Origin of the sequence: Halomonas sp. QHL1 (assembly GCF_001882345.1) — a bacterium.
GTDB lineage: Bacteria > Pseudomonadota > Gammaproteobacteria > Pseudomonadales > Halomonadaceae > Vreelandella.
Genome location: NZ_MINL01000001.1, coordinates 4,036,307 through 4,093,977 on the forward strand (window position 1 = coordinate 4,036,307; position 57,671 = coordinate 4,093,977).

At 49.6% G+C, this 57,671-nt stretch carries 52 protein-coding genes and 7 tRNA genes (2 of these 59 running past the window's edge); 36 read left to right on the forward strand and 23 right to left on the reverse strand.

The features are described from left to right. The 4 genes in view from QHL1GM_RS18465 to QHL1GM_RS18480 are tightly spaced (at most 40 nt apart) and all read right to left on the reverse strand, a layout consistent with a single transcriptional unit that may run on beyond the window. On the reverse strand, window positions 1-429 hold the beginning of the coding sequence (locus tag QHL1GM_RS18465) for a gamma-glutamyltransferase family protein (RefSeq protein WP_071695781.1). The gene continues 1,158 nt to the left of window position 1, outside the view; 429 of the gene's 1,587 nt are visible here — the first part of the coding sequence; it begins with the start codon at window positions 427-429; its stop codon lies off the left edge, out of view. A 40-nt stretch (window positions 430-469) separates the two neighbouring features. Then, window positions 470-1,795, reverse strand: a complete 1,326-nt coding sequence (locus QHL1GM_RS18470; RefSeq protein ID WP_071695782.1) for a TRAP transporter large permease subunit — start codon at window positions 1,793-1,795, stop codon at window positions 470-472. Between the two features lie 3 nt (window positions 1,796-1,798). Further along, on the reverse strand, window positions 1,799-2,308 hold the full coding sequence (locus QHL1GM_RS18475; protein WP_071695783.1) for a TRAP transporter small permease subunit: 510 nt from the start codon (window positions 2,306-2,308) through the stop codon (window positions 1,799-1,801). Window position 2,309: 1 nt separating this feature from the next. Further along, window positions 2,310-3,413: a TRAP transporter substrate-binding protein gene (locus QHL1GM_RS18480; RefSeq protein WP_071695784.1), complete on the reverse strand. Its 1,104-nt coding sequence runs from the start codon at window positions 3,411-3,413 to the stop codon at window positions 2,310-2,312. Between the two features lie 334 nt (window positions 3,414-3,747). Between QHL1GM_RS18480 and QHL1GM_RS18485 the strand changes: the two genes are divergently transcribed. From QHL1GM_RS18485 to QHL1GM_RS18560, 16 genes are all read left to right on the forward strand, one after another. Then, window positions 3,748-3,823 (forward strand) — tRNA-Glu (locus tag QHL1GM_RS18485). Between the two features lie 54 nt (window positions 3,824-3,877). After that, window positions 3,878-3,952 (forward strand) — tRNA-Gly (locus QHL1GM_RS18490). A gap of 18 nt (window positions 3,953-3,970) precedes the next feature. Further along, window positions 3,971-4,046 (forward strand) — tRNA-Glu (locus QHL1GM_RS18495). A gap of 42 nt (window positions 4,047-4,088) precedes the next feature. Further along, window positions 4,089-4,163 (forward strand) — tRNA-Gly (locus QHL1GM_RS18500). An 88-nt stretch (window positions 4,164-4,251) separates the two neighbouring features. After that, a tRNA-Glu gene (locus QHL1GM_RS18505) sits at window positions 4,252-4,327 on the forward strand. A 30-nt stretch (window positions 4,328-4,357) separates the two neighbouring features. After that, window positions 4,358-4,432: transfer RNA gene (locus QHL1GM_RS18510), tRNA-Gly, on the forward strand. A gap of 267 nt (window positions 4,433-4,699) precedes the next feature. Further along, on the forward strand, window positions 4,700-5,668 hold the full coding sequence (locus QHL1GM_RS18515; RefSeq protein WP_071695785.1) for an ABC transporter ATP-binding protein: 969 nt from the start codon (window positions 4,700-4,702) through the stop codon (window positions 5,666-5,668). Then, on the forward strand, window positions 5,665-6,438 hold the full coding sequence (locus QHL1GM_RS18520) for an ABC transporter permease (protein ID WP_071695786.1): 774 nt from the start codon (window positions 5,665-5,667) through the stop codon (window positions 6,436-6,438). Before QHL1GM_RS18515 ends, QHL1GM_RS18520 begins: the two co-directional genes overlap by 4 nt. A 33-nt stretch (window positions 6,439-6,471) precedes the next feature. Further along, window positions 6,472-7,305: an NADPH-dependent 7-cyano-7-deazaguanine reductase QueF gene (gene queF, locus QHL1GM_RS18525; RefSeq protein WP_071695787.1), complete on the forward strand. Its 834-nt coding sequence runs from the start codon at window positions 6,472-6,474 to the stop codon at window positions 7,303-7,305. Window positions 7,306-7,381: 76 nt separating this feature from the next. Beyond that, the gene (locus QHL1GM_RS18530) at window positions 7,382-7,942 is read left to right on the forward strand and encodes a nitroreductase family protein (RefSeq protein ID WP_071695788.1); all 561 of its coding nucleotides are present in this window, start codon (window positions 7,382-7,384) and stop codon (window positions 7,940-7,942) included. A gap of 2 nt (window positions 7,943-7,944) precedes the next feature. Continuing rightward, window positions 7,945-8,454, forward strand: a complete 510-nt coding sequence (locus tag QHL1GM_RS18535; RefSeq protein ID WP_071695789.1) for a YiiD C-terminal domain-containing protein — start codon at window positions 7,945-7,947, stop codon at window positions 8,452-8,454. Window positions 8,455-8,560: 106 nt separating this feature from the next. Next, a tRNA-Ser gene (locus QHL1GM_RS18540) sits at window positions 8,561-8,648 on the forward strand. Between the two features lie 407 nt (window positions 8,649-9,055). Continuing rightward, entirely contained in the window at window positions 9,056-9,961 is a 906-nt protein-coding gene (locus tag QHL1GM_RS18545) for a serine protease (RefSeq protein ID WP_139245628.1), read from the forward strand. A gap of 142 nt (window positions 9,962-10,103) precedes the next feature. Further along, window positions 10,104-11,174 carry a DUF4297 domain-containing protein gene (locus tag QHL1GM_RS18550; protein ID WP_071695791.1) on the forward strand — a complete coding sequence of 357 codons (1,071 nt, stop codon included), beginning with the start codon at window positions 10,104-10,106 and terminating at the stop codon, window positions 11,172-11,174. Continuing rightward, entirely contained in the window at window positions 11,171-12,805 is a 1,635-nt protein-coding gene (locus tag QHL1GM_RS18555; protein WP_071695792.1) for an ATP-binding protein, read from the forward strand. The genes QHL1GM_RS18550 and QHL1GM_RS18555 overlap by 4 nt, the downstream gene beginning before the upstream one ends. A gap of 91 nt (window positions 12,806-12,896) precedes the next feature. After that, entirely contained in the window at window positions 12,897-13,811 is a 915-nt protein-coding gene (locus QHL1GM_RS18560) for a TIR domain-containing protein (RefSeq protein WP_071696053.1), read from the forward strand. Window positions 13,812-15,397: 1,586 nt separating this feature from the next. On the opposite strand, the gene QHL1GM_RS18570 is transcribed toward QHL1GM_RS18560, so the two are convergent. From QHL1GM_RS18570 to QHL1GM_RS19775, 7 genes are all read right to left on the reverse strand, one after another. Further along, on the reverse strand, window positions 15,398-15,724 hold the full coding sequence (locus QHL1GM_RS18570) for a hypothetical protein (protein ID WP_071695794.1): 327 nt from the start codon (window positions 15,722-15,724) through the stop codon (window positions 15,398-15,400). Between the two features lie 178 nt (window positions 15,725-15,902). Next, a complete protein-coding gene (gene radC / locus QHL1GM_RS18575; RefSeq protein WP_071695795.1) occupies window positions 15,903-16,400 on the reverse strand; it encodes a DNA repair protein RadC in 498 nt (165 codons plus the stop codon). Window positions 16,401-16,491: 91 nt separating this feature from the next. After that, window positions 16,492-17,103 (reverse strand): lambda exonuclease family protein, encoded by a 612-nt coding sequence (locus QHL1GM_RS18580; RefSeq protein ID WP_071695796.1) that lies wholly within the window; start codon window positions 17,101-17,103, stop codon window positions 16,492-16,494. 37 nt (window positions 17,104-17,140) lie between these two features. Beyond that, window positions 17,141-17,929, reverse strand: coding sequence for an ERF family protein (locus QHL1GM_RS18585; protein WP_083571060.1), 789 nt, complete (start codon window positions 17,927-17,929; stop codon window positions 17,141-17,143). Between the two features lie 73 nt (window positions 17,930-18,002). Continuing rightward, window positions 18,003-18,179 carry a hypothetical protein gene (locus QHL1GM_RS19445; RefSeq protein WP_175540402.1) on the reverse strand — a complete coding sequence of 59 codons (177 nt, stop codon included), beginning with the start codon at window positions 18,177-18,179 and terminating at the stop codon, window positions 18,003-18,005. 140 nt (window positions 18,180-18,319) lie between these two features. Next, window positions 18,320-19,288, reverse strand: coding sequence for a DUF932 domain-containing protein (locus QHL1GM_RS18590; RefSeq protein WP_071695797.1), 969 nt, complete (start codon window positions 19,286-19,288; stop codon window positions 18,320-18,322). A 133-nt stretch (window positions 19,289-19,421) separates the two neighbouring features. Beyond that, the gene (locus tag QHL1GM_RS19775; protein ID WP_175540403.1) at window positions 19,422-19,754 is read right to left on the reverse strand and encodes a hypothetical protein; all 333 of its coding nucleotides are present in this window, start codon (window positions 19,752-19,754) and stop codon (window positions 19,422-19,424) included. Window positions 19,755-20,340: 586 nt separating this feature from the next. Here QHL1GM_RS19775 and QHL1GM_RS18600 point away from each other — a divergent pair. Continuing rightward, window positions 20,341-21,495 (forward strand): inovirus-type Gp2 protein, encoded by a 1,155-nt coding sequence (locus QHL1GM_RS18600; RefSeq protein ID WP_071695799.1) that lies wholly within the window; start codon window positions 20,341-20,343, stop codon window positions 21,493-21,495. Between the two features lie 188 nt (window positions 21,496-21,683). Further along, window positions 21,684-21,965: a DNA-binding transcriptional regulator gene (locus tag QHL1GM_RS18605; protein WP_175540404.1), complete on the forward strand. Its 282-nt coding sequence runs from the start codon at window positions 21,684-21,686 to the stop codon at window positions 21,963-21,965. A gap of 228 nt (window positions 21,966-22,193) precedes the next feature. Here the strand turns inward: QHL1GM_RS18605 and QHL1GM_RS18610 are convergent, their stop codons facing one another. The 3 genes from QHL1GM_RS18610 to QHL1GM_RS18620 form a co-directional block, all read right to left on the reverse strand. Beyond that, the gene (locus tag QHL1GM_RS18610; protein ID WP_071695801.1) at window positions 22,194-22,787 is read right to left on the reverse strand and encodes a hypothetical protein; all 594 of its coding nucleotides are present in this window, start codon (window positions 22,785-22,787) and stop codon (window positions 22,194-22,196) included. A 271-nt stretch (window positions 22,788-23,058) separates the two neighbouring features. Beyond that, window positions 23,059-23,691: a hypothetical protein gene (locus tag QHL1GM_RS18615; RefSeq protein ID WP_071695802.1), complete on the reverse strand. Its 633-nt coding sequence runs from the start codon at window positions 23,689-23,691 to the stop codon at window positions 23,059-23,061. A 50-nt stretch (window positions 23,692-23,741) separates the two neighbouring features. Continuing rightward, window positions 23,742-24,254 (reverse strand): opioid growth factor receptor-related protein, encoded by a 513-nt coding sequence (locus QHL1GM_RS18620; protein ID WP_071695803.1) that lies wholly within the window; start codon window positions 24,252-24,254, stop codon window positions 23,742-23,744. Between the two features lie 389 nt (window positions 24,255-24,643). Here QHL1GM_RS18620 and QHL1GM_RS18625 point away from each other — a divergent pair, with 389 nt between their 5' ends. The 12 genes from QHL1GM_RS18625 (at window position 24,644) to QHL1GM_RS18680 (ending at window position 41,439) form a co-directional block, all read left to right on the forward strand. Beyond that, complete coding sequence (locus QHL1GM_RS18625) at window positions 24,644-24,943, forward strand: AlpA family transcriptional regulator (RefSeq protein ID WP_217648554.1); 300 nt, start codon at window positions 24,644-24,646, stop codon at window positions 24,941-24,943. Window positions 24,944-25,141: 198 nt separating this feature from the next. Next, window positions 25,142-26,596, forward strand: coding sequence for a YfjI family protein (locus QHL1GM_RS18630; protein WP_071695805.1), 1,455 nt, complete (start codon window positions 25,142-25,144; stop codon window positions 26,594-26,596). 231 nt (window positions 26,597-26,827) lie between these two features. Continuing rightward, entirely contained in the window at window positions 26,828-30,124 is a 3,297-nt protein-coding gene (locus QHL1GM_RS18635) for a helicase-related protein (RefSeq protein WP_071695806.1), read from the forward strand. A 42-nt stretch (window positions 30,125-30,166) separates the two neighbouring features. After that, the gene (locus QHL1GM_RS18640) at window positions 30,167-30,838 is read left to right on the forward strand and encodes a DUF4391 domain-containing protein (protein ID WP_071695807.1); all 672 of its coding nucleotides are present in this window, start codon (window positions 30,167-30,169) and stop codon (window positions 30,836-30,838) included. Window positions 30,839-30,876: 38 nt separating this feature from the next. Further along, window positions 30,877-32,823, forward strand: a complete 1,947-nt coding sequence (locus QHL1GM_RS18645; RefSeq protein ID WP_071695808.1) for a site-specific DNA-methyltransferase — start codon at window positions 30,877-30,879, stop codon at window positions 32,821-32,823. Between the two features lie 3 nt (window positions 32,824-32,826). Further along, window positions 32,827-34,509 carry an RNA-binding domain-containing protein gene (locus QHL1GM_RS18650; protein WP_254795332.1) on the forward strand — a complete coding sequence of 561 codons (1,683 nt, stop codon included), beginning with the start codon at window positions 32,827-32,829 and terminating at the stop codon, window positions 34,507-34,509. 106 nt (window positions 34,510-34,615) lie between these two features. Next, window positions 34,616-37,690 (forward strand): type III restriction-modification system endonuclease, encoded by a 3,075-nt coding sequence (locus tag QHL1GM_RS18655; RefSeq protein WP_071695809.1) that lies wholly within the window; start codon window positions 34,616-34,618, stop codon window positions 37,688-37,690. A gap of 119 nt (window positions 37,691-37,809) precedes the next feature. Then, window positions 37,810-38,781 carry a restriction endonuclease gene (locus QHL1GM_RS18660; RefSeq protein ID WP_071695810.1) on the forward strand — a complete coding sequence of 324 codons (972 nt, stop codon included), beginning with the start codon at window positions 37,810-37,812 and terminating at the stop codon, window positions 38,779-38,781. Window positions 38,782-38,793: 12 nt separating this feature from the next. Continuing rightward, complete coding sequence (locus QHL1GM_RS18665; protein WP_071695811.1) at window positions 38,794-39,363, forward strand: hypothetical protein; 570 nt, start codon at window positions 38,794-38,796, stop codon at window positions 39,361-39,363. A 12-nt stretch (window positions 39,364-39,375) separates the two neighbouring features. After that, window positions 39,376-39,999: a hypothetical protein gene (locus tag QHL1GM_RS18670; RefSeq protein WP_071695812.1), complete on the forward strand. Its 624-nt coding sequence runs from the start codon at window positions 39,376-39,378 to the stop codon at window positions 39,997-39,999. Between the two features lie 108 nt (window positions 40,000-40,107). Beyond that, entirely contained in the window at window positions 40,108-40,797 is a 690-nt protein-coding gene (locus QHL1GM_RS18675; RefSeq protein WP_071695813.1) for a hypothetical protein, read from the forward strand. Window positions 40,798-40,848: 51 nt separating this feature from the next. Beyond that, the gene (locus QHL1GM_RS18680; protein WP_071695814.1) at window positions 40,849-41,439 is read left to right on the forward strand and encodes a hypothetical protein; all 591 of its coding nucleotides are present in this window, start codon (window positions 40,849-40,851) and stop codon (window positions 41,437-41,439) included. 339 nt (window positions 41,440-41,778) lie between these two features. Here the strand turns inward: QHL1GM_RS18680 and QHL1GM_RS18685 are convergent, their stop codons facing one another. From QHL1GM_RS18685 to QHL1GM_RS18705, 4 genes are all read right to left on the reverse strand, one after another. Next, window positions 41,779-42,813, reverse strand: coding sequence for a hypothetical protein (locus QHL1GM_RS18685; protein WP_071695815.1), 1,035 nt, complete (start codon window positions 42,811-42,813; stop codon window positions 41,779-41,781). A 384-nt stretch (window positions 42,814-43,197) separates the two neighbouring features. Then, a complete protein-coding gene (locus QHL1GM_RS18695; RefSeq protein WP_071695816.1) occupies window positions 43,198-44,208 on the reverse strand; it encodes a YafY family protein in 1,011 nt (336 codons plus the stop codon). A gap of 40 nt (window positions 44,209-44,248) precedes the next feature. Continuing rightward, the gene (locus QHL1GM_RS18700) at window positions 44,249-44,884 is read right to left on the reverse strand and encodes a hypothetical protein (RefSeq protein WP_071695817.1); all 636 of its coding nucleotides are present in this window, start codon (window positions 44,882-44,884) and stop codon (window positions 44,249-44,251) included. Window positions 44,885-44,958: 74 nt separating this feature from the next. Beyond that, complete coding sequence (locus tag QHL1GM_RS18705) at window positions 44,959-45,186, reverse strand: hypothetical protein (protein ID WP_071695818.1); 228 nt, start codon at window positions 45,184-45,186, stop codon at window positions 44,959-44,961. Window positions 45,187-45,372: 186 nt separating this feature from the next. Between QHL1GM_RS18705 and QHL1GM_RS19450 the strand changes: the two genes are divergently transcribed. Further along, complete coding sequence (locus QHL1GM_RS19450; RefSeq protein ID WP_071695819.1) at window positions 45,373-45,816, forward strand: hypothetical protein; 444 nt, start codon at window positions 45,373-45,375, stop codon at window positions 45,814-45,816. A 90-nt stretch (window positions 45,817-45,906) separates the two neighbouring features. Here the strand turns inward: QHL1GM_RS19450 and QHL1GM_RS18715 are convergent, their stop codons facing one another. From QHL1GM_RS18715 to QHL1GM_RS18725, 3 genes are all read right to left on the reverse strand, one after another. Further along, window positions 45,907-47,100, reverse strand: a complete 1,194-nt coding sequence (locus tag QHL1GM_RS18715) for a site-specific integrase (protein ID WP_071695820.1) — start codon at window positions 47,098-47,100, stop codon at window positions 45,907-45,909. 602 nt (window positions 47,101-47,702) lie between these two features. Further along, window positions 47,703-47,858: a metallothionein gene (locus QHL1GM_RS18720; protein WP_071695821.1), complete on the reverse strand. Its 156-nt coding sequence runs from the start codon at window positions 47,856-47,858 to the stop codon at window positions 47,703-47,705. A gap of 87 nt (window positions 47,859-47,945) precedes the next feature. Further along, entirely contained in the window at window positions 47,946-48,719 is a 774-nt protein-coding gene (locus QHL1GM_RS18725) for a CLCA_X family protein (protein WP_071695822.1), read from the reverse strand. Window positions 48,720-48,812: 93 nt separating this feature from the next. Here QHL1GM_RS18725 and QHL1GM_RS18730 point away from each other — a divergent pair, with 93 nt between their 5' ends. Together QHL1GM_RS18730 and QHL1GM_RS18735 are read left to right on the forward strand one after the other, a co-directional pair. Then, window positions 48,813-49,499 (forward strand): type 1 glutamine amidotransferase domain-containing protein, encoded by a 687-nt coding sequence (locus tag QHL1GM_RS18730; protein ID WP_083571062.1) that lies wholly within the window; start codon window positions 48,813-48,815, stop codon window positions 49,497-49,499. Between the two features lie 149 nt (window positions 49,500-49,648). Next, on the forward strand, window positions 49,649-50,386 hold the full coding sequence (locus QHL1GM_RS18735) for a MauE/DoxX family redox-associated membrane protein (protein WP_071695824.1): 738 nt from the start codon (window positions 49,649-49,651) through the stop codon (window positions 50,384-50,386). A 1,028-nt stretch (window positions 50,387-51,414) separates the two neighbouring features. Here QHL1GM_RS18735 and QHL1GM_RS18745 read toward each other — a convergent pair. Next, window positions 51,415-52,764, reverse strand: a complete 1,350-nt coding sequence (locus tag QHL1GM_RS18745) for a M20/M25/M40 family metallo-hydrolase (protein WP_071695826.1) — start codon at window positions 52,762-52,764, stop codon at window positions 51,415-51,417. A gap of 80 nt (window positions 52,765-52,844) precedes the next feature. Beyond that, entirely contained in the window at window positions 52,845-53,729 is an 885-nt protein-coding gene (locus tag QHL1GM_RS18750; RefSeq protein WP_071695827.1) for a LysR family transcriptional regulator, read from the reverse strand. Between the two features lie 158 nt (window positions 53,730-53,887). Here QHL1GM_RS18750 and QHL1GM_RS18755 point away from each other — a divergent pair, with 158 nt between their 5' ends. The 3 genes in view from QHL1GM_RS18755 to QHL1GM_RS18765 are tightly spaced (at most 21 nt apart) and all read left to right on the forward strand, a layout consistent with a single transcriptional unit that may run on beyond the window. Next, on the forward strand, window positions 53,888-54,853 hold the full coding sequence (locus QHL1GM_RS18755) for a TAXI family TRAP transporter solute-binding subunit (protein ID WP_071695828.1): 966 nt from the start codon (window positions 53,888-53,890) through the stop codon (window positions 54,851-54,853). A 21-nt stretch (window positions 54,854-54,874) separates the two neighbouring features. Then, window positions 54,875-56,785, forward strand: coding sequence for a TRAP transporter fused permease subunit (locus QHL1GM_RS18760; RefSeq protein ID WP_254795333.1), 1,911 nt, complete (start codon window positions 54,875-54,877; stop codon window positions 56,783-56,785). After that, window positions 56,782-57,671: the 5' portion of an acyclic terpene utilization AtuA family protein gene (locus tag QHL1GM_RS18765; RefSeq protein WP_071695830.1), read on the forward strand. 517 nt of this gene lie beyond the right edge of the window; the window shows 890 of its 1,407 coding nt (coding positions 1-890); it begins with the start codon at window positions 56,782-56,784; the stop codon falls past the right edge of the window. The genes QHL1GM_RS18760 and QHL1GM_RS18765 overlap by 4 nt, the downstream gene beginning before the upstream one ends.

Consider the following 57,671-nt stretch of genomic DNA (forward strand, 5'->3'; position numbering starts at 1 on the left):
TGAAATACCCGTTTCGGCATGATGAATGGCGTCGGCTAGCAGCGTGGTGAGAGGCAGCTGCTTACCCCATGCCGACGCCACGTTCAGCGCTTCATGCCAGCCGCCAATGGTACCCGCCATGGTCAGAGCAGCTTTAGGGCCGCGCTCGGGAATCTGCGTTTCACCCGCATAGAAATCAGCATCGGCGAGGCCCGCCGCCGGGCCACAGGCGTCAATGGCAATGGGTGCTTTACCCGGTTCATGAATTAACCAGAAGCCATCGCCACCCAGGGCGTTCATATGCGGATAAACCACCGCAATGGCCGCGGCGGCAGCGACCATGGCTTCCACCGCGTTACCGCCCTGTTTAAGCACATCGCGCCCGGCGCTGGCGGCTAAGTGATGAGGGGCGACGCAGCTGCCGCCGTAACTACGTTGAGTATGAAGCATCTTTGATTCCTTGTTATTAAGTAAGTGCTAAAGCAGGTCGTTACCAGCCAATGGCTTCGGGCAACCAGGTAGCAATGCTGGGGAAGATAAATACCAGCGCAACGGCAACAAACTGTAGGCCGATAAACGGTAGGGCGCCTTTGTAAATATCCAGCGTCGAGACTTCTTTCGGTGCCACGCCCTTGAGGAAAAACAGCGACCATCCAAAGGGCGGGGTAAGAAACGAGGTTTGCAGCACCAGCCCCACCAGAATGCCCAGCCACACCATATCGACGCCCATCTGGACAAAGAAAGGTAAAAACAGCGGCAGGGCAATATAGCTGATCTCAATCCACTCCAGGAAGAAGCCCAGCACAAACATCAGCAGCAGCATAAACAGCATGGCGCCTAATTCGCCACCGGGCACCCAGTCGAACATACGGGCAACCAGATGCTCGCCGCCCAAGCCACGAAATGCCAGGCCAAACACTTGCGCGCTGATCAGAATAAAGAACACCATTGCCGAGATGACCAGCGTGGACTTGGCGACCTCTTTGAGTAGCGCAAAGGCTAACCGCCCCGAGCAGGCCACAAACACCAGTGCACCTAGCGCCCCCATGGCCGCTGCTTCAGTGGGGGCGGCAATGCCACCAATAATCGACCCTAATACCGCAAACACCAACCCCACTGGTGGGCCAACCACGGTAATCACTTTGCGTATCAGCTGACCCCGGCCCATTTCTGCTCGCTCCTCGGCGGGTATTGGCGGCATCAGGTCGGGGTAGAGCTTGGCGATCACCAGAATGGCGACAATATACACCGCTGCCAGCGTTAGCCCCGGCACCATGGCGGCGGCGAACATCGTACCGACCGATTCACCCAAAATTTCCGCGAGCAGAATTAGCACCAAGCTGGGCGGAATAATCTGACCTAAAGTGCCAGACGCGCAGATCATGCCGGTGGCCAGGGTTTTGGGGTAGCCGCGGCGTAGCAGCGTTGGCAGTGTGAGCAGGCCAAGGGTAACGATAGTGGCACCCACAATGCCTGTGGCGGCGCCTAACAGCACGCCGACGAGAATGATCGCCACGCCCATGCCGCCCGAGAGGCCGCCAAACAGGTGGCCGATCACATCGATCAGCTCCTCGGCCAGCTTCGACTTCTCCAGCATCACCCCCATAAACACAAACAGCGGTATAGCCATAAAGGTGTAATTGGTCACCACTCCATAGATGCGGGATGGCAACAGGTTAAACAGCATCGGGCCAAAGCCAATGTAGCCAAAGAAAAAAGCGGTCGCCGCAATGCTGATACCTACCGGAATACCAATCAGTAAAAACACGAAAAAAGCCACGATCATGCCGATCGCTAGCCATTCATTTGGGGACATGCGTTATTCACCTCGTGTGGGTAGGGCGAAAGCCTGACGCAGCGCGTGGGCCAGCCCTTGCAGCGCGAGAAGGAGAAAACCGAATGGGATCAGAGACTTGAGAAGCCAACGCAGAGGCAGGCCGCCGGGGTTAGGCGACGCCTCGCCGCGGGCGTAAGACTGGGCGATCCAGGGCAGCGTTAGCCAGGCGATATATAACCCCATCACCAGCAGCAATAGCCCGCCGATCACTTCGATCACGCGTTGCAACCCCGGCGGAAAACGCTCATAGAAAACGTCGACGCGCACCTGCTCGCCCAGCAGCAGCAGATACGACATGCCAAACAGCGCGATAGGTGAGATCAAGTGCCACTGCAGCTCCTGCAGCCATACCGCCCCTATGCTGAACACATAGCGCATCAATACGTCGCCAGCGACGAGCCCGACTAATACCACGCAGGTCCAGGCGGCGATCCAGCCAAATAGCCGAACCACCGCCTCAACTCCGTGGACAAAAAATGCCACGGCGCGCATATCAGACTCCGATAATGTCGTTTAACCAGGCACGCTCACTGGCTCCCGCCCAACGGTCATGGTTGGCTTTAAACGCCATGTAACTATCGTGCACTTTGCGAACCAGCGGGTCGGCGTTGGCCTCTGTCGCCAGGGTGTCTTGAGTGGCTTCGCGCAGCGCATCGACAACGGGAGTGGGAAGCATGCTGGCAGTCACGCCTTCGTTCTCGACCAGGTCGGTCATGGCTTCGCCGTTAACGGCTTCGGACCAAGTCATACTTTCTAAACAGGCCGCCATGCAGGCGGTTTTGACAATCATCTGCAGGTCTTCGGGTAGGCTATCCCAGTGGGTTTTCGAGATCAGCAGTTCGCCAGTGGTGGAGGGTTCGTGCCAGCCGGTGGTGTGGTAGAACTTGGCAGCGTTATGCAGGCCCATACGGCGGTCTTGATAAGGGCCTACGAATTCGGCTGCGTCAATCACGCCACGCTCCAGCGCGGGGAATATTTCGCCACCGGGCAGTACGCGCGCATCGACGCCAAGCGAGGAGTAAACCTGACCCGCCAAACCAGGCACTCGCATGCGCAGTCCGTTGAGCTGGCTAATATCCTCGATCGGTTCGCGGAACCAGCCGGTCATTTGCACGCCGGTATTATTCAGAGGGAAGGCCACCATGCCGTAGGGCTCATATACCTCATGCCAAAGTTCCAAGCCGCCGCCGTGGTAAAGCCACGCCATATGACCCATAAAGCTCATGCCGAACGGAACGGTAGTAAAGTACTGGGCGGCAAAGGTGGTGCCGGACCAGAAGTAGCTATTGGCGGCGTTCATCTCAATCGTGCCGCTTTGAACGGCTTCGAAGCCTTCAAAGGCCGGAATTAGTTCGCCGGATGAAAAGTGCTGAATATTGAGCCGTCCGCCGGACATGGCGTTGATTTTGGCGATTACGTCAGTGGGGCTGCCAGGGCCTTCCACGTAAAAAGGCGAGCCGGGCGGATAGGCATTGGTCATACGCCAGTTAAAGCTCTCGGCCGACTGCGCACGGGCAATCGACGGAGCACCCAATACAAGGCCAGCTGTGGAGGAGACAGCGGCTGTGGTGAGAAACTTACGGCGGGATAAGGACATAGCACACCTCATTAATGGAGAATTGGTCAGCAAGGGAACACAATGTGATAGCAAGGGGTGTGCCATAAAAATCGATTTTATTGTAAATAAAAGATTTTGAACGATTTTGTCGGTGATGGGTGAGGAGGTTAACACTAAGCAAAATAAGCGCTTGCACCGTTATGAAGCCTAATTAGCACGTTGAGCACTCCCAGCGTGCATGACGGCGTCGTAAAGCCCGCGCTTTGCTTGTAGGTAATTGAAAGCTAGTCAATTAGCTCGGTGGTGGGTAGAGAGCTTGACAGCTCAATAAGGTCTGAGTAACATACGCGCCACCTCGACGAGGCAATGCAACGTCCCATTCGTCTAGTGGTCTAGGACACCGCCCTTTCACGGCGGTAACAGGGGTTCGAACCCCCTATGGGACGCCACTTTTTTTGAAGACTTGTTTTTTCAAGATAAGCGGTCGTCAGGGTTATCGGAATGCGGGAATAGCTCAGTGGTAGAGCATCGCCTTGCCAAGGCGAGGGTCGGGAGTTCGAATCTCCTTTCCCGCTCCACGTAATTGAAGTACTAATGTCCCATTCGTCTAGTGGTCTAGGACACCGCCCTTTCACGGCGGTAACAGGGGTTCGAACCCCCTATGGGACGCCACTTCCGGTAGGTTAGGTAAAAAGCTAAGTAAGTGTTCTATAAGCGGGAATAGCTCAGTGGTAGAGCATCGCCTTGCCAAGGCGAGGGTCGGGAGTTCGAATCTCCTTTCCCGCTCCAGTTTTTGTAGTACCGGATCGGTAAGCGATGGGTCGAGAGCTGGAACGCCAGCCCGGTCGATCTCCTTTCCCGCTCCAGTTTCGATTTAGTCCCATTCGTCTAGTGGCCTAGGACACCGCCCTTTCACGGCGGTAACAGGGGTTCGAACCCCCTATGGGACGCCATCTAGCGTTATACGTCGTTTTGTTTGCGTTGCGGGAATAGCTCAGTGGTAGAGCATCGCCTTGCCAAGGCGAGGGTCGGGAGTTCGAATCTCCTTTCCCGCTCCATGTTGGATGTGTTGTTATGAGTATCGCCTTACCAAGGCGAGGGTCGTGATCTGGTGCGCCAGCCCGACGGAAGGCCGCCCCATCGAATCTCCTTTCCCGCTCCAAGCGCTTCTATGTTTCCTCTTTATTATTTCTATGATGCATCAGCTATTTGCTGGGCGTCATTTTTTGCGTGTCTGGCGCTCGCCTCGATTGCCCGACTTGAAAAAAGTCGTTTGCGCCCTAATGTTTCACCTTCTCTTCTTATTTTGCTGACAGGACATTTTCATGGCCGAACCGGCATTGTCGATCCGTGGCCTTACCAAAGTGTATGGCAACGGCTTTCAGGCGCTCAAAGGTATTGATCTAGACGTCCAGCAGGGCGATTTTTTTGCTTTGTTGGGCCCCAACGGCGCCGGTAAATCCACCACCTTGGGTGTGGTGTGCTCGCTGGTGCAAAAGACAGCGGGCAAGGTCTCCATATTTGGCATTGATGTGGATAAAGACTTCGCCAAGGCCAAATACCAGTTGGGCGTGGTGCCGCAAGAGTTCAACTTCAATCAGTTTGAGAAAGTGCTCGATATCGTGCTGGCTCAGGCGGGCTATTACGGTATGACCAGTCGCGAGGCCTTGCCCCGCGCTAAACAGCTGCTGACTGATCTGGGCCTATGGGAAAAACGCAACGGCAGTGCGCGCATGCTCTCCGGCGGCATGAAGCGCCGCTTGATGATCGCTCGGGCGCTGATGCATCGTCCCAAACTGCTGATTCTGGATGAGCCAACCGCCGGGGTGGATATCGAACTGCGGCGCAGCATGTGGGAATACATGCGGCGGATTAACCAAGACGAAGGCACCACCATCATCCTCACCACTCACTACCTGGAAGAGGCCGAGAGCCTGTGCCGCAATGTGGCAATTATCAATAATGGCGACATCGTGCGTAATACCAGCGTGCGGGAGCTTCTGGCAGAGCTTGATACCGAAACCTTCCTGATTGATTTGGCTGAGCCAGTTGCAGAAGTACCCCAGATTGAAGGGTTTGAGCTGCATCAGTTGGAACCTACCCAACTTTCGCTGGTGGTTCATCGCGGCCAGCGTTTGAACGATGTGTTCAATGCGTTGAGCGAGCAGGGCATTCAGGTGGTTTCCATGCGTAACCGAGCCAACCGCTTAGAGGAGATGTTTGTGTCGATGGTGGAGGGTAGTGGCCAAGGGGCGATAGACCAGCGTGTTGAGAAAAAGGAGGCGCGCGTATGAATGCTATGCAAACATTGATCGCTCTATGGACGCTGGTGCTAAAAGAGATCAAACGCTTCACCCGCATTTGGCCACAAACACTGCTGCCACCTTCGATCACCATGGCGATGTACTTCATCATCTTCGGTAATCTCATTGGTTCGCGGATTGGTGACATGGACGGCTTCAGCTACATGGACTTTATCGTCCCTGGGCTGATCATGATGTCGGTGATTACCAACAGCTACTCCAACGTGGCGTCGAGCTTCTTCTCGAACAAGTTCCAGCGTTCGATCGAAGAGATGATGGTGTCGCCCATGCCCAATTGGGTGATTCTATCCGGCTTTGTTTTTGGTGGTATGGCACGTGGGCTGGGAGTAGGGCTGATTGTGACCGTCGTTTCGCTGTTCTTTACCCGCCTAACCATGGAGCATCCGCTGCTCACGGTATTGGTCGTAGTACTGACATCTGCGCTGTTCTCCATTGGCGGGTTTATTAACGCTTTGCTGGCCAACAAGTTCGACGATATTTCTATCGTGCCGACGTTTATCCTTACGCCGCTGACCTATCTGGGTGGGGTGTTTTACTCTATTTCGATGCTGCCCGACTTCTGGCAGGGCGTTTCCATGCTCAATCCGATCTTGTATATGGTTAACGTCTTCCGCTACGGCTTTCTGGGCGTCTCGGATATCCCCGTGGTTTGGGCGCTTGCCGCAATTTTTGCTTTCATCATCGTGCTATTTCTAGCGGCACTGATGATGCTGGAGCGCGGTAAAGGCATTCGTAGCTAACCCATAACGGCATTAAGCAGAGAGCAGCAAGCAATGGCACATCGCCCCGACACCTTAGAACACGCGCCATTAGGGCGCGAATCCGCCTACCCCGAGCAGTATGACGCGGGGCTTCTCTATCCGATCCCCCGTGCGGCCAACCGAGCGCCGCTGGGGATTCAAGAGGGCGCCTTGCCGTTCGTGGGAGAAGATGAATGGCACGCCTTTGAAGTCTCCTGGCTGAATAGCCGCGGTAAGCCTATTGTGGCCGTAGCACGCTTTCGCTTGCCGGCAGCCTCACCCAATCTGATTGAGTCCAAATCCTGGAAACTCTATCTCAATAGCTTCAACCAAACCCGTTTCTATACTCGTCAGGAAGTGATGGAAACGCTTGCCAATGATCTCGCGGTTGCGGCAGGGGCGGAGGTGAGCGTTGAGTTGTTTGATGTGGATGCACCCGAGCTTTCAGCGCAGCACTTGCCTGGCGAATGCTTGGACGATTTAGATATTGCAGTAAGCGATTACACACCTAGCAGCGCCCATCTTACGGTGGGGGAAGAGGTTGTAGAAGAGACGCTTTACTCCCACCTGCTGAAATCTAACTGCCCCGTTACCGGCCAGCCGGACTGGGGCAGCGTGTTGATTCGTTATAAAGGGCCCAAAATCGACCGCGAAGGGCTGCTGCGCTACCTGATTGGGTTTCGTCAGCACCAGGATTTCCACGAGCACTGCGTTGAACATATCTTTACCGACATAATGGCCCAGGCAAAGCCCACGCAACTGCTGGTGCTGGCGCGTTACGTGCGCCGCGGCGGGTTGGATATCAGCCCCTGGCGCGCCACGCCCGGGCTAACGCCACCGACCCCGCTGCGCCTAGCAAGGCAGTAAACGGCAATGTTATAAATGACGATGCTATAGATGACGGTGCTACAGTAGCCTCTCACGATTGGATTTGGAGTCATTAATGGACGCACTCACGCTGCTTCACGAACGTAGCTCAATGGGCAAGCTGATGGAACCAGCGCCTAGCGGCGAACAACTCAGCGCCATTTATCAGGCCGCGCTACGCGCGCCCGACCATAAGGAGCTGCGTCCCTGGCGCTTTATCGAGTTCAGCGGGGAAGGGCGTGAGCGGCTAGGCGAGCTATTTGCCGAGGCGGAGTTTCAGGAGGATCCCAGCGCCGACGACGAAACGCTCAACTCAGCGCGCAAAAAACCGCTGCGAGCGCCGATGATTATTGCCGTGATTGCCAAGGTCACACCCGATCTCGAAAAAGTACCCAAAATGGAGCAGGTGATTTCCGCTGGGTGCGCTGCCCACGGCATTCTACTGGCTGCTCACGCGCTAGGCCTAGGTGCTATGTGGCGCAGCGGGAAGTATGCTTTCGACCCAGTGGTTCGCAAAGGTCTGAGCCTGGATGAGGATGATGAAGTCGTCGCGTTTATCTACCTGGGCACCTTAGGGGGGCGCCACAAACCCGTGCCACAGCATAACGTTGCAGACTTTGTTGAGCGTTGGGACTAGTTATGAATCTGCCCCGCCAGCCAGGCATACCCCACCCCCGTTTGCCGCTGCCAAAAGGCCAGCCGGAAGACCTGGCCGCTTTTCAGCAGTGGCTAAGTGACGCCATACCCATGGTGAGCGCGCTAGGCATTAGCGAAGTCTCACGCCAGGACGATTTCCTAACCTGGCAGTTAGCGTTATCGCCTAACCTTAACGATAAGGGCACGGGGTTTGGCGGTGCGCTCACGGCACAGACTACGCTGCAAGGCTGGTGCTGGCTAACGCTATGGCTGCGCGAGCGGGGCATTGTGCGGGATGTGGTCGTTGCTGAGGCTAGCCAGCGTTTTATTGCGCCGGTAACGAGTGACTACCGCTTGGTATGCACGCCAGCTCTACCAGAAGGCCCCGCCCAGCTTGCCAACAAGCTCGCAGAACGCGGTAAAGGGCGTATAACGCTAACCCAGCAGCTCTATTGTGGTCAGACACTCTGCCTGGAAGCCAACGGCAGTTACGCGGTGTTGCCGTCACGCTAACCGAATGGGTAATCGGCCTGAAAAGGCTTGCTATTTCGAGGCTTAGCCAATAGTATATGCGCCGTTCTGTCACGAAAGGTTCAGCCTTTCAACAGCGACAAAACGCGGAGGGGTGTCCGAGTGGTCGAAGGAGCACGCCTGGAAAGTGTGTAAGCCGCAAGGCTTCGAGGGTTCGAATCCCTCCCCCTCCGCCAAGAATTTAGATTAAGCCGCTGATTTCAGCGGCTTTTTTGTTTATTTATTTTGTCCAGCCCATACTTCAGCCCATACTTTGGTATCGGCTCCCTTCGTAACGCACGGGATGCCTTTGGACAGTTCAACTATCCATCTAAGGTTCTGCAACCTCATTATTATATCCAAACCAAAGCCGATATTTTTCATGTAAGCTTTAAACCTACTAATGCTGGGGTGACAGGGGCTGCCGACTTCGCTATTGTCATCTTAAGAATTATGAGTAACTGCTATATATCTGTTTTCGACCCAAAGCGGATATATGGCCAGAGTGATAGTTACCAGAAAAACACGCATGTGCATTAGTAAACTGTTAGGCTTTTCAAGGAAATCAGCCACATAGAAAAAGCGAGACATTGTGCATAGGGTCATGATTACCGAGAAGAACTCGGATTTATCTAAAGTTAAGCTGAATTGGGGGCGTCCAGCGTTTACCGCTTATGATGGATTGGGAACGCTAGATAGTTTGCACCAAGCAAGTGGCGCCATCGTATCCGTAGCAGGGTATTTTGACGACAATTTTACTTCGATTGGTAGTGGAGTAATGATCGGCCCCGGCATGGTGTTGACGGCATCACATGTCTTCGATGAGTTCCCTCGAAATGGATCAGGTCCTGTCATATTGACGTTCTTACCCGGCAATAAAGCACGAGCTTGGCTTCCAACAGAAACAGTAACTTGTTCAGGTGCCAGTAAATATCAACCCTGGAACCCAGAATGCAAAATTGTTTCTGACCTGACAATATTATCATGTGATCTTCATTCAGAAGCTTACCTAGAGTATCCGCAATCTCTGGTTCCGCTAGAATTATGTCTTCCTTTACCTGGCACAAGACTATGGGCCGTTGGGTATCGACATGGTGACTTCGAAGAAGACACCGCTCTGTTAACTCCATTTGTTACTTCGGGTTTAGTTACAAACGTATTCCCACATGGGAGGGGCGAAAGAATGCCTTCGTCCTGTATTGAAATTGAGATGGAATCGCTTGGAGGAATGAGTGGTGGCCCGGTATTTAATGAAGACGGAAGATTAATCGGCATTGTTTCATCATCATTTGATGGGGGCCCGACATACGCTACACTCATCTGGGATGCTATGAGGCTACCAGTAGAAGGGTTGCCACGGGAGCTTTGGGGTGAAGGATATTCAGGAATACTAGAGGGAATTGATCTCGGCTTAGTTCGGGTGAAGGGAAAGTTTAAGGCAGAACAAGGTAGGAATATTAAAATAACTTTATCTGACGAGGAAGTGGCTTATTTGGAGCAAGGTGAATGAAAGCCCCAAGCCTAACAATGCTAGTCACGGTGGCGGTTACTACATTTTGGCTGCGCCTCCATTCCGTAACCCCGCGCGCTGAGCGGTGTTGTAATCCTGCATCTAGATAGGGATTAAAAATTGAGATTTAATAAGGATTAACATGGAGTTAGCCAAGGCTCTAATTCAGGTTCCTCAAACAGAACGTGGTGGGGAGATAGCACAGAGAGGCTTAGATTTTCAAGCTTGCTGGGCTCTTTCGCACATGCTTGAATACGAGCTTGAAGGTAAAGAGTACGTTTTTGTATTTGAATATCATGATGATGTTTTAATACTCGACTCTGAGTTCAATCCTCAAAAAGTCATATTTGCTCAGGTTAAAACCAATGAAAAGCCTTGGACTCTAAGTAAGTTAATATCATCTACAAAGGAAAAACCAATTTCTTTTATTGGTAAATTGTTTGAGCACAGAAGCAAATTCGTTGGTTCCAATGTAGAGCTTATGTTTGTTTCAAATGCATACTTTAACTTTGATGAAAGGAATAGATTTTCCGCCAATGAGCTTAAGGAAGCTCATAAAGAAAATATTGTATGTAGAGTTTCTGAACAGGTTATCTCTTCTAGCAAGCTCGAGTTATCAAAGCTGATTTTTCTAACATCGGATTTAAGTCTTGAGGGACACGCATCACACCTGAAAGGCAAAATATGTGATTTTTTTGAAAATTATTTTCATGAAGAAATGGAAATAAATCCAGCATTGTTTGCAAGAACTTTAGAAAGCGCATGCAGGGATAGGGCTAAAGTCAGATCTTCGGATATTAAGGATTTTGATGAACTTATAAAAAGAAAGGGTTTTACATCTACTTTTTTGAAAGATACGTTACGACAGATTAAAATAACAAAGTTGCTTCAACCAACTTGGCAGTATGCTAATCCAATATTTTGTGAAGTTGGTAAAGGTGCATTTCAATTGCTCTCTCTCCAAGCAACATTCTCGCGGGTAAGCATCGCATTAAAGCAAACAAATTCAGCAGAAAGAATTTACCTAGAGAAAGCCAGTGCTTTATTTGATAAGCAAAGAGTTGAAGAATCGATTACGCTTTACATTATGTATGTGATTGAGTCACTAAAAAAATCAGTTCCTGAATACTCACTTGCTCTGACAGATGAACAAAAAGAGTGTCTTGTTGTATATTCTATTATTAAAATTACTATTGGAGACGAGGGATTATGAGCCTCATCCATTTTATAGATATTGCCATTATCTCGCGTAGAGACCGAAAAGGATTTACTTTTGAATTTTCTCCAAAAGTAAACATGATTTTTGGGGGGAATGATACTGGTAAATCCAGTCTTATTAAAACACTATACTTCACTCTTGGTGGTGATTGCAGAATAGATAATGAATGGAAAAATGATGACATAATTACAAAAGTCACTATTAGTGTCAGTGGAAAATTATTTTCATTTATAAGGTATAAAAAAAGAATCTCTATTTTCTCATCTGATAATGAACTGCTTGTGAGTTCTGTATATATGAGTGGTATTGCAGAGAAAATAAGAGATATTTTTAACTTTAACTTACAGTTATCACATAAGAAAACTGGAAAGCAGCTACAAGCTAATCCAGCCTGCTTGTTCTTACCCTTTTATATTGATCAAGATGACGGTTGGAATACAGTATTATCTTCGTTTTCAGGTTTGCAGATGTATGATGAATGGCAGAAGAATACAATACAGTTCCACTCAGGGATAAAACCCAAAGAGTACTATGAGCTAATGGGCGAGATAAGAACAGTAAAAATTAATCTTGAAGAACTTAGCATAACTCTAAGTGCAGTACTAGCAGCTAAGAAAAGATTTGAAGAGTCGTTCGGACGAGTTTTGTTTGATATTGATGTTGAATATTATCAAAACCTGCTTGACAGGTTCTTAAGAAAATGTCGGGAGCTAAATGTCGAAGAATCAGAGTTCAGAATTCAGTTAATAGACCTTTTATCAAAAAGGGATTCAATAGCTGATGAAATTAATATTTGTAAAGATAATCTAGCTAGCATCAATGACAGTATAACAACTGATGCAGTTGAAAAATATCATGTTTTTGAGCACTGGGAAAAACTGGTCGAAATCATTCCAGAAATGTATGAAGAAAAGCAGAAGCTAGATAATCAAATAAACTCTATTAAAGAGGAGCTGAGTCAATCCCAAAGACTCAGTTATGAGTTAAAAGAAATGATGCAAGAAGTTAAAGGTGAACTAAGTCTAAATGACGTGATAAAGTCACAAGCAAGTAAAGAAGTTGAGTTCACTTTTGATGAGCAAATACGGGAATTGTATGAAAAAATTGGCGAATTTACTGCAAGACAAGAAAAATTAACAAAACAACAAAACAAATACATAGATAAAAATAGAACCAAAAAAATAAATAACGACTTTAAGGGTTTTCTTTCATTTGCACAAAACAAGTTAGGAATAAAATCACCTGTAATTGCACCTCTTGTTCAGTATTCAAAAATAACTAAAAGCAAAACTGGTAGCAGAAGCCCTCGTGCTATATTCGCTTATCACTATGGATTGCTAAAGACTATTGAAAAATACTCTACAGTAGCAATGCTTCCTATAGTTATTGACTCTCCTAAGCAACAGGATCTTGATAAAGAAGGAACTGAAAAGTTAATTGCACTATGCACCGATGATTTAGCTCTAAACAATCAGGTAGTCATCGGCGCGGTTTCTTTAGAAGAAAATATGCATGGTTATCACCAGATCGAACTAAAAGAAAAATACAGTTTGCTTAGTGAGAAAAATTATCAAATAGCCTATGATAAAATAATGCCACTATATGAAAAGGGCATGCTGAGTTAGCGGCTTATAACAAGTAAATTCAGGGACGTCTAGGGCGCACCTGATTTAGGCCGTTAGATTCTTTAGGTGAGTCAGTCGGAAGGAGATGTTTTTGTTTAATTTATTGATTTCTCATAATCCAGAGAGCTGGATGAGCTCTCCTTTCGAGCTGGAAAGAAGCCGGGTAGCTATCGAGTATACCGCGGATGAGATTAGTGAACGATACAAGTTCTTAGATGACAAAGCTATCGAAGAGCTAAAGAGCTTTCCTTCATTATTTGTGGTTGAAAATGAGGAGGTGGAATCGCGAGTTGGGTACATAACCAATGTACGTTTAAGACAATCGACAGTTGTTTTTAATTTTGAGCTAGACACAAATTTGCCCAGTTTGCCTATCGGTGCAATTGAAGCTTTGCGTATTGACTTTGATCTTGGCCGATGGGAATTATCGCGAACGCATTGGGCCATTAAAGATGAGCCACTATTCGACATACTTGTCCGTAAAGGATATTTCACACCCCAGCAAGTGGAAGCCTCCCAAGCTTTGAAGGACAGAGCCGCAGCGCAGCCGCCGATAATTCCTACGGCTCCAGGTGAATTTAACGCTTCTCAGGTTTTTATAGTCCATGGGCACGATGAAATCACTAAACTCGAGATGAAGGATTTCGTTGCCGAGCTTGGATTGGAGCCAATCATACTGCACATGCTGGCCAGCTCAAGCCGGACAATAATTGAGAAAATCGAGTACTACTCAAATGTTGGTTTTGGAATCGTTTTGTACACCCCATGTGATATTGGAGCGAAGGCTGGTCAGCCCAATGGACGGTATCGGGCGCGGCAAAATGTCGTTTTTGAACATGGTTTTCTAATCGGAAAACTTGGTCGTCCTCGCGTTGCCGCTCTAGTCAAAGGCGATGTTGAAACTCCAAATGATATTAGCGGTATGGTTTACATATCTATGGACGAGCAAGGTGCTTGGAAACAAGAGCTCATAAAAGATCTCCGAGCAGCTGGGTACCAGGTTTGAGGGAAAATCTAACCAAGCTATGCACCGGATGCCAAAACCTCCACTTTAATGCGGCTTTGCCACCGGTGATGGCGATCGCTATATCAGTATCGCCTAAATTTCCACTCTTGGCCGAGTGTCACTGCTAGCGACCCAAGGTAACGGCTGCAGAAAACCAAGAAACTGGATCCTGTGGAATGAAGCACCAATAAAAACGTTGCAGCGAACCGGAAAGTTTGCCCCGGGGCATTTTGCTGACACAAAAGAACCCATTCCTCAACCCCCGATAAACTTAAGCGTTAGGGCTTCTAAATATGCCAATTTCATCTGATGTTTTTCGTCATTCCATGGCTGCTACTGCGGCAATAGCTCGGTCGTGGTTCGAGGATCGCTCTGAGATCAAGACGCGGAAGCAATTTGAAGCACGCGGCCAACTTGGCGACAGTGGAAACGGTGCTGTGTATGCATACTTCACTGATAAGGGTTCGGCTGTCTACGTCGGACAAACCGGGCGATCTCTTAAAGCTCGTTTACACGATCAAACTTCTTCACATAAGAATAAGGCATGGTGGGATACATGGTCGTATATGCGGTTCGTGCCTTTAGAATGTGACGTTGACCGTCTTGTTCTTGAGTCCTTGCTTATCGCTATATACGAGCCCTGCGCAAATGAAAAGCCGAAGGCCAAGAGCATCAATGACTTATTCCCGCTCTGATAATACACTGTTGCCGGAAAAGTCTTCTGCAAAGTGCATCGCTACATCAATAAAATCTCAATGACCGCTCTTGGTCGAAACAGGAATGCTCGTGCATAGTGCTCTCGACCCAAAGTGGTCTTCGCTGAGACCGGACTAAAAGGATTCTTGGTTTCGGTTGGAAGTAAGATTGATGTTGTTACAGCGGGCTTTCCTCCGTCATATATTGAAAGCCAAATCGGAATCTGAAAAGCGTATAACAAGTGCAATCAAGGGATGCTCCTGACGACGCGCCCCTGCCACCAGCGTTGGAGCGACTTGAATGTTGGCATTATTCTATGGATCCAAGTGTTGTCAGCTTATAATCCTAAAATTAAAGTGTTTCGCCCTGGCGGCATAACACCGCACGAAAACATTTATTCGCTCAGGGTGAGCGGCCACAAGCCAGTAAATAATAAATACACGCCTCAATGAACTGGGGCGATTTTTTATTGCTGTTGTAAGACATCTCTTACAAAAAAAAAGTCAGCGATCGCTTACATATTGGGTGCAGAAACGCTGCTACTGTGAAATTGACGGAAAACTAGCGGAGATATTAAATAGCTGTGAAAATGCTAGTGAAGAAATAGATGTGTTTCTGCATCAAGGTTATTAACAGCAGCGAGAATGATTTATTGAAAAAGTGGCTTTTTTGAAAAAGCTAACTAAAAATACAATTTGTGATGTAGTAGAGCCGTTCCATAAGGAACGGCTCGTATTTTCTCTCAGTTACACAAAAAATAATACCTAGGTTTTAATTATCTGGAATTCGTCATCTTTAGCTCTGCTCATAAGTTAGAATGCCAGCTCATAAGACTTAAAGAAGCTAAAGGTGCGCATGGCCTCGAGCTAGTGGCTGGTTGGTGTACTTGTTTAAAGTAGGGTAGGGTTAAACTTCACCGGTGATGCGAGTTGGTACGATGGGATTCGAATTCCAGCCTTAGAAAGGAGTTCTCTAAGTTTTATTTCTGCTATAAAATCCTCATCATATTGGAAATGTACTTCTCCACTGTTGAGAAAAAATTCTAGCATTTCTTCATCTTGATCTTTTTTCTTTAGTTCATCAAGTTCAAGTGATTCGTTATATGCATCTTCTTCTTCAGCCTTGCACATATAAAAATTTTCTTCTTGTTCTTCAATTTGTTCGGGCGTAAAACTGTCGTCCAGTTCGCGATGAAGAGCGGTAATTTCACTTGGCATAGTTCCCTCGTTCACTAAGTTGGTTTGTGTTTAAATATGCTACCTGTGATTTATTTTTTTATAAAGGCTGCTAGAAGAAAAACACTTTATTAGACTAGTTTGGACAAAAAAAAGATAAAAACCATACCAGTGCTGCTTTCATCGAAGCAGCACCGACACTATTTCACAGAGAATATTTCTAGAGATAACCCATCTCAGCAAACGACTTGCACCCGTCACTTCCCACCACTACATGATCAATTACTCGAATATCCATCAATCCCAGCGCCTCTTTGAGTCGCTCGGTGATTTTCCTATCTGAATCACTAGGTTCGGGGTCACCGCTAGGGTGGTTATGAACGAGAATAACGGCAGCTGCGTTATAAGCGAGTGCTGCTTTCAACACTTCACGTGGGTAGACGCTAGCAGCGTCGATGGTTCCACTAAATAGTTCTTCAAAGCGGATAACACGGTGTTGGCTGTCGAGGAAAAGTACGCTAAATACTTCATGTTCATAGTCCTGAAGCAGTAACTGCAGATGCTCGAATGCCTGCGAGGGCTGGGTGATCTTGCGGCCTTTGGCGAGCTTACGTCGTGCGAAGCGCTTGGCCATGGTGATGATGTCGGTTTCAGTCACCGGTGAAGTGACGTGATAGGTGCCCACCACTTCCCCGGCTTTGAGTTTGGCGTGTGGCATGGATGCCTCCAAAAAATAAAAAAATGCCGGGGTGGTGGCCCCGGCATCTATGTCGTTAGATCGCGTGTTAAATTTTGAGGTATGGGTTCCGTCACGCAGCCATCACTTGGCTGATGCGTCGCTCCATCTCTTCATGGAATGCTTCAACTCGTTCAGCAATCGTGCGAATCATGATGTCGTCTCGATAGGTGCGTTTGATAAACAGCGGCATGCCCGGCCAGTAGCTCACGAAATCGATCCATTCCCGTTCACTGACCCATAGGCCACCCTGGCATTGAGGTATGTGCTCATCGGGTATCTCGCCATTCAACAGCACTTCAATTTGGAACTTGGGTAGCTTGGTTTTAATTTCTAGCAGACCGTTAGCGCCTACCAGGCTGTCGGGCGAGTAGCCCACCTCGTGATTAAGGATCAAGCCCACTTCCTGGGGCTGGGGTTCGCCGGTGGCATCGCAATAAAGCGCACGTGCCACGCCTTCCAACTCATGACCACGACGGGTATGCGCGTTACCCTGAAACGGCTCGGCCAGCTCGCCAGTAATGCGTTCGCCGATCAACTGGTGCATATAGGTAATCGCCCCGGTACCCAATCCACCTGGGCCTTTCCCCTTAACCAGCAATGACTTCAGCTCCGACATGGTGACGCGCCCTAAGCGCGCCGCCAGCCACTCAGGGGAGCCTTGCGGCATATTGAGTATCTGCATGGATACCTCCTTTACTCAGATAGGGTTGGTACGCCGTTCACTTAACCGCCCGCTTGGTGAGAGATGCCCGAAGCTTGTCGAAGTCGCTATACGGCACTTGCACGGCTGAGCCGTACTTGCCGCTAAACCACTCCTGGGTCGTTGCGGGGCATTGGCTGATCAAGCGTTGGATTTGGCCTGCCTGGAAGGCGGTGACTGTCTTGAGGCCTGCTTTGGTACTGGCGTTGCCATTATCATCCTGGCCGCGTGTGGTGATGTTGAGCAGTGCAGAAAGTACATAGCGCTTGCCGTAGCTAGTAGAGGAACCAAACGCCTGCACTGCATTTTTGTTACCACTCATATCCGCAGGCAATAGCATGCTGGTTTCTTCACGGTGGCCATCCTTGTGCATCAGCACCCCCGTTATCTGAATACCTCTCTCCTGCGTCTGAATACGAAAGCTCACCGCAAAGCCGTGCTTCTGCATGATCGGTCGCACGGTATCAACGATATCTTCCAAGGTAGCGTAGCAGCCGTTGTTGGTTTGCCCGCGCTCTTCAATGCTAGGCAGTTCGGTCTGCATGGCTGCCATGGCAGCGCTATAGGCCATCATGGCCTGACGATCCATAACGCGTTCCTGCATTTGCAGTAAGCGCTCCATTTTGTCGATATCGACGTCGGGATTGAGGGCAGCGCGTTCGATTACCTGAATGATCGCGGTGCTTTCTGCTGTAGAGGTCGACTCCACGGGGGATGCAGGTACCGCCGAGACAACGGCGGTTTTGGCTGTGCTTGAAGGAGTTACCGGACGGGAAGAAGAATTTACCACATTAGAGGATCGTGCCATGGGGCACCTCCATTGAAACAAGGATGGGTGGTGATGCCGGGTAGCCAGGCATCGTTATGAAGTGATTGCGGTATTACTCCGCTAAATGCTGGGCTAGCTCATTGGCTTTAATAGGCACTAGCTGTACCTCTGCTCGATAAAACGTGCCTTGAGCGCAGACCACGGTGTCAGCGCGGTGGGCATGATTAGCTATTAGCTCCTCAGTCAGGCGCGTTAAAGCAACTTCAATGGCATGGGAAATAAACGTCATGGCAGTACCTCGCGGCATAAGCCCCACAGCAAAACGCCCAGCTTTTGAGGGGCTGGGCGTCTATGCCGGGGAGATGGTGAATATCATTGGTTAGGAAAGGTCGCAGTAAGGGGTAGAACGACGCCCTACCGATAGGTTGGTTAAGACACTAGCGCTAACGCTGCATCCAGTGCTTCTTGCTTGAGCTGGGCGCCCTGGCCGAACCAGGCCGAATCCATCCGGGTGTCGTTGCTGCGTGCCCGTTTGTCGTGGTCCACGTACTCGGTCACGGCATTAAGCAGGCCCCAGGCGGTGTCTTTGGCGGTAATCAAGTGCGAACCTCGGCCTTCACCGTGGTAGAGCTTCTGCACTTTATTCAGGGCCCGGTAGTTGGGCAGCTTAGAGGGATCATCTAACGGCTTCTCAGCCCCACAAATCACTGACTGAAAATAGTGCTGGGCTTCATGGTGATCAATCTTGCGTTCTGCCAATGTCTTCATCCGGTACATGAAGTCGTTCCACTGGGAAACAGAAATGCCCAGTTGGCTCTTCACCGCTCGGGGATCAAACTCCGAGCGATGGGGTACTTTCACGGCTTGTGAGGTGCCATCCACCGCAATCTGCAGCGTGTTATTACACACCACCCTTACCGTGGTAGGTGTGGCCATCGTCGCCAAGGTGCCGTCACACGAGGTTGCCAGTAGTAAATAGTCGTTGACTTCATCCTGGCCTTTAAGCGAGGTACTCAAGCCACTGCGTGCCAAAGCCCAGAACTTACGACCACCTTTGAGTACCCCAGCGGTCTCCAGCTCATATCCGGCGTATTCGGTGAGGTCCCGGTAGAATTCCAAAATTTCTTCAGGCTGAACCACCTTATAGCGCTGGGACACCACTGATAGCGGTACCTTCGTATCGGAGCGGTAGAGCACCTTTTGTTCGGGGAATGAGTGAATGCTGCCCAGGTGGCTTGCACCCTCGGCAATAAAGCGAACCGGGGCTTCTTCAATATGCCAGTTCATACCGGCCTGTTGCTGCCAGACTTCCAGCGGTTGGTGACGAGAAAGTTGCTGCCCCAGGCCATGCCAAGGGGTATTGCCAACATAAGCCATTTGTTCGACGAGATGAGCCATTACAAACTCCTTCAGATTTTTCAACATTAATGAGCGCGCACGGCATAACGGCCCGCCCTGAATAAGGCGGGCAAGCGAATGCGTGTAGAGGTAGTCGTCGTATTAAGCGGTAGAGAGGGCCGCTGATAGGCGGTTATTCAGCGTGAGGACGAAAGGTGCAATCACAGGCACAGCAGGCGTAGTTATCGAGCATTTTCTGATCAAGTTCATGCCCTAGCTTGGCACCGGCAACACCCAAGGTCGTGCCGCCTAACAACCCACCAAATACGGCACCAGACAGGCTGCCAATAGTAATGCCTGCGGGGCCTATCATTGCGCCGACCAGCGCACCTGCTTTAGCACCACTAAGGGCACCGGCTGCCCCAGAGGCAGCACCGGCGGCGGCCCCCGTGGCACCGCCAACCTTTCTACCCAGGTTGCGAGATATAACATTAGGGGAACCGCACTTTGGACAGTGGGGTGTCATGATGGTCTTCCTCCATTAGCAGTGAATCGGATGCTGATTTAGCCATCCCTGATAGCTTCATAGAGGTAGTATGTGGCTGAGATTTTTTTAAATTAAATCAGACTATTAACTGTTATAGAAGCGGAAATTACTTGTTGTGCACGACGCTAACTTTTTGAAGTCGGCCAGTATGAATTAGGGGGTACAGCCAACGTTTAATACAAAAAAAGCCGTAATACCCGGTGAAAACTGGCTGAGGTAATTAAGGATCCTATGTTATTGGCTATAAAGGGGGTTATTACAAGTTGATAGAGTCCACTGAAGGCTATGGGAACCAATAGCCATTCAGTAGAGATCATTTATCGCTAATAAAAGAAGAAATACACATCGCAATGAGCAAGAAGGGGAGTTGAACAATATCAAGCTGAGAAAGCGTTTCTTGCATGGTCTAATTCCATGCAAAGCGCAGGGTGATAAGAAGCAGATTGCCTATCACTGAGCAGTTAGCGCAACCAACTAGGAACGGCAGTGACGTAAATTTTTACATACCGGCGTGATGGTACGAGCGAAAGGCTCAATACCCTATTCAATGCCGGAGATACCTCCCATGTACGATCTCAATGACCCTCACCACCCCGACTACGATACCCTCACCGAAGATAGCATGCTGAGTCTGCTGTACAGCCTAGGAGATACCCAATGCGAAACGAATGCGTTTGGTATGGATATTTCCTCTCCCTCATATCACTACTGGCTGAGGGATCTGATTAAGGTTAATAAGTGCTTGAAGGCAATGGCTAGGAAGCCTGCTTTCTTAGACAGTGAACGCCTTATTCAGTCGGTATTTTTTGGAAGCGACATGGTACGACTGGGTAGTGATCCCTTGTTAAACATGTTGCAGACCGTTTACACGGTGATAGTCACTATTTTCGATCCCCAAGAACCTATGCCTTATCGCCCTAGCCCTTACGCTGAGAGCTTCCTTTGGGCCTTTCAGCAATGTGCTTATCTACATGAAGCGGGATTCCAGATACCGCCGACCATGACACGTGAGAATGCAGAGCAGGCAGTCATGGACTTAAATAATCGACTCGGAGCGTGGTATGAGTACATGACACAGCCAAGCTTCATCAATCAGCGTGGGCGGAACAAACGCAATGGCCGAGACAACTGCAAGAGAGTCCACCATTTAATCGATTCGTTATTTGCCTGCTATAGTCGCTTACAGGTCGTGCGCGTAGATCTTTCCTACAGCAAAGACGAAGGTCCATGGATCGATTATGAAACTGCTAGTTACCACCGTGAGCAGCTGTGTGGACTCTTCAACACCCATGGCCTATTTGCGCACTTACTTGGCTTCGCCTGGAAGCTGGAGTGGCGCCCCCAGAAAGGCTTCCATTACCATTTCCTATTTTTCTTCAACGGCCACCAGGTTCGTAATGACGTAATGCGAGCCAGTCAGATTGGTCAGCTGTGGGCACAACAAATCACCGGTGGACAGGGGGTCTATTTCAGCTGTAACCGAAAAGCTACTAACCGGTACAAGTTTAATGCCTGCGGTGAAGTCGCCTTCAACGACATCCATAAGCGCAAAGGGCTCATTAAACTTGCAAGCTACCTCACGAAGGTTGATGAATACGCCTCAATGGCGGTACAAGGCCGAACCTTCCAAACCAGCCCAGCCCCCCGCCTTCCTGATGGGCCGCGTGTCGGCCGACCACGCCAACATCCTTTACCGAATTTTCAACCAGAATCTATCTAAAATATTGATACTTCTACCTATTGTATGACTACGGCAATCACGGGAAAAAGTGGGGTTATTCAACCTACGACGGCAAGTGCCGTAGTTTTCATAGCACCAATGGTGTGGTGCCAATATCCATAGTTGTCCTCAGACAATGGCTCGCTATGCGGGCCTATTTAACTATTAATGCAATTATCAGGAGGCTGATGATGTTTCGCTTTCTTAACGAAACGCTGCCCCGCGAATCTAGCGATGATAAACGTCTAGTCGCCTTAGAGCATGACGAGCCCAAACGGAGATTACTTCGCGACGCCACAGCATTGCGGAAACTACGTGGCATCACCCAAGCCAAAATGGCTGAGGAGGTAGGCGTCTCACGCCGCACCCTGGAGGAGTGGTTGCAGGGAAGGCGTTATCCAAAAGGCCCAGGGATGACATTGATTCGACGGTGGGTGGACCAGCATCAGAAAGCGACAACCAGCATTTAGCTGTAACCGAATAACAATATTCACAATTGTTTTAAAAGAGGTTAGTCTTTTCACAAAGACGGACATTCCCTTCAAGACGTGGGCCCACACAGCCCACGGGCTGCGTTACTGATTAACCCTGCTTGATCAGCGTGAGAGCGGTGTTCGATTTATCTACGAACGGATTGTCAGTTTTCCTGGTAGCCGAGCGTATAAAATACTAAATGGTATGACCTATCATAGTCTTTGCTAGGTGTCGTCCCAGTGCTTTCTGATGGCTCCGATGTTGGAGTCACTTCTGGCCCGCCGCCTATTGCGGTAGGTAATGAGAACGCAGCCTTCGGGTAGACCAAATACTTTTTCAATAGAGCGCAAGGTGCTGAAAATCGAGGCATCTGAACGCACTCTTCTGTAACGCGTAGGGGTTTGCTTCGGTCCGCTAGGCTCTTCTTCAATCAGCTCGTCGTCATTGTCGTCATCGTCGTCGTCCAGGTCAGGCTCTGAGACATCTAGGCGCCACATGAACGGCTCATCCGTTGGCTTATCGAGAAGGGACAGACGAGCAATATTGACTATAAACCCATCCCACTCCAAATCTTCGAGAAAGAGCGACTCGATCCTTGAGACCTCGTCCTCCGTCCAGGTTACTGGGATGCGACGCCCTTTACACTTGAGCTCTACGTAGGCCTCTCGAGGTTGTTCGCCCCAGTAGTGAAGCATGAGCGTATCCGCTAGATCGAACAAGGCCGGCCCGGAAGCGGGGTACTGCCACAGCGGTTCGATTTCCTGGCCATCACGATTGAGGATGCGATAGGCATACCTCGGCAACCATTTTTTCTTCATATGCTCCCTACACAAAACTATTCTAATGAGATGAGGCACTATGGACAGACGCACCAGAAACTAGCGCAACCCCAAGTGCCGTACTCTAGCCGTTTTCAAAAACAAAATTAAGGCATGCCTCAATCTTCTTTGGTATCGAGGATAAGTTAGAGTAGCGGTATAGACGCCTGAATAGCTCAGCTGTCAGTAATCAAGGGCTTCAAATAATCGGTTCGCAAAGGATACGCTCTCGACTTCAGACTCTGGGCCAAGTCACCACGAATACCCTGACTTACTCTAGATCAGCAGACTCATCTACCTGAGGTCGAAAGCCGTTTCGGAATAATCGAACAATCGAGAAAGGAGTGAGAACGGTCGCGATCGTGCCTGGCTCGGGAAGCGATTCCGCTCGGCCATAGCCATCAAACGACCAGGGGAGCAATGCTGTATCAGTGATGAGGTAAGCGTCGTCCTCTCTTTCGATGAAGGTACCGAACGGCAGCGTATCCACTGGCGCCTCGAAGGTGACTTTGGCTCCTCCTCGTACGGCTCGTTCCGAGTGAAGTAGTTTGTCAATAGAGATAACCGTCACCTTTTCGCTGGGCACCGCCTCTGGGTTAGCGTTCAGCCATTTAGCCCTAAACTCTCGGAAGCGTTCTTTACGGCATGTGCCGCAGGGACGATGCCCTGCAGCGAAAGCAGTGGCTTCATCTAGAAAAAATAGCTGGGAGTATTTCCCAGGCTCGAAGAGAGGGCGTCGGTAGCCACCATAATCCAGCACACAGGTTACCCATGACTTCGTTGACCAATGGCGGACAATGGCTTTTTCTTGGTCATGGAGGACACCACGATTGCCCATCAGGCTGCCTCGAGCCCTGTCTGATTGAAGAGTGCCGAAGGGATCAGCGCGATTTTGTAGCGGCATGGACATTCCTTACCGGATTAGGGTGGTCGAGAGTTGTAACAATCTGTGCTTCAGGATTGATTCGCCGCCCGCCAATACCTGAGAGACTGCTCTGACACCACGCCACGTGTTTGGCCGATCTCGATCACCGCATGCTGAAACGCCGTGGCCAGTTCAGGCTGGTGGCATAGATGTAGGCTACGAATGATACGCGAAATGCGCAGGTGGTTATGCCCGCCGTGCTTGAGCCAGATATGCTCGTGCATGTTGAGTTCGGGTAAGGACTCAATATTCAATTCTTGGCGTACCAGACCGAAGAACGTCAGCATCACATCCAGCGAGTGCTTATGGTGCGTCCGTAGTGTCTCGTCAGTGGCAAAGGCAGTCTGCTCCTCCTCGCCTAGCAGCGGCGCAAAGCCGTTGAAGCGCCCCGTCTCGGGGATCGGAAACAGCCACTGAATGTAATCATGCGTGTGCTCCAACCAGAAGGGCGGCAGCGACCAGACATCCTCAAGTGTCCGGCCTTTGTGATCGAATCCCTCTCCGGCATAGAAACTGATCAAAGCAGATGATGTCGTCGTCATTATTCGCTCCTTCCATGTATCGCTTAATCAGTGCCTGTGCATCGCTCAACTGATAAGGCCGTCTTGTTAAGGCGATGACTCGCAGAAAAAAGTAGGCATCAATGCTGATTTTTTAGGGGTGGGTGAAACGACAAAATCCTAGAAATTTTGTTGAGATGGAAGCTCCCCGCGTACTGAGTGTGGCAAATCTGGGCCCGGATCTATTGCGAAAAAGCTTGGTGCTGTCCGGCGACGCTGCTACATCCTGCTACAAGTAGCGGCGTAGCGGGGGTAAGCCAGGGAAGCTGATAAAGTTTTCATGCCTATTCTAGATTTGATTAAGAAATAAATTGTCAAGGAAAAATATCTAGGGTCGAGCGGATTGAGGGAATAACCCTAGATAAAAGCGGATGCACGAAATGGCTGGGTTCTCTAACGTTGCTACCAATCCACCCCGGCGTGGACGTTTCTTTAACGAATACGGAGAACTTATCGCCATGTACACAACTGACGATTTTACCATTTTGCGCATGAAGGACTTGGTCGCCTATATCGGACTTTCGCGCTCAAAGATCTACGAGATGTTAGATCACAAATCCAAACGGCACGATCCCGCCTTTCCCAAGCAGGTACGTTTGGGAACTGCCGCCGTAGGCTGGTATCAAGGTGAGGTAATTGCCTGGCTAGAGCGTCGGCGTCAGCAAAGCTAAGTAGCCGAAAGGTGGTTTTATACATCCGTATTGTAGTCGCTCTTTAACAACGAAATTTTTCTACCACGCCCTGAGTACGGCGCATTGGCATTAATTTGTCGATGTCACCGTCCATGGCATTTCGTGTGAGCTGTAAATGCTCACAGGGGTAAAGGAGTTTCGTGGTTTCCTAAGCGGGATCAGTCAGTGAGGTAACCCATGTCTCTTTTCAATTTTTACCACATTCTGCCTTCAACCGTTTTTGATTTCCCCGTGATTGATAGTGGTGGGCCTTTACTCAGCAAGATCTACCAAGTCGCTGAAGCAACGCAAGCACCGCTTCCCATGGTAGTGCAAGGAGGGTTGGCAACTGCATCGTTTCTTCTTCAAAACCTGGTGGATGTGGAGAAGCCAAACGGGCAAGTCGTACCACCAAGCCAGTATTTCGTTACTGTGGCGGTATCAGGTGAGCGCAAAACAACGGTAGATAACCAATTTTCTCAAGATCTTAACGAGCTAGAAGCTGACTTAGACGATAACTACGAACAGGAGGTCTTAGAATACGAACTTGAATTCGAAATCTGGAAAGCAAAAAAGAGGGGGTTATTGAAAGCAGTAGTAAATGATGGCGATGAGAATGCTATCACCCAGCTTTATGAGCACGAGCAGGCACAACCTAAACACCCCGCTAGAGCAGGTATTCGAACGTTCAGTGATGTGACACCTGAGGCGGCTCTCGATATTTTTTACCGAGAATCGATCAATTCAGCAATTTTACGTTCCAGCGAAGGAGAGGAGATATTAGCCGGGCCTGCAGCCCGCAAGTTATCACTATGGAACTCGTTATGGGGTGGTGATCCAGTTCGAGTCGATCGCAAGACAAGTAGTAGCTTTGTGGTGAACCCACGCACGACGCTTTTTATTCAAGCACAACCCAGCATTATGCAACGTTTTGTTGCGAAAGGAGGTGAAAACGCACGTGGTATCGGTTTTTTTGCAAGAACGCATATTACCTATCCATTGACTACGCAAGGGTATAGACAAGTTAAGGAAATCGACAAAACTCCGAATCCTGGATATGAAAAATGGGTCAAAGAGCTTTTTGAGTTCAACGTAAAAGCAAGTAAAGCGGCTGACTTTAAACGCATTAAGATTGGCTTTTCACTACTCGCGAAGGAGCGATGGTTCATTGTAGCCAATGAGATTGAGCGTGAAATACGCGTCGGTGGGCGTTTTGAGGGAGATGGGGACCATGCTTCAAAACTCGCAGATAATATCGCACGCATGGCGGTACTGCTGCATTGTGCAGAGCACGGCTTAAATGAGGAGGTTTCATTAGATACGCTAAATGATGCTATTAGGCTCAGCTTCTGGTTTTCTAACGAGTTTATTCGCCTTTTCCAGGCACCATCGGAAGAACAGCAAGACTATTTCTCGCTACAAGGCTGGTTTAACCAAAAACGCACGGAGGGGTACCGTTATCTGAGAAAAAATCGTGTACGAAAATATGGACCAAATTCGTTACGCGATGCAGGCAGACTAAACATAACGCTTGATGCATTGCACAACAATGGGGAGATACGCATTGGTACAATGGCTAAGAAAACGATCATTGATCTATACCCGAACTATCAAGATGATCAAGCATTACTGATGTCAGTGGTCAACTCATAACCAACACAGAACCCCGAGTCCTATTAGGCTCGGGGCTTTTGCGTTTTAGTGGGAGTAAAAGGCTATTCACGTGCGGCGTAATCTAAGGCCTTAATTCAAAGGGAAAAGTGGCGGTTTGAGAAAGTGAAGAATGCTTCATTAACCGCTTGCGTTGATATACGCTGGCAAGCCACACCTTTTAATAGCACGCCTGGCACGGTTTACGGCCAAGGAGCGGTAGGAGACGAGCGCATGGAGATCATCGACAACATCAACCGGTTGTTAGGCGATGACCTGAAAGACACTCTGCAGCCCGGAGCTAAGCTCAAAATAGCGGCTTCCTGCTTCTCTATCTATGCTTTCGAAGCTCTAAAAAAAGAACTTGAGAAGGTTGAGTCTTTAGACTTCATTTTTACGTCGCCTACCTTCGTGCCTAGTGAGGCCACCGACACGCTGCGAAAAGCTCACCGTGAGTTTTTTATCCCTAAGGCCGAACGCGAGCGCAGCCTTCATGGTAGTGAATTCGAAATACAGCTCAAGAATCAGCTGAACCAGCGGGCCATTGCCCGCGAGTGTGCCAGCTGGATACGCCGCAAAGCTAACTTCCGTTCTAATCGTGGGCAGGCTGCCATGCAGCCCTTCGCTGGGGTTGAAGCGCAAGGAAACAATACGGTCTATATGCCGCTGCAGGGATTTACTGCCGTGGATCTTGGCTACCAGCCAGGCAATGCTGTCTCTAACTTCGTCACCAGATTCAGTGACCCAGCACATACAGCACAATTTATGGCCCTGTTTGAACAGCTTTGGTCAGACGATGACAAGTTGGAGGATGTGACCGCTCAGTTATGTGAACACATTGAGACCGTCTACCGAGAAAACTCCCCCGAGCGTATTTACTTCTTGATGCTCTATCATATTTTTCACGAATACTTGGAAGACATTAGCGAAGACGTATTACCAAACGACCGCACGGGGTACCAAGATAGCGCCGTATGGCAAAAGCTTTTTAACTTCCAGCGGGATGCAGCCACTGGGATCATCAACAAGCTGGAAACCTACAATGGCTGTATCCTGGCGGATAGCGTTGGGCTCGGGAAAACCTTCACTGCCTTGGCGGTCATCAAATACTACGAGCTGCGCAACCGTTCGGTGCTTGTGCTCTGTCCGAAAAAACTGGCCGACAACTGGCTGACGTATAACCGGAACCTGACTACCAATGTCCTGGCGAAGGACCGGCTCAATTACGATGTGCTTTGCCATACGGATTTGCAGCGTACGCACGGCGAATCGTTAGGTATGCCGCTGGACCGCGTCAACTGGGGTAATTACGACTTAGTAGTCATCGATGAGTCGCACAACTTTCGTAATAACGATATCTACAAAGACCGTGAAACGCGCTACCAGAAGCTAATGAATCAAGTCATGCGTGCTGGTGTGAAGACCAAAGTGCTTATGCTCTCGGCGACGCCAGTCAATAATCGCTTCAATGACCTGAAGAATCAGCTGGCCCTCGCTTACGAAGGTGAATCGGAAAACCTAACGCGGCATTTGAGCGGTTCCAAAGATATTGACGGTGTATTTCGCCGTGCACAGGCAGCGTTTAACCATTGGTCATCGCTACCACCTGAACAGCGCACGACCAGCGCCATTCTCAAAACGCTGGATTTTGATTTCTTTGAGTTATTAGATAGTGTCACCATCGCACGCTCACGGCGGCATATCGAAACTTTTTATGACACCACTGATATTGGCAGGTTTCCTACACGCCGCAAGCCGTTGTCGTTCCACTGCCCCCTGACAACTCGCACGGACGTGATCGATTTTAACGAAATTTTTCAGCATCTGTCCCAGCTGAGACTCGCTGTCTATGCGCCGATTAGTTATATCCTACCGAGCCGACTGAAAAAGTACGAAGAGATGTACGACACCAAGGTGACCAGTGGGGGCGGACGCTTCAAGCAGGCTGATCGGGAAAAAAGCTTGCAAGCTTTGATGACGACGAACCTGTTAAAGCGCTTGGAAAGCTCAGTGGCTTCTTTTCGGCTGACGTTACAATCACTCAAAAATAGTCACCAGGCGATCCTAGATAAAATCCAACTTTTCAAGCTAAACGGTAGTGACGAAAGTTTTGCCGATTTAGCTGCTGCTTACGAGGATGCTGATCCCGATGATGACAACATCCCCATGCCAGACGACAGCACGGTGGGTAAGAAAGTACAGATCAGCTTGAAGGATATGGATTTACCTTCGTGGGAGCACGATCTAAACAACGATTTGGTATGGATCGACCTACTTTTAGAGCAAATGGCAAAAGTTACTACGGATGATGATGCTAAGTTACAGCACTTAAGCAAATACATAGCGGATAAAATCACGACTCCCATCAATCCAGGGAATCGCAAAATCCTGATCTTTACCGCTTTCGCTGATACCGCTAAGTACCTCTATCAGCAATTAGCACCGACATTATTGGATAATCATGGAATCCACACGGGGTTGGTCACTGGAAGTGATGCGCCTGCGTCAACACTAGGCAGCATGCCGGACAGCCGCCGCCACTATGACTTTCAGGGGCTATTGACGCTATTCTCGCCGCAATCTAAAAGCAAAGCTCAGGTGTTCCCTGATGAGCCCCGTGAGCTTGATATTTTGATTGCTACTGACTGCATATCGGAAGGCCAGAACCTTCAGGACTGCGACATGCTGATCAATTATGACATCCACTGGAACCCGGTGCGGATCATCCAGCGCTTCGGGCGGATCGACCGTATCGGTTCGGCCAATGCCACAATCCAACTAGTCAACTACTGGCCAGATATCAGTCTTGATGAGTACATTAACCTGAAGGAGAGAGTTGAAAACCGCATGGTGATTGCCGATGTCACCGCGACAGGGGATGACAACGTGCTCAACGCTCAAGCCAACGATATTGCCTATCGGCGTGAGCAGTTACGGCGCCTACAGGACGAAGTGGTAGAGATGGAGGATTTGAAGTCCGGCGTTTCGATCACCGATCTGGGGTTGAACGAGTTTCGCATGGACTTGTTGGGTTACATAAAAGAGAACGGTGATTTAGGGCATATCCCCAACGGCTTACATAGCGTTGCTCCCGCACAGCCTGAAAAGGGGCTGTTTCCCGGCGTTATTTTCATGTTGCGCCACCTTAATAATTCGGCGAGCAAAACAGAAAGCGAGATGCAGCAGCAAAACCGCTTACATCCCTATTACCTTGTGTACATTGGCAACAAGGGCGAGATACTCAATGATTACTCAGAGGTGAAGCGGCTATTGGATCTGGCTCGTACTGCGTGTAAAGGACACACAGAGGCCGTAGAGACGGTGTATCGTCCATTCAATCAGGAGACGCAAGATGGGCGGGATATGAGTGCTTATTCGGCGTTACTTGATCAGGCCATTCGTTCCATGGTGGAAGTAAAAGAAGAACAGGAGATCGATAGCTTGTTTGGCGGTGGGACAACCACGGCTTTAGTAGATACCATACAAGGACTTAGTGATTTTGAGTTAATGGCGTTCCTGGTGATTCGGTAGACAGGCGCTCACCAAGCTCAGTCAGAACAGGGGCGTTAAGAAATGTCAGGCCTGCTATATCAATTCCCCGCGAAAACTCGCTTAGACCGAGTAGTGGCGAAACAGAAAATCCTTGCTCATATAAAGGGCAGTGCCAAACTACGCGAGCGCTTGCGTGATGAAGTAGATCAGATTACCTGGCACGCCAAGCTGGCCTCCAGCACGCTGAATTTACCCAGCACGAAGGAGGTGCCCGAGCTGCAGGTGTTTGTGGTAACCCTGAAAGGCGAAGCACTCCACGACGATGTGTTGAGTGCCATTGACCGCGCTATCCCGTTTCCCACTGTGTTTGAGTTAAAGGGCCCAAGCGGAGTATGCGTTAAAGCGGCCTACAAGCGCCCCAGTCAAGCGGATGCCAATCATTGGGTAACAGACGAACACTATCTCAGTAGCGGTTGGCATGAAGAGGGTGCGGAACGCTGCCCGTTACCACCTGCTATTCATCTGAAAGCGCTTTACCACCAGTGTCTGAGTGAGCTGATACCCACGCCCAAGCGTGATGGTGAGCGTTTGGAAGAGCAGTTAGCACGATTTAATGCAGCCACCGCCTTAGGAAAGCAGGCTGAAAAATTAGAGAAACGGTTACGCAATACGAAACAATTTAACCGCAAAGTCGAGCTGAATGCCGAGCTTCGCGGAATACGAGAACAGATTGCCGAATATATCGCCCGCTAGTGGTAAAGCGCCAAGCAGGCCAGGAGAAAGAAAGCACCATGAATAAGCTCAAAATGCATTCGCCCAACCTAACTGAGGGCAACATCGCCAAGCTGGCAGAACTCTTCCCTAGCTGCGTGACGGAAGCGCGTGATGAGCATGGCAATGTAAAGCAAGCAATAGACTTCGATCAGCTGCGCCAAGAACTATCCGACCATATCGTTGAAGGCCCGCAAGAGCGCTATCACTTGAACTGGCCCGGCAAGCGTGACGCCTTGCTGGCGGCCAATGCGCCGATTGCTAAAACGCTGCGCCCTTGCCGGGAAGACAGTGTTGATTTTGATAATACGAAGAATCTATTTGTTGAGGGCGATAATCTTGAGTCATTAAAGCTTCTCCAAGAGACATATCTTGGGAAAGTTAAAATGATCTATATTGATCCGCCGTATAATACTGGGAATGACTTTATCTATGAAGACGATTTTTCTGAGAACACAGAAGAGTTTTTGCAAAGATCAAATCAGAAAGATAAAGAAAAAAATCGATTAGTGGCGAATACAGATGCCAATGGGAGATTTCATTCGGATTGGCTTTCGATGATCTATTCGAGACTGAGGCTCGCGAGGAACTTGCTGGCAGATGATGGTGTTGTTTTTATAAATATTGATGATGGCGAGGTGAATAACCTTTGCAAAGCGTGCGATGAAGTTTTTGGAGAAGAAAACAGAATTGGATTGATAACAGTTGTCAGCAACTTTAAAGGAAGAAGCGATGACAAATTTTATGCTACAGCTCATAATTATTTACTCGTATATCAAAAGGTAAGTTTTGCGTCTCTTGGAGTATCTCTACCTGAGGAATACTTAAAAGAGTATCAAGAAGAGGCCCCCAGTGGTAAAAAATTTAGATTACAAGGGTTAAGGAAGCGTGGGGATAGTGCTCGAAAGATTGATAGGCCAAATATGCATTACCCATTCTACGCAAACCCTATCGACGATACGGTTTCACTTGTAAAAAATGATCACTACCACATAGAGATATACCCTTTCCTTTCTAGTGGCGAAGACGGCCGCTGGCGTTGGGGTAAAGAAACCTCTGCCGAAAGAATAAATGAACTATGTGCGCGTACAGTTGGTGTCGAAAAAAGATATGATGTTTTTCAAATAGATTACGCTGAAGGCATAAATGGAGAAAAGAGAATAAAACCCAAAACTATATGGAGCGGAAGCGAGTTTGCAAATGAAAGTGGTTCCTTGGAACTAAAAAAAATGTTTGAAAAGAGGCTTTTTGATACTCCAAAGCCTGTAGGTTTAATAAAATATTGCCTTGAGCATGCGACGCAAAATAATGATTTAGTTTTAGACTTTTTCGCAGGTTCCTCTACTGCCGCCCACGCAGTTATGCAACTGAATGCCGAAGATGGTGGTAACCGAAGATTTATCATGGTTCAGCTTCCTGAACCCTGCGATGAAAAATCGGAAGCTTTTAAAGCAGGCTATAAAAATATTGCTGAAATATCTAAAGAGCGTATCCGTCGCGCTGGTAAAAAAATCCTTGCAAGTGAAAAGCATGAGTCTTGGAACCAAGACGTTGGCTTTCGAGTGCTTAAGATAGATAGCTCCAATATGGAAGAGGTGTACTACCAACCCGGCGAGCTTCGCCAAGACATGCTCTCAAAAGCTACAGATAATATCCGCCAGGATCGCATTCCCGAAGACCTACTCTTCCAAGTGATACTAGACTGGGGCGTCGACCTGAGCCTTCCGATAACGCAAAAAGACATTGCTGGTAAAACCGTTTACTTCGTGGATGGTAGCGACAAGTACATGGCGTTAGCCGCCTGTTTTGATCTTGATATCGATGAGGCCTTCGTCAAACAGCTTGCTGAATATGAGCCGTTACGTGCCGTGTTCCGTGATGCTGGCTTTGCCAATGACAGCGTTAAAATCAATGTCGAACAGATATTTGCCCAGAAATCGCCCAATAGCGAAGTGAAGGTGATTTAACTCATGGCGATGGACGAACAGTTACTCAAAACACAGCTGTACGAGCTTATTGAGCGATGGGAAGGTGAGATTGTCGAGTTTAAACGCGGGGTAAAGGGGTTCTCCACGTCAGATCTGGGCAAGTATTTCTCAGCACTTGCTAATGCCGCGAATCTAAGCGACAGCGATAACGCTTGGTTGATTTTTGGTGTAGATGACAAGACGCGTGCGGTGGTTGGCTCAGAATACCGCCAAGCAGCGGGCACGCTTGAGCAATTAAAGATGCAGATCGCGGATGGCACCGAACCTAGCATTACCTTCCGCGCTATCTATGAATTGGAAACGCCAGAAGGACGTGTCGTACTTTTTGAAATACCAGCTGCCCCAATGGGAATGCCAATTGCTTGGCAAGGCCACTACTATGCACGGGCTGGGGAAAGCCTAACAAACCTGGGGCTGGATAAGCTGGATACGATTCGCCGCCAGACAGACACCACGGATTGGACTGCCCAGTTGGTGCCAAACGCAACGCTCGACCACTTGGACACCGCCGCTGTCGATAAAGCCAGGGAGTCATTCGCAAAGAAATACGCTAACCGCTTCGAGCATGATGAGGTTATGGGGTGGCCACTGGCAACCTTTCTGGATCGTGCCAAGTTAACGATAGACGGCAAAATAACTCGAGCCGCACTGTTGTTGGTGGGAAAAGAAGAAGCCGCGCCACTGCTTTCACCGCATCCCGCGCAGTTGACCTGGAAGCTGGAAGGGCCAGAGCGGGCTTACGAACATTTCTCTCCCCCGTTTCTGCTCACGACCACGCAGCTATATCAGCGCATTCGTAATATCCAACTACGGCTATTGCCACAAGATGAACTGCTGCCTATCGAAGTCTCTAAGTACGACCAAAAAATCGTGCTTGAAGCGATGCACAACTGTATTGCGCATCAGGATTACACCCGCAATGCACGCGTTGTGGTGGTTGAGCGGGCAGATCGCTTGGTGTTTGAAAACGAAGGCAGTTTTTTCGATGGTCAGCCAAGTGATTACTTAGAGGGGCACCGTGTGCCAAGGCGCTATCGAAACCCCTTTCTGACACAGGCCATGGCCGAGCTTAATATGATCGACACAATGGGCTACGGTATTCACGATATGTATGCCCGCCAGGTCAAGCGGTATTTACCCCTGCCAGATTACGACTTGAGCGAACCGGGAGCCGTCAGGCTGCAGCTGTACGGTAGCGTCGTTGACGCGGCATACAGCCGCTTGCTGATCCAGAAAACGGACCTTTCGCTGGTGGACGTGCTGGCACTTGATCGCGTGCAGAAAAAGCTACCTGTCGCCGATGATGCTGTTACACGCTTGAAACGTGCAGGCCTAATCGAGGGTCGGAAGCCTAATTTTTATGTGTCGGCTCAGGTGGCTGGAGCAACATCAAAAAAAGCGGGTTACATCAAAACCCGTGCTCAGGATGATGAATTTTACGCAAAACTGCTGACAGATTACTTGCAAAAGTTTGGCCAGGCGAATCGGGCAGACATCAATGAGCTATTGATGGATAAGTTAAGTGATGGGCTAAGTGACAAGCAAAAGTACAACAAAGTCAGTAGCCTGCTGACCAAGCTAAGGCGACGTGGTGTGATTGTTAATAGGGGTTCTGATACCGCACCGTGTTGGCATCTTGCAGAGAGCTTTCAAAGAGATGCATAGAGAGCTGCTCTGAAGGTTAGTGATTAGGTTAATAAAACCAGATACTTATGCCTCTCTGCAAAAGATAGTTGCAGAGAGCTTGCAGAGAGAAAGCGTTAGGATGGCTATGAAGCTCCAATTTAAAACCCAGGCGTATCAGACCCGAGCCGTTGACTCCGTAGTAGCCTGCTTCAAAGGCCAGCCGCCAAGCCGTGGGGTAACGTACCAGATCGACCCAGGCAGGGTGAGCAAGCTTTCTACCCCTGTGCAGCGTGACCTTTATGCGTCGCCTGAAGCTGCTGATGCAGGCTTTCGAAATGCAGATGTTGAGCTTTCAGAGATGGAGCTACTAGGCAATATAAAAGCGGTGCAGCAGCGCCAGAATTTGCCCATTTCAGATGCGTTGGCTAAAGATGATAAAACCGGCTGCTCCATCAATCTTGATGTTGAAATGGAGACAGGTACCGGCAAAACCTACGTTTACCTGAAGAGCATGTTCGAGCTGTATGAAAAGTACGGCTGGGGCAAGTTCATCATTGTCGTACCCAGTATTGCCATTCGTGAGGGGGTATATAAGTCGCTGCAAATCACGGCAGACCACTTCCAAGAAGCCTACGGCAAGAAAGCGCGGTTTTTTATCTACAACTCGAAGCAACTGCACCAAATAGAGGATTTTTCCTCCAATGCGGGCATTAACGTAATGATCATCAACGTCCAGGCGTTTAACTCCCGAAGTGAAGATAATCGACGAATTTATAATGAGCTAGATGATTTCCAGTCTCGCCGGCCTATTGACGTGATCAAGGCCAATCGGCCAATTTTGTTCCTTGATGAACCGCAGAAGATGGAAGGTGGCAAAACGCTTGGTTCGCTGAGCGAGTTTAACCCTCTGTTTATTGTGCGCTACTCAGCCACGCACAAAACGACCTACAACAAAATCCACCGGTTAGATGCGTTGGATGCTTACAACCAAAAACTGGTTAAGAAAATTTCTGTGCATGGCATCACCACCCGTGGCTTAACCGGCACGGATGCCTACCTTTACCTTGAAAATATCGAAACCTCCCGCAGCAAGCCACCCGTTGCTGTAGTGGAGTACGAAGAAAAAGGTGCGAGCGGTATTCGGCGTAAGCGTCGCAAGCTCCGGCAAGGTGACAACCTATATGAACTATCTGGCGGGCTGGCTCAGTACCAAGGCTTTGTGGTCTCTGACATTGATGCCAGGGTTGATCTGCTCAGCTTTAAAAATGGCGTAGAGCTAACGGTTGGCGATATCACCGCTGATATTTCTGAAAAAGTACTGCGGCAGATACAGATTCGTGAAGCGATTAAAGCCCATTTCAAGAAAGAGCAGCAGCTATTCTCCCAAGGCATTAAGGTATTGACGCTGTTCTTTATCGATGAAGTGGCGAAGTACCGCCAGTATGACGACAGTGGCGAGGTGGCAGGTGAATACGCCCAGATGTTTGAAGAGGAGTACAATCGCGAACTCAACGAGGTGATGACCCTAGAAGACAGTGAATACAATCGCTACCTTAAAGGGATTGCCACCGAGAAAACCCACAACGGTTACTTCTCTATCGACAAGAAGTCCAAGCGTCTAGTTGATGGGGCTTTGAAGCTTACTAAAGATCCTGAGACGGGCTCTAAATCACCGGTTTCTCAAGATGTAGACGCTTATGACCTTATTCTGAAAGACAAAGAGCGGCTGCTTTCCTTCAAGGAGCCAACGCGCTTTATTTTCTCGCATTCAGCGTTGCGAGAAGGCTGGGACAACCCCAACGTATTTGTTATCTGCACACTCAAGCATAGCGATAACACTATCTCACGCCGCCAGGAAGTCGGGCGTGGGCTGCGTTTGGCGGTTAATCAGCTGGGTGAGCGTATGGACGACCCCATGACCGTTCACGACATCAATGGGCTGACCGTGATAGCCAGCGAAAGCTACAAGGATTTCGTCACCGCGCTGCAGAAAGATATTGCCGCCAACCTTTCTGAACGGCCCCGTAAGGCCGATGAGGATTACTTCAAGGGTAAGCTGCTGGTGAACGATGCCGGTGAAGAGACTGAAGTAACGGCTGCGATGGCGAAGGACATCTATCGTTACTTGCTCAAACATGATTACACGGATAACGATGACCACATTACCGATACCTATCATCAGGCCAAAGAAAAAGGCGCGCTAGCTGAGCTGCCTGACTCACTGAAGCCCTATGAGGCACAAATTGGCCAGCTGATCGATAGCGTCTTCAGCAATGCTCAATTGCCACATATTGACGATGGTCGTCGCACCAAGCTCAACCCCCTTAACGATAATTTCTACAAGCAAGAATTTCAGGCGCTGTGGGAGAAGATAAATCGCAAAGCGGCTTATTCGGTGCGCTTTAACTCGGATGAGCTGATTCAAAAATGCGTCGGTTACCTGGACTTAAAGCTCCAGGTGAAGCGCCTCGAATACAAAATTGAGCGTGGCGAGCAAAATGTGGATGCCAGCTATGAAGACCTCAAGCGCGGCGAAGGCTTTACTGTTAAGGAACGGGATAACCAGAAATACCAAGGCTCGGTGCATTCGGCGGTGACGTATGACCTGATAGGTCGATTAGCGGATGGTACAAAGCTAACACGCCGCACTATTGCTGCGATGCTTTCTAAGGTTCAGGCGAGTACCTTCAAGCAGTATGCCATGAACCCTGAAGACTTCATGATGCAAGCCGTGCGCCTTATTAATGAGCAGAAGGCTACCATGGTGGTCGAGCACATCAGCTACGACCCGCTCAAGGAGATCCATAGCCAAGACATCTTCACCATTGAGAAGCCTGAAAACCGGCTGGATACCGCCTACAAAGCCAAACGGCACATTTACGATTACGTGGTCACTGACTCCGGAATTGAGCGTGACTTCGTGGAAGATATGGAGACGCGCAAAGAGGTAGTGGTATACGCCAAGCTGCCTAAGAGCTTCTTCATCCCGACACCTGTGGGCAATTACAACCCAGACTGGGCGATTGCCTTCCATGAAAAAGGCGTCAAACACGTTTACTTCATTGCTGAGACTAAGGGCAGCATGTCGTCTATGGAATTACGCAAGGTGGAAGAAGCCAAAATCAAATGCGCTACAGAGTTCTTCGATACTATTGCTACCGCCCAGGTGAAATACGATGTGGTGGATTCTTACGACACCTTGCTGGATTTGGTGAGGTGATGCAGTACTAAACTGGTCCAGTGATCTCATTATTCTTGGTTGTGAAAGCTGTACTTTATTAGTCTATTAAGTTTAACTAAAACCTAATTCAGTATTGTTTTTAACACAAGGTGGTCACTGTGAGTCGAGTATTATTGGTACGCAGCCCTGCAGTATTAAGTCATCAGCATCAGGTTGGCTACGGTTGGTCCCAGATGAATTTTTCTGACCATGTGAGCGCCGACGACTTAATGGGCGCTTTTCGCGAGCAAAATATAGAGGTTGGTCGAAAAGAAAACCAAATCCGCCGGTTTTTCAATATTCAGCAGGGTGACCTGCTTGTAGTGCCAGTAAACCGGGCGATTTTGCTTGCCCGAGCAACGGGACAGAAAAGCTTCAGCCTAGATGTGCATTACGGTGAAAATCGTGTAGGCGCTGAGTTCCTGCGTAACCCTGACGGAAGCTTAAAGCGTGTTCCTCGGGATGATCTCTCCAATGCACTCGAAACTCGTCTTAAAATCCGTATGGCAATTGCGCCACTGGACGAGTTCTCCGATGAGCTAGAGCGTCTTTATGCCACGCTCGAAAAGGGTGGGCATAGCAGCATAAGCAGCCAATACGAAGCACAAAACAATGATTTGGTAGCTGAGGCAAAAAAAGAACTACTCAAGCGTATTCAAAAGGGTGGCACCTACCTAGCAAGCGGTGGGGAAGGATTTGAACAGTTGGTAATGGAGTTGCTGGAGCTTGAAGGATATAGCGTTCATCGCCCGAGTAAGCGTCACTACTCAGGTATTGCAGATGCTGATATTGAAGCGTATCGACAGGACCGTTTCATCCAGACAAAGCTCTTACTTCAGGTCAAGCACCACCAGGGCACAACAGATGCCCATGGAATTAAGCAGCTAGCAGCCATTGAAGAAGAGGGCGCACAGCGCTGGCTCATCACCTCTGCTCTCATTGAAGAGCAAACAATAACCTACGCAGAAAGCCACGATGTACAAGTCATGGATGGGGCTGAGTTCGTTGATTGGCTCTTTGAGCAAGCTCATAACTTGAAGATAACGACCAGAAGCCGCCTGGGACTTTCTGATGCACCAGTGCTGGTATAGAGAAGACTCACAATGGAAACACCGGGCAAGCAAGCTGAACGGGCTAAGTTGAATGTGCTAGTTAGTGATATTGCAGCAGGTATAGAAAGCTTTAGCAGCATAGCTTACGCGCTGGCCAAAAAAGATGCGAAAACGGGTTACATGTTTGAAATGCCAGCGCCGGATGAGCGATACGATGCCATGAGAGGTGAGCAGGCCCGTGCACTTGCTGTGCAAGAAGGCCTTCCAGTCGAAATGGGTACATTAGCGGGTTTAGTATGCGTATTTGAATCCATTAATCAGCCTTATGACCTGGCGAAGCATTACCTTGGCGACAAAGTCTTTGATTTCTTGCAGCAGGCTTGCCCAGCGAATAATAGCTCTACAGCGAACGAATACACCGATTTCAGCATAAAAGTGGCTCATTACGCTAAGGCTAGTCCTCTTGCTCAAACAGCGGTGATGCTGGATTTGCTAGCAATGATTGTCATCGATAGCCCAGGGCGTGAATTCATGGAGTGGTGGGATCAGCCTGTGATGGCTATGCAGGAAGGTGATGCACGAGTTCGTGAACGTCTGATTCTTGCAATGACAAAGAAATAAGTGAGGGGCATCATGAGTAAATATAGCATTGATAAAAAAGCAGAAGAGTATTTGGGTATTTATGCCGAGTTTGAGCAAGAGCTGGCAATATTAAATAGCCTTTTTGATGACACAGTATTAACTAAAACTTTGGAAGAGATTGGTGATCTTGTAGAAGAAGCTTATGAGATAAATCAAGAGATTGGTTTTCTTCCCGAGGATGGAAAAACCTTTAGTGATATTGAAAAATTTGCATTACAAGTACGCTTTGATCCAGAAGGTTTGCAGGTCAGAGGGCTTAAAGACGTTCCTAGTAGGCAAAAAAAAGAATTTGATATGCCTGAAGAGGAGTTTCAATGTTGGATGAAGGAGGAGCGTGAAGCGTTAGAAACCGCTTTTGTTGATATGGAGGATTTAATCGATTCAATTGAGGATAGTTTCAGAGTTCCTGATGAATTAGAAGAGCTAGAGCATATTATTAATGAATCTTTAGATCCTCTGGATCCTACTTACAAAGTCCTAGATCGGTTGTCAATGAACCTAACATCGAGATGGGAAGAGCTTATTAGCTCAGCAAAAACGTTGGTTTGCTTATCCTTAGATGTTAATGAAGATGTTGATCGAGCTGCGTTACCAGCGATGTTGTATGATCCTTAAAAAATAGCTTAGTGTAAGCGAAGTGTCTTTTTATATAAAATATATATGAGAAAACTTGCGGAGCTCACTTTGCTCAAGCTCTGAGATAAACACATAAGGACTAAGGGAATGAAACAGTGGATAACTGCAGGGGCATTAACAAGCTTGGCGATTATTACTTCGCCGATCGTAGGTGCTGATGAAAGTACGCAGCTATTTAAAGATTGGCATTACGGTCAGCACATTGATCAATTCCCACGCAGCCAGGGGTATTACGATTGCACTGCGGATCTTGGCGTATTAGCGTTGTGCAATGACAACGTGACGTTTCTGCAGCACTCGTTCCAGGGTCAGCTATCGTTCGCTGACGATAACACGTTAGTAAGCACAAGTATTGTGACCGACTACAGCGATGATCTATACGCAACCATGATTGGCGCTTTGATTCGTGATTTCGGGATGATCTATGCTGAGGGGCTGAATGACAACCTTGATTTGGTATATGAACTTCACCAAGGCACTTTTGCGGATGAAGCTAGCTTTGAGCTTGCACTGAATAGCTTTGAGGGTGAGCAGCTGCGTAATGGCCACTTAGTAATTACGTTAGTGGAGCAGGATGCTCTAGAAAAGCTATTTGCTAACTCTAGCAATGCTGATGACATGATATTAAAGCTGCAGCCCGGCACACGAGCAATCGACATGTTTGTCTATGAAGATGACTACTGGGGAGCTACATTGGAAGCATCCTTCCATTTGCCCGGAAGAATGCTGAGCCGATTACAAGAAAAAGTGCGGCAGGCACCGGTTGAAGACTTTTGAAAGTACTATAAATAAATGCGGTTAGACAAAAAACTAAATGAGGGTGTTAATATGAAAAATTTAAGCTCAATTTTGTTTCTATTAGTATTAATCTTTGCTCTTTCTGGTTGTAATACAACACAGGGAATTGGGCATTTAAACCCAGAGTATTCTGACTACAAAATAACGAATGTAGCGATTTATGTAGATAACACGGGTGATTCTGCAAGAATGATCGAACAAGGTGTGGTTGAGTCCCTGAATGGAAAAGGTATTCAAGCAGTTGGCGTGCGTAATTATGCCCAATTCTCAAAAAGCCACGAGGATTTTGTCGAAAAAGTCTGGGGCCTCGGGGTTGAGGAAGTGCTCGCAATGTCTCTGTCAGACTCTACTGGCAGTACAACTGTTGGCTACCAGTCATTTGGTAGTGTGAATGTTTATGGCAATCAAGCTAATATAACCAGTATGACCACTCCAATGAATGCGCTTTCGAGAGCTATAAGGATTGATGCTAAGCTCTATAACGTTGAAGGTGATATTGTTTGGGCGGGTGAAGCAAAAAGGGAAGCATCTGGCCTTGCTTTTGTAGGTGATGGCTCAATGGCTAACAATGCAGTATCAGCTGTGATGGAGGCGTTAGAATCAAGCCAAATTATTCAATAGCTCTTAAATAGCAATTGAAGTAGCTCTGATAATGTTCGTAATGATATTGAACGCTTAGTTCCAATATTGTAGAGGTAGACACAGCGATTACACCAGGCAGGAAGAGTGACATGCATAATGGTATTGTAAACACAGTCTACTGCCTGGACATGTGGTATAGAATTTTTATTAAATTTGTTTTCCAGGTGGTTCCAGCGAAAATTCACTGCAAATGCACCGGAGGTCATTAATAAATTGTAGAAAAAGTAAATACGCTGTGCGTTAGTTAATGTGTGTTTAGCCTTCTATTTATGTGCGTGTCTTAAACGGTTTCATTGTAAAATAAAATTTACAGCTTGCTTATTTACCTTTTATAATACTGTAAATCGCTTGTCGTAAATCACCTGGTTCAACCCCAGCTTTAATTAACTCATCATGAAATTTATCTGAACCTAGATAGTCCTGTATCTTTTTATTACGTCTTTCTGCGGCAACGTCGATTAGTATTAATATGTCTGGGGCGCCGGCTTGGTTTCGCTTGATATCCTCACCAGTAACGCCTAACGTATTAAGGTTTATTTTCACATTTTCATTTCCGACTATTTTATGAGCCTGGTCTAGACTCGCTTTGGTTACCCCTTTTCGTCCTGCCCAGCGCTCTCCAAACCATGCTGTGATAATTTTTTTCTTATCGCTGTTAGTGGTTTTTGAGCTTATTATTTCTTTTATACTATCTTTTTGGAGATGATGATAAATAGCATTAATGTCAATAATTAAGCTGTTTGACCATTCATTTATCTGATAATCGCTAATGTCTTCGAAGTTGGGTTCAAGAGATGCATAAATATGGCTTTTAATTTTTTGAATTTCTGACTCAATAAAGAAACAGTTATTAAGAGTGATTTTAGTATTTTTTAATGCACCTTTTTTAAAATAAAATTCCTGGTTTTTATATGAACGTATTAAATCTAATAAGGAGCTATCTCCGTGCTGAATTTTTTTTTGATGAAATTTTTCTTCGTGTGCCATGGAGTAAGGAGTGCTAATTATTGCGCTATTGCTTTTTGGGTCAGTTCGTACGGCTTTTATAGGCTTAGAGGTGCTCCAGTTAAGTGAATGAAGTGTTTTCTCAATATCTTCTGGTGATGTAATAAAGCCATTGATCTTTTCAAGGTTAAGGGAAAGTGAATCCTTTTTTTGGCGGTCAAATATGCCACGCTGATAATCTTTAGGATATCGAATGGCTAAAAATATTTTATTCGGAGGTATGACTATCAAAGAGGAGTAGGTCTCGCTTGCAGCACTCGCTAATACATCAAGCTTAAAGCCGAGGTGTTTTATTGCCTCTTTGACGGAGATAATTTTTTCTCCGTGCTGTGTAAAATTTAAGTCCATAGGCATCTCCGTAATGACTAATGATTACTTAATGTATTGATTGGTTTTTCATCAATTTGATCTAATATACCTTAGCTATAAAAAAATAATTTTTCTTACCTTTGGTCAGTACATATCAACTCCATCCCTGCATCATCATTCCCCTTTTATTGAGTAAGTCTCCGCGCCGGTAGGCCGCTTCCACCTTGTCCTCGATGGTGTGGGCTAAAGCCATTTCTGCCACATCACGGGGTTAGCTGGTAACTTCACCTGCCCAGTCACGGAAGCTAGAGCGGAATCCGTGGGGAACATATTGCCTTTTTACCCCTTGGGGTATCGAGCGAGCTTGCCTTTGAATTGTTCCGCACAATAGTAGCCGATTTATCTGTCTCTAACTGGCTAGGCCTATTCACGGTAATGTGCCAGCACCTGCTCGGCATTGTTCTTGAGCGCTTCTCGCCAAGAGATTGGCGCAATCACCTTCACATTGGCACCCATGCCCATCAACCACCAAAGTGTTTGCTGGTCATTGGGTACTATCGCCGTGAGGTAATAAGCCTCGCTTTCTGCAAGTGGCACAATTTTCTGGGTTTTGGCTAGTGGAGTCTCTTGCAGCAGCCATGCGACCGGGTGAGCAATTTCCGCTTCCAACGTTACGTCGTCTGGTCCTTGCAAATATCCAAATGCGCCGCTTTTGATATACGTGTCAATATCAAAACCATCTTTCACTTGCCAGCTAACATCACTTACTGCCACCTGCTTAACGCGGTGCAGTGCAAACTGGCGTAGGTCGTCGAAGCCTTCCACTAGCGCGAGCAGGTAGGTCACACTGTGGCGGCTAACAATTCCTTGCGGGTGTAGCGTCAGATTCTTTTCGGTTTCTGCGGTGCGCGACAAATACGTGACATCAATACTCTTCTGCTCCAACAGTGCCTGTGCGACCGTCTGCCAGGTGGTTTCTGCCAGCACTGCCGGAATCAGCGCCTTACCGTTGGGAATCGCGCGCACTTTACGTGCCCATTGGCTCAGGCCGTTATTGCTCAAGTCATCCAGCAAGCGTCGAGCATCTGAAAAATGGGGTGACAGTTGGCCGACCACCACCGGTGGCAGTAGCCCAGACAAATACTCTTCCGCCAGTACCAAGGTCAAGGCGCTGGGCACGTCCAGCGCGGGCAGATGGCATTGAAAGTCACGGTCGAAGAACCAGCGATAGGGTTTTTGGCTATCATCGCAAATAAGCGGAAAGTGCAGTGATAGACGGTCACGCAGATCGCGCTGCAGCGACCGGGTATCAATATGAAAGCCCCGATCTTCGAGCTTTTCCTTCAGCGCTGTGGTGGAGATTCGCCCTGGTGAACGCGGAATCAGCTGGAGCATGGTGAGGTAACGGAATAACGTGTCTCGAAAATCCGACATGGGGCGTCATGTCCTGAATTAGAGGAAAGGAATGTTCAGTTTAACGAGCTAAGCAAAATTCAGCCACCATTGAGGGTATGGCGGGTGCTTCCTGGGCGGCTAAATGCGCCCGGCGCCGCCATAACCCGATCAACCCTAAATCTGGCATGTGCGATGAGTTGTGTGCCCAAAGGGCGGCAGGATGCACATCGAGTGATGTCTCATCTTGGGGGCGCGGATGGCCTGATAGCCACTGATAAACCTCTATCGCACTTCGGCCAAAATACGTTGGAAATAACAGGGCGCGACTGGGCAGCGAGATACCCAGCTTTAGCAGCATGCTGTTCACTTCATGATCACATGCTAGATGCCAGCGGTGAGGAGATGCCACCAATGGGGCAGTAAGATGTCCTGCGACACAGTGCCAAATCAAATGTGCCTGCAAAAATATCCGTTCTTTATCGTCGAGCGTGGCACTGAATGCAGGGCAAAAATATAGATTACGGCCGTCAGTACTTGCGGAGACTGCATTTTCTGTAAGGAATGGTGTCAGATCCAAAAACTGACTCAACAATCCCATCACCGGCAGCGTTTCCTCCCAACGTTTACGGTCCTCCTGCCACTTGGCAAGCTCTTGCTGTGCCTGTGAGGTTAGGGTGGTTAAAGGTTGAAGTTCGTAAGACGTTGTTGTGGTCATCGAGCTGCCTCCCTGAGTATTGATAGAAGCAGGTTAAAGTTAAGTTGCGACAAGGCATGTCGCTAAAGTTTCTGTCAGCTCGACAACGATGAAGGTGCTGTTTCCAACCACGCCTGAATGGCTCCCAGCGAGGTAATCAGAGGTATGGTATTGCTAACCCCTCTGGCTTCGCTGAGGGCCCAACGGTTGCCTTGCGGGGCAATGGCAATAGGAATGGTCACTGTTTGCGGCTGATGAAGGTGGTAAATGGCTAGGCGCCCCAACGCAATGGCGTGACCATAGCTGCCTACACAGTAAATCATGCGCTTACCTTCACCAAGCAGCGCTTGCCAGTGCTTGAGGTCGCCATGCGTCGTTAAAATAGTAGAGGGGAATAGTGCTATGGCAAAAAAAACACGGCGTCAGGTGCAAGATACTTTCGATTTTTGTATCTATGGCTGACGGGGTACGACATTCAGGTAGGGCTAGGGGTGAATCATCGGCTAAGGATGAACCCTCTATGGAGCGATCTCGAAACCCATGTCTTAGAAGCCAGCAGCGATTTGGAAGTGAGAGGAAAGTGCTTTTATCCGGAAGAGCGTAAAGGCGAAAAATTCGTTATCACACTGAGGGGGTCCCCATCCCCGGTTGAGTTTGCCCGTACTGTGGCCGACATTCAGCAACGTGACGCAGATGGAATGCCACGATACCGGATGTACCGTGGCTATCAGGTACCGATCTTCGAGTGCCCGAAAGGGGTGGCGAGATTACGCCGTGAGCGTCGTGCCGATGCATGGAAAGCTTGGATGTACGTTCCCGAAAGTTATATCGATAATTGCTTAGCAATTCTGCGCACCAATGCGGCACAGTACATCTACATCCACGAGCACATTATTGAGAAGGAGCGTTGGATCAACAGCTTCTCGGTTCAGTCGAACGATCCCACGGAATAAGCCTATACGAGCTAATATGCCGAGAAGGATATTTCGGTTGCTTGCTGATGTGTGCCTTAGGAGTAGGGTAGTGATGCCGGACTTGGTAGTTTACGAAATGTAATCCGCCCATTCCTGCATCATCGCTCGCCGTTTCTCGAATAGATCCCCGCGTCGGTAAGCCGCTTCCACTTTATTCTCGATGGTGTGGGCCAAGGCCATTTCTGCCACATCGCGGGGGTAGCTGGTAACTTCTCCTGTCCAGTCACGGAAGCTAGAGCGGAATCCGTGGGGAACATAGTTACCTTGTTCACCACTCGGGCCGTAGCCTAGTCCACGCATAAACTGCAGAAGCGACATATTCGAAAGAGGGCGCCCCTGCTTCATGCCTGCGAAAATGTAGGTGTTGGCTTTCACGCGAGGCAGGTTGGAGAGCAGTTCTACAGCTTGGCGAGAGAGGGGGACGCGGTGCTCGCGATTCGCCTTCATTCTGTCAGCTGGGATCGTCCAAGTAGCATTGTTCAGATCAAGCTCATTCCATTCGGAATTCAGCACTTCCGAAGTGCGTGTGGCGGTTAAGATCAAGAACTGGAGTGCTTTCGATGACAGGCTGTTATAGCCGTTCACGGTAGCCATGAAGTCAGCAACTTCATCATAAGGCATGGCAGGATGATGATTGACCTTTTGAATTCGCGATGGCTTTGCCAATAGTTTATCAAGATGCCCACGCCAGCGGGCGGGGTTAACCGGATCACGATAGCCGTGAGCTGCTGCATAATCCAAGATGTTCTCTACGCGGCCTTGTACACGTTTGGCCGTTTCGTTTTTATTTGTCCAGATAGGCTTTAGGACTTCAAGCACGTCCTGTGTTGATATTTCATCGATGGATTTTTTGCCTATTTTGGGTCTTGCATAGGTTTTGAGCGTGCTAACCCACTGGCGGGCATGCTTGATATTACGCCAGCTGCGGCGGTGCGCCTTGATATAGCGGGCGGCACAGCTTGTAAATGTGATGGCTAATTTCTGTATTTCTTTTTCTTCTTTCAGGCGAGCATCCAGCGGATTAATCCCTTGCTTGACCAGCTTTCGGTTACCTGTAGCCTGCTCGCGGGCTGCAGCTAGGTTGATTTCTGAACAGCTCCCTAACCCCATGTCGCGAAGTTTGCCATCCCAACGGAAACGGTAAATCCAGCTAGCCCCACCACTTTTACCGATCTTCAGATACAGACCATCACCATCGTTGGTTAGCGCCGGTTTGGATTCCCGAATTAGTTTCTGAACCCCCTTGGTGGTTAGCTTACCCATTACTATGTCCTCTGGTGATGAGGAATAGAAAGTATCATACCCAAGCCCATACTTCAGCCCATACTTTGGCTCTCTATTTGATCGTATTAATATGGACGAGATAGGAAGGTTTATTAATTAAATGTCTTAAAAATCAGTGATTAATAGTATTTATTTGGAAGGGCTTGGATAGAAAGTATGCGGACTCCCCCTCCGCCACAGAATTTAAAAAAGCCCGCTGATTAATCAGCGGGCTTTTTTGTGCCTAAAAAATGGGCTACGGCCCAGGTGTCTACGATTATAGGCTCTATTTTCAGAGCTTTAAAAGTGAACCTAGCTTGCAAGCGTTTCCTAAAAAGGCAGCACGCCGCTGAAACCAATACCAAGTACGGCAACGATAACAACAACGATAACGACGATGGTAGTAGTAGACATTTTCTCTTCCTTTGAGTAGTGAGCGTTGCTACAGCTTAGTCGCGATTACGTCATTTCACACGTAAGCAAAAAACTGAGCTTCCTTTCCATGATGACAAGAAAATACCTGCCGGAACGCCCGCCAGTGAGGTTTGAAATAACCAGCTAGCGGGCGTTGATAAAATAGCAGAAAACGTTCAGTAGTGGGCTTATTTCCCACACTGACAGTCGTGGCCGCAGTCGCTGGAACCATCGGCATGGCCGTTGGCGCAAGACTCGCAGCAATAGAGTTTGCCATCTTTCTCTACGGCTTTGCTGTCGACCGCGCATTTACACTTGGGGCACGCACACTCTTGCTGAGCCATGTTGAATCTCCTGTGTTGGAGTTGAAAGTGTAGTCCCGCTCCCAAGTGTTATGTCATTGCATTTTTAACGATTCCAAGCTGCTAATTTTAACGCCCCAACGCCTTGCCCAATCTTCCAAAAAAGTCGCCAAACGCTACATTAACCCGCTCCCGTTGCTTCCCTTGCGGGTAAAGACCCATCTCCGCTTCGGGGGAGGCTTTGGTGCCTTTGACTAAAAAGTGGTTGGTGATAGCGGCATCTTGTACAAAGGCCTCAAAGGCGCGGGCGCAGAGCTCTTCGGGTTTGCTGTAGTAGAGTTGACCGAGCTTTTTATCCATCTGCACCGAGTGCTTAAACAGCTCGCTGGGCTGGTCGCCTTCTGGCTGCAGCAGAATAGCTTTGAAGCAGTCCATCAATAATTGATTAAGCGGGTGGGGGATGGGCGTCGCATCGGCTAGCCACGCGGTGGAGGCGAACATGCCGTTAGGGATGCCACGAAAACACTTAGTGGCGACATAGTGGTCGAAAGCGTGATGGTACTCATGGGCGATGCTGCCAGGGCCTGCGTTTTTGGCCAGCGCAAAGCTGCGTTGGCTCGGGTCGTAGTGGGCGGATACGCCCGGTCGACCACCGCTGCCGTACTGCAGCGCTATAGAGCCGCGCAGCGAAATCAACGCCTCTGGCCCCTGGAGAATCAACATAAGATCGCACAGCGCATCGTGGAAAAGCTCAGCGGCTCGGTCACGCTCGGCGCTGGTGACCCAGCGGCCAATCTCAATCGAGCGAAAATCAAACTGGCGCCGAATCAATGCAAAGCTGCTTGCTTGCCCCTGGTGATGGTCAGGCCCGCTGCGGTAAAAATCCCGCGCTTCAATGCTCACTAATCGTTTCTCCTTGTATTCCGCCATCCAGACCCCCACTTACTAACAGTAACGCATTTTAATAGCCTCATTTTTCACCGTATGGAGAGAGTTATGAGCAAGCGTATTTTAGTGGTACTGACGTCACACGATCAGTTGGGCGATACCGGCAATAAGACCGGTTTTTGGCTCGAAGAGCTGGCCGCCCCTTATTATGTCTTTAAAGACGCGGGTGCTGAAGTAACGTTGGCATCGCCCAAGGGAGGGCAGCCGCCGCTGGATCCCAAAAGTGATGCAGAGGATAGCCAAACCGATGAAACGCGCCGCTTCAAGCAAGATGAAAAAGCTAACGCGGAGCTTGCCGCTACCCATCGTTTGAGCGACATGAAGGCTGATGACTTCGATGCGGTATTTTACCCCGGTGGCCATGGCCCACTATGGGATCTCGTCGACGACGCGGACTCAATTCGCCTGATCGAAACCTTTATCGCCCAAGGCAAGCCAGTTGCCTCGGTTTGTCACGCGCCGATCGTATTAGTGAATGCTAAAGACAGCGCTGGCGAGCCGCTTGTTAAAGGACGCCAGGTAACGGGCTTTACCAACGGCGAAGAAGAGGCCGTTGGTTTGACCAATATCGTGCCGCATCTCGTTGAAGATGCCTTACAAAAGTGCGGTGGGATTTATAGCAAAGCAGACGATTTCACCCCTTACGTGCGCGAAGATGGTCAACTGATCACCGGGCAAAACCCGCCTTCCTCTGCGCTCACGGCTGAGACACTGATGGCGTGGTTTAACAAATAAGCGGTATAGATCACATGTTGGATGAAACGGCGAGGCTCTCCTCGCCGTTTCTGTTTTGGGTATTGGATAGATCCTGACTACCCTTATAGGGCAATAGGTTATGTATGCAAAGTAGCCAAGTTCTTAGGGGCAACAAGGAGAAAACTAACATGGAGACAGCACGCGTCTATCGGATGAAGACGGCAGATCACCTCTGCCCGTTTGGGATGAAAACGCTCGATTTGCTAAAGCGCAAAGGCTACCAGGTTGACGACCATCCGCTTACCTCTCGGGATGAAATTGATGCATTCAAAGCCCAGGAAAGTGTCGATACCACACCACAAACTTATATCGGCGATAAACGTATTGGCGGCTATGAAGAGGTGCGTGAGTATTTAGGCATGAGCGTGCCTAGCGCGAAAGAGACCTCATATCGGCCGGTGGTGGCGATTTTTGTTACCGCTTTGCTCATCGGTCTGTCGGTTAGCTGGGTAGCCAACGGCACCTTAGTGGCGGCGCGAATGCCAGAGTATGCGGTGGCTACAGCCATGGTGCTGCTAGGTTTGCAGAAGCTGCAGGATGTAGAAAGCTTTAGCACGATGTTTCTTAACTACGACCTGTTGGCTCAGCGCTATATCCCATACAGCTATGTGTACCCCTACGCAGAAACCCTGGCAGGGGTGTTAATGCTGGCAGGTGCTTTGATTTGGCTTGCAGCACCGCTGGCGCTGTTTATCGGTACGGTAGGCGCGGTATCGGTTTTTAAAGCCGTGTATGTGGATAAGCGTGAGTTGAAATGCGCCTGCGTTGGCGGAAGCAGCAATGTGCCACTAGGGTTTGTATCGCTAACGGAAAATATCGCCATGATACTGATGGGGCTATGGATGCCGCTGAAAATGTTGCTATAAAAATCATCGTCAAAAAACTGCTTGGCTAAAATGCTGTTTAAAATCCAAAAAGTCGTTATAAAACAATTTATTTGCCTCTACATATCATAGGTTAGATAAACCCCCTGCTATAAAGCGCACTGTGTGCGCATAGCGAAGGGAGCTCGCGAAAAGGAAGAGCAAGCAAGGATTGCTTGTGTAACACAAGGATGCACAAACAGGATGTTTGTGGTGCAAGATCAGGGAAGACCTGATGAGAACCCGGCCAAGGAATGGCCGGGTTTTTTTTACCCCAGAATAAATAACGTATTAATTAAGCTATTATGACGTTTCCATTAATTTTTTGATTAACTGTTTTTATTAACTATGCGTTGCTTTTGTTAATAAAAGGGTAGCTGCGCTACCAGACTACCCATGGGTTTATAACAAGTCACCCTTAAACAAGCTGTTTCTTTAACAGGCATAGTGATAATAAAGCGAGCTTAACTCATTCAGGGGTACTTCAACCGCGGTTTGACAGTTTAGGCAGCGTAGGGTGGTGCTGTTTTTTCCGGTGCCTTCTAGGCGGAAACGGTTCAAGAACGGATTTCCGGGTGACTCTGAGTTACCGCAATGACGACAGGTGACATCCAGGCCATTGACTTTATTAGTAATTATAATATCGCGCACGCTGACCTCCTACCATTAGGTTAGATGATGGTTCAGGCGTGGTAACATCCGTGTAGAGCAGTATCGTTACCGATACTTTTAAAAGTATAGCGCTGCTGGGTATATGCGCCATTTAAAAATAAAAAACGTGCTTTAATGGGTACCCTTGAGTTTGTGAAAAAAAGATAAATTTTTCCACTTTAATAACATAGGTTAGATAAATAGACCGTTTTAAGGTTCACTGTGAGCATATACCACACGGAAGTGGCAACAGGGAAGATTAAGCTAGGAAGGCTTACGCTCATGGAAGCACAAACAGGATGTTTGTGAAGACGAATCAAGGATGGTTTGATAAAGCCCCGGCCAGGGAATGGCCGGGGCTTCTTTTTTATATGTTTGTTTTATTTCTTCGCTTTTTTCTTGTTTTTCTTGCTGTTGTTACTTTCTTTACTTGGGGTGCTCGCAGTGCTTTGGTCACTTTCTGTATTCTCATCTTTACTGTCATCACCCTCACTGTCCGGCTTATCGCTGCCTTGGTGAGCAAGCGGGCTCGCTTGGTCTAAGCGCGGGTGGTTATCCAGGAATTCACGCTGAAGGTCTGGTATGGCATCCAAGGCTTGCAGGGTATGGGTGAGGGCATGAATAGCCGCCAGCACATCCTGGGTATGACCCGTTTCTGAAATGGTGTGCATATTGCGGATGGGGAAACCAATCGAGGTCGCGGCACTGTCGATAGACGCTAATACGCCCGCCATACCATCGGTACCCGTATCCACGCCGACAATATCGCGCTGCAGCGGAATGTCCTGCTCTTTAGCCGCCTTAGCGATGATCCGATTGAGCTGTTCGCTGGCAATCGAGCCCACCGCCATGGTGAAGCCTTTGCCCATCTCCAGTGGCTGCATGCGCTTGTCGCCAATACCGGGCGCAGCCACATAGTCATGGTTTACGTCTACGCCAATCAAAGCATCCGGCTTCATCTCGCCCGCCATCACGCGGCTGCCGAAACGGCCAATCTCTTCATAGCTGGCAATCGCAAACAGTACGCGAACGTTTTGGGTGCCGCCTGCTTCGGCGATCAGGCGCGCCACTTCGGCGGCCACAAAGCAGCCCAGTCCGTTATCCAGGTAGGCACCGTAAAACGTATTAGGGCTAAAGCCGGGGCGGATAGGGCGGTCGAAAATAATCGAATCGCCGGGGCGAACACCCAGGTTCAACACCTGTTGCTTTTTATTCTCGCCGTGGATCTGCAGGTCCAGGTAAATCTGCTCTTTTTTCAGCCCTTTACTGCCATCGCGCTGGGCAGGATCAGAGAAGTGAATGGCGCCCAGTGCTTCAACCGTGCCGCCTTCAATGCAGCGGTAGCTGCCGGGGGCGTCAGGGTCTTCGCTAAACAGCTTCACTTCATGGCCGATCAGTACCGTCGGCAGGAATGAATCGGTGTTGATCCAGATCTTGCCATCTTCGCCAATCGAGCGCACCTGCATACGGATTTTGTCCGCATGGCCGATGATCATGACCTTGAACATGTCGTCGCGGTCAGGGTGGGTGTCCAGAACCACGCCCGCGTTGCCCTTGAACTGGTGAAGATGCCAGCTTTTAGGCGCAAAGCTCTCAAAATGCGGTTTGAGCACGCCGTAGGTCATGGCGGCTTCCAGGCCCACGGGGCTAGGGGCAGCAAGAATATCGCGCATCAGTTTGAACTGCGCGTCGGGCATCGGTTGCGTCCAGGGTTTTGCACTATCGCTCATCGTTGTCGCTCACTCATTTTAGGTGGATGTTAATCACCTCTAGTCTGCCAGATTCCCGCACTGTGTGTAGAGAAAGCCGCTTATTCGTGGTGATGAATTAGCTGACGCAGGGCGCTGGTGGCGGCGGACGGAGGATGACGGCGGCTCAATACAATGCCCAGCTCACGGCGAATGGTCGGCTCGACCAGCGGGCGGTATTCAATACCATCGGCGGCGATTTGACGAAAACTGAGCGAGGGCAGCACGCTAATGCCTAACCCTGCCGCCACCATGCGGCCTACCGTGGCGATCTGGCGCGCATCGCACAAGATATCCAGCCGCTCTCCTACGCTCTGCATAATGCGGTCAATATCCTGGCGCGAGCTGGAAAGGCGATTGATACCGATAAACGGATAAGCCGCGAGTTGGCTCCAGGCTACAGCTGATTGCGCCAGCAACGGATGCCCGCAGGGGCAAACGACCACATAGCTGTCTTCGAGTACGGGCTCAAACGTTAGATCTTCTGCGTCGCTTGGCGGCACTGAAAGCCCCAGGTCGGCGCGACCTTCGCGCACCATTTGATTGATCTGCTCGGCCAGCACATCGTGCAGGCTGAGGTTGATTCGTGGGTAGGCTTCATGAAAAAGCTTAATGACGCGCGGGAATAGTCCTGCCGCCAGAGTGGGCAGGGCGGCCACCGTTACCTTTCCGCGCTGTTTGGAAAACTGGTCGTTGAGATCTTCAAAGGCTTCATTCCAATCATTCAATAGCCGCACGGCGACTGGCAGAAAGGCTTCGCCTTCCGGCGTTAACGCGAGCTGGCGCGTGGTGCGGGCAAACAGTGCACCACCGACGTTCTCCTCAAGCTTACGCAGGGCAATCGAGATCGCCGGTTGGGAAAGGTGCACACGCTCGCTGGCCTCGGCCAGGCTGCGCGAGTGGGCGACGGCAACAAAAACACGCAACTGCTGGATGCTTGGATTCATTTAGAAAGTAAAACACAAATTAAAAACTATTCAATATACAAAATTAACCCGGCAGACCATGCTTGCTTTATCGCATGCAAACAGCGTCGCGATCACCGATTTAGATAAAAAACCGCTCTACAATAACAATAGCTCGCTTAGCGAGCTTCGGAGACACTATGAAAACGCTACTTACCGCCATGGTGGCAAGCGCCGCTGTGCTGGCTGCTGCCACTTCCCATGCCGATGAACGCCTGCTGATTGGTTCAACCTCCAGCTCCTCTAGCCACTACAGCTACTTTGTCGCGGTTAACCAAATCATTAATAACCAAGTCGAAGGGGTGAGCTCCTCCGTTGCGGAAACCGGTGCCACGGTGGATAACCTGCGCCGTTTGGGCCGCAACCAAATCGATATGGGCCTGGTCACCACCAATACGGGCTATCACGCCTACGCGGGCGAGGAAGATTTTGAAGGCCGCCCCGTCGATAACCGCCTGCTATGGGTCTACACCGTGGCGCCGCAGAATGCCGTGATGCGCCAGGATGCGGAGGTGGAAACGTTCGCTGACTTAGACGGTGTGCGCTTCAATCCAGGGATTACCGGGTCAGCTACCGAGAAAACCACCGAAGCGGTAATGCGCACGCTAGGCATCGAGCCTGACTACGTGCGCGGTTCAACGACCGATATGGTCGACGCCATGAAGGATGGCCGAGTCATGGGATCGGTAAAGTCGGGGGTCGGAGGACGCTTGGATGGCTCCTCTATGGATATCGCCACTTTCACACCGATAAGCGTGCTGTCGCTTGACCAAGAGCAGGCCGACACACTGCGCAGCGAAATGCCCGATGTGGCGATTGTCGATGTGCCCGAAGGGGCTGCAGAGGGTATTCCTGCTTACACTACTTGGGCCTTTGGTGTTGCCGTGCACGCCCATCCGGATATGGATGACGAGACAGCCTATCAAATCGTCAAAGCCGTGATGGAAAATCCAGAGCCGCAGGTTAACTCCTTCGCCGCCATGCAGGATGCGGATATGGCGAAGATGACCCTGGAGGTTGGCACCGTGCCACTTCATGCCGGCGCTGCGCGCTATTTCGAAGAGCAGGGGTATGACATCCCCGATGCCTTGCAGCCAGTCCAGTAAGGCCCATTGGAGAAGATGATCATGCGCGAGACAGTCACCAAAGGCTTGGCGCTCCTGCTGGGTGGGCTAATCCTTTATACCTCCGCCACTGGGCCGTTCGAGAGCTTGATTCAGCGGAGTATCTTTCTCGCGCTGGTCATTCTACTAGGGCTTGCCGTTTATCCGTTAGGTGCAGGCAAGCGCTGGCGCCCGCTGGGTATCGCTATTGATGCGGTGCTGGCAGTGGGTGTGGTAGTTGCCTGTGGCTATGTGGCGCTTAACTACGAACAAATTCTGGTCGAACTCCCCTGGGCAACTCCTCGGGATATGCTGCTGACCGGCGTTCTGCTGGTGGCGATTCTGGAGCTTTCGCGACGCGCCATCGGCGTGATCTTTCCACTGTTGGTGTTAGTGGGATTGGCCTACGCGTGGCTAGGAGCAGCAATCCCAGGGCCGCTTGGTCACCGGGGGTTCGATCTCTACTACATGACCGAAACCATCTACCTCGGTGACTTAGGTGTGTGGGGCATGCTGGTCGGCGTCGCCGCGACTACCATTGCCGCTTTCGTACTGTTCGGCTGTTTGCTGCTGCATACCGGAGGCGGCAATACCTTTATGGATCTGGCGTTGCGTATCAGCGGCCGCTCGCCGGGTGGTGCTGCCAAAGTGGCCACTGTGGCCTCTGGGCTGTTTGGCATGGTCAGCGGCAGTGCCGTGGCCAATGTCGCCACCACGGGCAACTTCACCATTCCCATGATGAAACGCTTGAACTACCCACGCCCCTTCGCAGCTGGGGTAGAAGCGGTCGCCTCGACCGGCGGCCAAATCGCGCCGCCGATCCTGGGCGCTGCGGCGTTTATCATGGCGGAGATTCTAGGCGAGAGTTACCTGCGTATTGCCTTAGCGGCTTTGCTGCCCGCGATCCTTTTCTACCTGGGGGTGTTTGTCACCATTCACTTGGTCGCCAAGCGCCGCCAGCTGCAGGTAGTACCCGATGATGAGCTGCCAAGCTGGTCAGACGTGATTCGCCCTGAACGTATTATTCCCATTCTGGCTGCATTAGGCGGGCTGTTTTACGGCGTGCTTAGCGGCCGTTCGATTCAAATGTCGGCGTTCTACGGCATCTTAATGACCGTGCTAACGTTCGTGCCTTTTGCGCTCATGGCCAAGATGCCGCTGCGCGAGATCCTCGGCAAGCTGGTGGCAGGCTTAGTCGATGCGGGCAAAGGCATGGTTATTATTGGCGTGCTATTGGCCGGGGCGCAGATTCTGGTCGCCATGATCGGCATGACGGGCATCGGTGTGACCTTAGCCAGCTTGATCGTCACGGTAGGCGGAGAATCGCTATTCCTAGTCGCCTTTATCGTCGGCGGCGTGTGTCTGATTTTAGGCATGGGTATTCCCACTACGGCAGCGTATGTGCTGGTGGCGTCGGTACTGGCTCCTGCGCTAACGGCCATTGGCGTTGAACCACTGATTGCCCATCTGTTTGTTTTCTACTTCGCCACTCTGTCGGTGATTACACCGCCCGTCTGTATTGCGGTCTTTGTAGCCTCAGGTATTGCCGACACCAACTGGTTGCCTGCGGCGGTTGAGTCAGTGCGCTTGGCGGCGGCTATCTACGTCATCCCCTTCCTGCTGTTGATCTACCCGGCCTTGGCGGGGTTTGGTTCCGCCCTGGAGATCGTCTTGGCCAGCTGCCAAGGGGTCGTGTTCGTGATGGCGTTTGCCGCGCTGATGTCCCGGGTAGCCATGACGGGTAAGCGTTTGATCGATGTTGTAGCGCTGATCGCGGTGATTGGGCTGGCGCTGACGCCCGGCTGGCTGACCACGCTGGCAGCGCTAGCCCTGATCATTGGGCTATTTATACGCCGCCGCTCGCTGCTGAGAGACGAGCTGGCGTCTGTCGCGGGCGACCACCACTCTCTTCAGGCCAAGGAGACACAGCTATGAGCTTTTTATTAGGCAGCGGGGCGGGCTTTTCCGGCGACCGTACCGATGCGGCCGTGGCGGTGGTGGCAGAGTTGATCAAGCGACAGCAACCTTCTGCTCTAGTATTTGAAACCCTGGGTGAACGGACATTGGCAGCAGCCCACCGGGCGATGCGCGACGACCCCGAAAGCGGGTTTGAGCCGCTGTTGGACGAGCTGCTCGCCCCAGTGCTACGCGACTGTCTGGACCACGGAATTAAAATTCTAGGCAACTTCGGTGCAGCGAACCCTGGTGGCGCGTGCCAGGTAATTGCGGAGCTGGCCGCACAGCTTGGTCGCGCTGATGTGCGCATTGCCCAGGTGCATGGCGATGATATCCGACAGCAGCTACATAGCTTGGACTTACAGCGCTGGGAGGCCGAGCGGCTGGATATGCCGGGCGATGACGCCCTGATTTCAGCCAATGTTTACCTGGGTGCCAAGGCGCTGGCCGAAGCGCTGGCCATGCAAGCCGATGTCGTGGTCACCGGGCGTGTTGCCGACCCGGCACTGTTTTTAGCGCCGCTGATGCACCACTTCGACTGGCGTTGGGACGATTGGGATCGCCTGGCCTGCGGCATGATGGCGGGGCATTTAGCAGAGTGTGGCGCTCAGGTGAGCGGTGGCTACTTTGCCGATCCGGGTTTTAAAGACGTGCCGGGTCTTGCCACGGTGGGCTATCCGATTATCGAAGTAGAGCAGGATGGCAGCCTTATTATTACCAAGCCTACCAATACCGGTGGCTGTGTTACCGAGCAAACGGTCAAAGAACAGCTGCTTTATGAAGTGCATGACCCGGCTAATTACCTTACTCCGGATGTCACGGTGGATCTTTCCCATGCCGTGGTGCGTCAGTTATCACCCAACCG

Coding starts and splice junctions, on each gene's coding strand:
- QHL1GM_RS18470 (WP_071695782.1), bottom strand. CDS start 1,795: ATGTCCCCAAATGAATGGCTAGCGATCGGCATGATCGTGGCTTTTTTC.
- QHL1GM_RS18475 (WP_071695783.1), bottom strand. CDS start 2,308: ATGCGCGCCGTGGCATTTTTTGTCCACGGAGTTGAGGCGGTGGTTCGG.
- QHL1GM_RS18480 (WP_071695784.1), bottom strand. CDS start 3,413: ATGTCCTTATCCCGCCGTAAGTTTCTCACCACAGCCGCTGTCTCCTCC.
- QHL1GM_RS18515 (WP_071695785.1), top strand. CDS start 4,700: ATGGCCGAACCGGCATTGTCGATCCGTGGCCTTACCAAAGTGTATGGC.
- QHL1GM_RS18520 (WP_071695786.1), top strand. CDS start 5,665: ATGAATGCTATGCAAACATTGATCGCTCTATGGACGCTGGTGCTAAAA.
- queF (WP_071695787.1), top strand. CDS start 6,472: ATGGCACATCGCCCCGACACCTTAGAACACGCGCCATTAGGGCGCGAA.
- QHL1GM_RS18530 (WP_071695788.1), top strand. CDS start 7,382: ATGGACGCACTCACGCTGCTTCACGAACGTAGCTCAATGGGCAAGCTG.
- QHL1GM_RS18535 (WP_071695789.1), top strand. CDS start 7,945: ATGAATCTGCCCCGCCAGCCAGGCATACCCCACCCCCGTTTGCCGCTG.
- QHL1GM_RS18545 (WP_139245628.1), top strand. CDS start 9,056: ATGATTACCGAGAAGAACTCGGATTTATCTAAAGTTAAGCTGAATTGG.
- QHL1GM_RS18550 (WP_071695791.1), top strand. CDS start 10,104: ATGGAGTTAGCCAAGGCTCTAATTCAGGTTCCTCAAACAGAACGTGGT.
- QHL1GM_RS18555 (WP_071695792.1), top strand. CDS start 11,171: ATGAGCCTCATCCATTTTATAGATATTGCCATTATCTCGCGTAGAGAC.
- QHL1GM_RS18570 (WP_071695794.1), bottom strand. CDS start 15,724: ATGCCAAGTGAAATTACCGCTCTTCATCGCGAACTGGACGACAGTTTT.
- radC (WP_071695795.1), bottom strand. CDS start 16,400: ATGCCACACGCCAAACTCAAAGCCGGGGAAGTGGTGGGCACCTATCAC.
- QHL1GM_RS18580 (WP_071695796.1), bottom strand. CDS start 17,103: ATGCAGATACTCAATATGCCGCAAGGCTCCCCTGAGTGGCTGGCGGCG.
- QHL1GM_RS18585 (WP_083571060.1), bottom strand. CDS start 17,929: ATGGCACGATCCTCTAATGTGGTAAATTCTTCTTCCCGTCCGGTAACT.
- QHL1GM_RS19445 (WP_175540402.1), bottom strand. CDS start 18,179: ATGACGTTTATTTCCCATGCCATTGAAGTTGCTTTAACGCGCCTGACT.
- QHL1GM_RS18590 (WP_071695797.1), bottom strand. CDS start 19,288: ATGGCTCATCTCGTCGAACAAATGGCTTATGTTGGCAATACCCCTTGG.
- QHL1GM_RS19775 (WP_175540403.1), bottom strand. CDS start 19,754: ATGACACCCCACTGTCCAAAGTGCGGTTCCCCTAATGTTATATCTCGC.
- QHL1GM_RS18600 (WP_071695799.1), top strand. CDS start 20,341: ATGTACGATCTCAATGACCCTCACCACCCCGACTACGATACCCTCACC.
- QHL1GM_RS18605 (WP_175540404.1), top strand. CDS start 21,684: ATGATGTTTCGCTTTCTTAACGAAACGCTGCCCCGCGAATCTAGCGAT.
- QHL1GM_RS18610 (WP_071695801.1), bottom strand. CDS start 22,787: ATGAAGAAAAAATGGTTGCCGAGGTATGCCTATCGCATCCTCAATCGT.
- QHL1GM_RS18615 (WP_071695802.1), bottom strand. CDS start 23,691: ATGCCGCTACAAAATCGCGCTGATCCCTTCGGCACTCTTCAATCAGAC.
- QHL1GM_RS18620 (WP_071695803.1), bottom strand. CDS start 24,254: ATGACGACGACATCATCTGCTTTGATCAGTTTCTATGCCGGAGAGGGA.
- QHL1GM_RS18625 (WP_217648554.1), top strand. CDS start 24,644: ATGCACGAAATGGCTGGGTTCTCTAACGTTGCTACCAATCCACCCCGG.
- QHL1GM_RS18630 (WP_071695805.1), top strand. CDS start 25,142: ATGTCTCTTTTCAATTTTTACCACATTCTGCCTTCAACCGTTTTTGAT.
- QHL1GM_RS18635 (WP_071695806.1), top strand. CDS start 26,828: ATGGAGATCATCGACAACATCAACCGGTTGTTAGGCGATGACCTGAAA.
- QHL1GM_RS18640 (WP_071695807.1), top strand. CDS start 30,167: ATGTCAGGCCTGCTATATCAATTCCCCGCGAAAACTCGCTTAGACCGA.
- QHL1GM_RS18645 (WP_071695808.1), top strand. CDS start 30,877: ATGAATAAGCTCAAAATGCATTCGCCCAACCTAACTGAGGGCAACATC.
- QHL1GM_RS18650 (WP_254795332.1), top strand. CDS start 32,827: ATGGCGATGGACGAACAGTTACTCAAAACACAGCTGTACGAGCTTATT.
- QHL1GM_RS18655 (WP_071695809.1), top strand. CDS start 34,616: ATGAAGCTCCAATTTAAAACCCAGGCGTATCAGACCCGAGCCGTTGAC.
- QHL1GM_RS18665 (WP_071695811.1), top strand. CDS start 38,794: ATGGAAACACCGGGCAAGCAAGCTGAACGGGCTAAGTTGAATGTGCTA.
- QHL1GM_RS18670 (WP_071695812.1), top strand. CDS start 39,376: ATGAGTAAATATAGCATTGATAAAAAAGCAGAAGAGTATTTGGGTATT.
- QHL1GM_RS18675 (WP_071695813.1), top strand. CDS start 40,108: ATGAAACAGTGGATAACTGCAGGGGCATTAACAAGCTTGGCGATTATT.
- QHL1GM_RS18680 (WP_071695814.1), top strand. CDS start 40,849: ATGAAAAATTTAAGCTCAATTTTGTTTCTATTAGTATTAATCTTTGCT.
- QHL1GM_RS18685 (WP_071695815.1), bottom strand. CDS start 42,813: ATGGACTTAAATTTTACACAGCACGGAGAAAAAATTATCTCCGTCAAA.
- QHL1GM_RS18695 (WP_071695816.1), bottom strand. CDS start 44,208: ATGTCGGATTTTCGAGACACGTTATTCCGTTACCTCACCATGCTCCAG.
- QHL1GM_RS18700 (WP_071695817.1), bottom strand. CDS start 44,884: ATGACCACAACAACGTCTTACGAACTTCAACCTTTAACCACCCTAACC.
- QHL1GM_RS18705 (WP_071695818.1), bottom strand. CDS start 45,186: ATGATTTACTGTGTAGGCAGCTATGGTCACGCCATTGCGTTGGGGCGC.
- QHL1GM_RS19450 (WP_071695819.1), top strand. CDS start 45,373: ATGAACCCTCTATGGAGCGATCTCGAAACCCATGTCTTAGAAGCCAGC.
- QHL1GM_RS18715 (WP_071695820.1), bottom strand. CDS start 47,100: ATGGGTAAGCTAACCACCAAGGGGGTTCAGAAACTAATTCGGGAATCC.
- QHL1GM_RS18720 (WP_071695821.1), bottom strand. CDS start 47,858: ATGGCTCAGCAAGAGTGTGCGTGCCCCAAGTGTAAATGCGCGGTCGAC.
- QHL1GM_RS18730 (WP_083571062.1), top strand. CDS start 48,813: ATGAGCAAGCGTATTTTAGTGGTACTGACGTCACACGATCAGTTGGGC.
- QHL1GM_RS18735 (WP_071695824.1), top strand. CDS start 49,649: ATGGAGACAGCACGCGTCTATCGGATGAAGACGGCAGATCACCTCTGC.
- QHL1GM_RS18745 (WP_071695826.1), bottom strand. CDS start 52,764: ATGAGCGATAGTGCAAAACCCTGGACGCAACCGATGCCCGACGCGCAG.
- QHL1GM_RS18750 (WP_071695827.1), bottom strand. CDS start 53,729: ATGAATCCAAGCATCCAGCAGTTGCGTGTTTTTGTTGCCGTCGCCCAC.
- QHL1GM_RS18755 (WP_071695828.1), top strand. CDS start 53,888: ATGAAAACGCTACTTACCGCCATGGTGGCAAGCGCCGCTGTGCTGGCT.
- QHL1GM_RS18760 (WP_254795333.1), top strand. CDS start 54,875: ATGCGCGAGACAGTCACCAAAGGCTTGGCGCTCCTGCTGGGTGGGCTA.